Annotated in this window: 54 protein-coding genes, 1 tRNA gene and 1 riboswitch (1 of these 56 running past the window's edge); of the genes, 29 read left to right on the top strand and 26 right to left on the bottom strand. The window is 40.9% G+C overall.

Going from position 1 to position 57,671, the window contains the following annotated elements; genetic code table 11:
* The 12 genes from cobD to GQS54_RS11120 all read right to left on the bottom strand — a co-directional run.
* Positions 1–427, bottom strand: partial view of a threonine-phosphate decarboxylase CobD gene (gene cobD / locus GQS54_RS11175; RefSeq protein WP_240919908.1) — the 5' end (the start) only. 626 nt of this gene lie to the left of the window's left edge; 427 of the gene's 1,053 nt are visible here — the first part of the coding sequence; its start codon is at positions 425–427; the stop codon falls past the left edge of the window.
* Between the two features lie 25 nt (positions 428–452).
* Entirely contained in the window at positions 453–1,505 is a 1,053-nt protein-coding gene (locus GQS54_RS11170; RefSeq protein WP_346766570.1) for a CobD/CbiB family cobalamin biosynthesis protein, read from the bottom strand.
* On the bottom strand, positions 1,498–2,124 hold the full coding sequence (locus GQS54_RS11165; RefSeq protein WP_166424065.1) for a histidine phosphatase family protein: 627 nt from the start codon (positions 2,122–2,124) through the stop codon (positions 1,498–1,500). The genes GQS54_RS11170 and GQS54_RS11165 overlap by 8 nt, the downstream gene beginning before the upstream one ends.
* Positions 2,125–2,142: 18 nt before the next feature.
* Positions 2,143–3,114, bottom strand: coding sequence for a cobalamin-binding protein (locus GQS54_RS11160; RefSeq protein ID WP_205967725.1), 972 nt, complete (start codon positions 3,112–3,114; stop codon positions 2,143–2,145).
* Positions 3,114–3,719: a cob(I)yrinic acid a,c-diamide adenosyltransferase gene (cobO, locus tag GQS54_RS11155; RefSeq protein ID WP_166424064.1), complete on the bottom strand. Its 606-nt coding sequence runs from the start codon at positions 3,717–3,719 to the stop codon at positions 3,114–3,116. The genes GQS54_RS11160 and cobO overlap by 1 nt, the downstream gene beginning before the upstream one ends.
* Positions 3,712–5,292 (bottom strand): cobyric acid synthase, encoded by a 1,581-nt coding sequence (locus GQS54_RS11150; RefSeq protein ID WP_240919907.1) that lies wholly within the window; start codon positions 5,290–5,292, stop codon positions 3,712–3,714. The genes cobO and GQS54_RS11150 overlap by 8 nt, the downstream gene beginning before the upstream one ends.
* Before the next feature lie 26 nt (positions 5,293–5,318).
* Entirely contained in the window at positions 5,319–5,951 is a 633-nt protein-coding gene (locus tag GQS54_RS11145; protein WP_166424063.1) for a histidine phosphatase family protein, read from the bottom strand.
* 2 nt (positions 5,952–5,953) lie between these two features.
* The gene (gene cobU, locus GQS54_RS11140) at positions 5,954–6,490 is read right to left on the bottom strand and encodes a bifunctional adenosylcobinamide kinase/adenosylcobinamide-phosphate guanylyltransferase (RefSeq protein WP_166424062.1); all 537 of its coding nucleotides are present in this window, start codon (positions 6,488–6,490) and stop codon (positions 5,954–5,956) included.
* A 40-nt stretch (positions 6,491–6,530) separates the two neighbouring features.
* The gene (locus GQS54_RS11135; RefSeq protein WP_166424061.1) at positions 6,531–7,343 is read right to left on the bottom strand and encodes an adenosylcobinamide-GDP ribazoletransferase; all 813 of its coding nucleotides are present in this window, start codon (positions 7,341–7,343) and stop codon (positions 6,531–6,533) included.
* 48 nt (positions 7,344–7,391) lie between these two features.
* The gene (gene cobT, locus GQS54_RS11130; RefSeq protein ID WP_240919913.1) at positions 7,392–8,498 is read right to left on the bottom strand and encodes a nicotinate-nucleotide--dimethylbenzimidazole phosphoribosyltransferase; all 1,107 of its coding nucleotides are present in this window, start codon (positions 8,496–8,498) and stop codon (positions 7,392–7,394) included.
* 142 nt (positions 8,499–8,640) lie between these two features.
* On the bottom strand, positions 8,641–9,663 hold the full coding sequence (locus GQS54_RS11125) for an iron ABC transporter permease (RefSeq protein ID WP_166424134.1): 1,023 nt from the start codon (positions 9,661–9,663) through the stop codon (positions 8,641–8,643).
* Entirely contained in the window at positions 9,663–10,550 is an 888-nt protein-coding gene (locus GQS54_RS11120; protein ID WP_205967723.1) for an ABC transporter ATP-binding protein, read from the bottom strand. Before GQS54_RS11120 ends, GQS54_RS11125 begins: the two co-directional genes overlap by 1 nt.
* Before the next feature lie 91 nt (positions 10,551–10,641).
* Positions 10,642–10,817: riboswitch (cobalamin riboswitch) on the bottom strand.
* 399 nt (positions 10,818–11,216) lie between these two features.
* Here GQS54_RS11120 and GQS54_RS11115 point away from each other — a divergent pair.
* On the top strand, positions 11,217–11,720 hold the full coding sequence (locus GQS54_RS11115) for a hypothetical protein (protein WP_166424059.1): 504 nt from the start codon (positions 11,217–11,219) through the stop codon (positions 11,718–11,720).
* A 135-nt stretch (positions 11,721–11,855) separates the two neighbouring features.
* On the opposite strand, the gene GQS54_RS11110 is transcribed toward GQS54_RS11115, so the two are convergent.
* Positions 11,856–13,217, bottom strand: coding sequence for an FAD-binding oxidoreductase (locus GQS54_RS11110; RefSeq protein WP_166424058.1), 1,362 nt, complete (start codon positions 13,215–13,217; stop codon positions 11,856–11,858).
* Positions 13,218–13,535: 318 nt separating this feature from the next.
* Positions 13,536–13,612, bottom strand: a tRNA-Ile gene (locus GQS54_RS11105).
* A gap of 450 nt (positions 13,613–14,062) precedes the next feature.
* Here GQS54_RS11105 and GQS54_RS11100 point away from each other — a divergent pair.
* Entirely contained in the window at positions 14,063–14,392 is a 330-nt protein-coding gene (locus tag GQS54_RS11100) for a hypothetical protein (RefSeq protein WP_166424057.1), read from the top strand.
* 86 nt (positions 14,393–14,478) lie between these two features.
* Here GQS54_RS11100 and GQS54_RS11095 read toward each other — a convergent pair whose 3' ends face one another.
* A complete protein-coding gene (locus GQS54_RS11095) occupies positions 14,479–15,144 on the bottom strand; it encodes a hypothetical protein (RefSeq protein ID WP_166424056.1) in 666 nt (221 codons plus the stop codon).
* 268 nt (positions 15,145–15,412) lie between these two features.
* Between GQS54_RS11095 and GQS54_RS11090 the strand changes: the two genes are divergently transcribed.
* The 10 genes from GQS54_RS11090 to serA all read left to right on the top strand — a co-directional run bounded on the left by GQS54_RS11090 (position 15,413) and on the right by serA (position 26,551).
* Positions 15,413–15,727, top strand: a complete 315-nt coding sequence (locus tag GQS54_RS11090) for a DUF3718 domain-containing protein (protein WP_166424055.1) — start codon at positions 15,413–15,415, stop codon at positions 15,725–15,727.
* 256 nt (positions 15,728–15,983) lie between these two features.
* Positions 15,984–19,007 (top strand): TonB-dependent receptor, encoded by a 3,024-nt coding sequence (locus tag GQS54_RS11085; protein ID WP_166424054.1) that lies wholly within the window; start codon positions 15,984–15,986, stop codon positions 19,005–19,007.
* Between the two features lie 398 nt (positions 19,008–19,405).
* On the top strand, positions 19,406–20,125 hold the full coding sequence (locus tag GQS54_RS11080; protein WP_166424053.1) for a LytTR family DNA-binding domain-containing protein: 720 nt from the start codon (positions 19,406–19,408) through the stop codon (positions 20,123–20,125).
* A 27-nt stretch (positions 20,126–20,152) separates the two neighbouring features.
* Positions 20,153–21,292, top strand: coding sequence for a histidine kinase (locus GQS54_RS11075; protein ID WP_166424052.1), 1,140 nt, complete (start codon positions 20,153–20,155; stop codon positions 21,290–21,292).
* The gene (locus GQS54_RS23520) at positions 21,289–22,131 is read left to right on the top strand and encodes a LytTR family DNA-binding domain-containing protein (RefSeq protein ID WP_166424051.1); all 843 of its coding nucleotides are present in this window, start codon (positions 21,289–21,291) and stop codon (positions 22,129–22,131) included. Before GQS54_RS11075 ends, GQS54_RS23520 begins: the two co-directional genes overlap by 4 nt.
* 206 nt (positions 22,132–22,337) lie before the next feature.
* A complete protein-coding gene (gshB, locus tag GQS54_RS11065; protein ID WP_166424050.1) occupies positions 22,338–23,300 on the top strand; it encodes a glutathione synthase in 963 nt (320 codons plus the stop codon).
* 39 nt (positions 23,301–23,339) lie between these two features.
* The gene (locus tag GQS54_RS11060; protein WP_166424049.1) at positions 23,340–23,897 is read left to right on the top strand and encodes a YqgE/AlgH family protein; all 558 of its coding nucleotides are present in this window, start codon (positions 23,340–23,342) and stop codon (positions 23,895–23,897) included.
* A 54-nt stretch (positions 23,898–23,951) separates the two neighbouring features.
* The gene (gene ruvX, locus GQS54_RS11055) at positions 23,952–24,383 is read left to right on the top strand and encodes a Holliday junction resolvase RuvX (RefSeq protein WP_166424048.1); all 432 of its coding nucleotides are present in this window, start codon (positions 23,952–23,954) and stop codon (positions 24,381–24,383) included.
* A 254-nt stretch (positions 24,384–24,637) separates the two neighbouring features.
* Positions 24,638–25,189: a TlpA disulfide reductase family protein gene (locus GQS54_RS11050; RefSeq protein WP_240919906.1), complete on the top strand. Its 552-nt coding sequence runs from the start codon at positions 24,638–24,640 to the stop codon at positions 25,187–25,189.
* Positions 25,190–25,321: 132 nt separating this feature from the next.
* Complete coding sequence (serA, locus tag GQS54_RS11045) at positions 25,322–26,551, top strand: phosphoglycerate dehydrogenase (RefSeq protein WP_166424047.1); 1,230 nt, start codon at positions 25,322–25,324, stop codon at positions 26,549–26,551.
* Between the two features lie 110 nt (positions 26,552–26,661).
* Here serA and GQS54_RS11040 read toward each other — a convergent pair whose 3' ends face one another.
* Together GQS54_RS11040 and GQS54_RS11035 are read right to left on the bottom strand one after the other, a co-directional pair.
* A complete protein-coding gene (locus GQS54_RS11040; protein WP_166424046.1) occupies positions 26,662–27,408 on the bottom strand; it encodes a helix-turn-helix domain-containing protein in 747 nt (248 codons plus the stop codon).
* 379 nt (positions 27,409–27,787) lie between these two features.
* Positions 27,788–28,483, bottom strand: a complete 696-nt coding sequence (locus tag GQS54_RS11035; RefSeq protein WP_166424045.1) for a YceH family protein — start codon at positions 28,481–28,483, stop codon at positions 27,788–27,790.
* A 100-nt stretch (positions 28,484–28,583) separates the two neighbouring features.
* On the opposite strand from GQS54_RS11035, the gene GQS54_RS11030 reads away from it, so the two are divergent.
* The 4 genes from GQS54_RS11030 to GQS54_RS11015 all read left to right on the top strand — a co-directional run bounded on the left by GQS54_RS11030 (position 28,584) and on the right by GQS54_RS11015 (position 31,673).
* A complete protein-coding gene (locus tag GQS54_RS11030; RefSeq protein WP_166424044.1) occupies positions 28,584–29,504 on the top strand; it encodes a histone deacetylase in 921 nt (306 codons plus the stop codon).
* Positions 29,505–29,610: 106 nt separating this feature from the next.
* Positions 29,611–30,450 carry a YHYH protein gene (locus tag GQS54_RS11025; protein WP_166424043.1) on the top strand — a complete coding sequence of 280 codons (840 nt, stop codon included), beginning with the start codon at positions 29,611–29,613 and terminating at the stop codon, positions 30,448–30,450.
* A gap of 52 nt (positions 30,451–30,502) precedes the next feature.
* Positions 30,503–31,015: a toxin-antitoxin system YwqK family antitoxin gene (locus GQS54_RS11020; protein ID WP_166424042.1), complete on the top strand. Its 513-nt coding sequence runs from the start codon at positions 30,503–30,505 to the stop codon at positions 31,013–31,015.
* On the top strand, positions 30,990–31,673 hold the full coding sequence (locus GQS54_RS11015; RefSeq protein ID WP_166424041.1) for an SCO family protein: 684 nt from the start codon (positions 30,990–30,992) through the stop codon (positions 31,671–31,673). The genes GQS54_RS11020 and GQS54_RS11015 overlap by 26 nt, the downstream gene beginning before the upstream one ends.
* A 25-nt stretch (positions 31,674–31,698) precedes the next feature.
* On the opposite strand, the gene GQS54_RS11010 is transcribed toward GQS54_RS11015, so the two are convergent.
* From GQS54_RS11010 to GQS54_RS11000, 3 genes are all read right to left on the bottom strand, one after another.
* A complete protein-coding gene (locus GQS54_RS11010; RefSeq protein WP_166424040.1) occupies positions 31,699–31,878 on the bottom strand; it encodes a DUF6435 family protein in 180 nt (59 codons plus the stop codon).
* Between the two features lie 110 nt (positions 31,879–31,988).
* Complete coding sequence (locus tag GQS54_RS11005) at positions 31,989–32,618, bottom strand: peptidylprolyl isomerase (RefSeq protein WP_346766569.1); 630 nt, start codon at positions 32,616–32,618, stop codon at positions 31,989–31,991.
* A gap of 316 nt (positions 32,619–32,934) precedes the next feature.
* Positions 32,935–33,492, bottom strand: coding sequence for an NAD/FAD-utilizing enzyme (locus GQS54_RS11000; RefSeq protein ID WP_166424039.1), 558 nt, complete (start codon positions 33,490–33,492; stop codon positions 32,935–32,937).
* A gap of 171 nt (positions 33,493–33,663) precedes the next feature.
* Between GQS54_RS11000 and GQS54_RS10995 the strand changes: the two genes are divergently transcribed.
* Entirely contained in the window at positions 33,664–35,424 is a 1,761-nt protein-coding gene (locus GQS54_RS10995) for a monovalent cation:proton antiporter-2 (CPA2) family protein (RefSeq protein WP_166424038.1), read from the top strand.
* On the opposite strand, the gene GQS54_RS10990 is transcribed toward GQS54_RS10995, so the two are convergent.
* From GQS54_RS10990 to GQS54_RS10975, 4 genes are read right to left on the bottom strand one after another with little or no spacing between them, the layout of a single operon-like run.
* A complete protein-coding gene (locus GQS54_RS10990) occupies positions 35,425–37,032 on the bottom strand; it encodes a hypothetical protein (protein WP_166424037.1) in 1,608 nt (535 codons plus the stop codon).
* Positions 37,032–37,928 (bottom strand): XrtA-associated tyrosine autokinase, encoded by an 897-nt coding sequence (locus GQS54_RS10985; RefSeq protein ID WP_166424036.1) that lies wholly within the window; start codon positions 37,926–37,928, stop codon positions 37,032–37,034. Before GQS54_RS10985 ends, GQS54_RS10990 begins: the two co-directional genes overlap by 1 nt.
* The gene (locus GQS54_RS10980; RefSeq protein WP_166424035.1) at positions 37,925–39,505 is read right to left on the bottom strand and encodes an XrtA system polysaccharide chain length determinant; all 1,581 of its coding nucleotides are present in this window, start codon (positions 39,503–39,505) and stop codon (positions 37,925–37,927) included. The genes GQS54_RS10985 and GQS54_RS10980 overlap by 4 nt, the downstream gene beginning before the upstream one ends.
* Before the next feature lie 23 nt (positions 39,506–39,528).
* The gene (locus GQS54_RS10975) at positions 39,529–40,164 is read right to left on the bottom strand and encodes an XrtA/PEP-CTERM system exopolysaccharide export protein (protein ID WP_166424034.1); all 636 of its coding nucleotides are present in this window, start codon (positions 40,162–40,164) and stop codon (positions 39,529–39,531) included.
* A 172-nt stretch (positions 40,165–40,336) separates the two neighbouring features.
* Here GQS54_RS10975 and GQS54_RS10970 point away from each other — a divergent pair, with 172 nt between their 5' ends.
* From GQS54_RS10970 to xrtA, 3 genes are read left to right on the top strand one after another with little or no spacing between them, the layout of a single operon-like run.
* Positions 40,337–41,749, top strand: coding sequence for a TIGR03013 family XrtA/PEP-CTERM system glycosyltransferase (locus GQS54_RS10970; protein WP_166424033.1), 1,413 nt, complete (start codon positions 40,337–40,339; stop codon positions 41,747–41,749).
* A gap of 2 nt (positions 41,750–41,751) precedes the next feature.
* Positions 41,752–42,594 carry an XrtA system polysaccharide deacetylase gene (locus tag GQS54_RS10965; RefSeq protein ID WP_166424032.1) on the top strand — a complete coding sequence of 281 codons (843 nt, stop codon included), beginning with the start codon at positions 41,752–41,754 and terminating at the stop codon, positions 42,592–42,594.
* Between the two features lie 32 nt (positions 42,595–42,626).
* Positions 42,627–44,123: an exosortase A gene (gene xrtA / locus GQS54_RS10960; RefSeq protein ID WP_166424031.1), complete on the top strand. Its 1,497-nt coding sequence runs from the start codon at positions 42,627–42,629 to the stop codon at positions 44,121–44,123.
* A 90-nt stretch (positions 44,124–44,213) separates the two neighbouring features.
* Here xrtA and GQS54_RS10955 read toward each other — a convergent pair whose 3' ends face one another.
* Together GQS54_RS10955 and GQS54_RS10950 are read right to left on the bottom strand one after the other, a co-directional pair.
* Positions 44,214–45,419, bottom strand: a complete 1,206-nt coding sequence (locus tag GQS54_RS10955) for a right-handed parallel beta-helix repeat-containing protein (protein WP_166424030.1) — start codon at positions 45,417–45,419, stop codon at positions 44,214–44,216.
* Between the two features lie 2 nt (positions 45,420–45,421).
* Entirely contained in the window at positions 45,422–46,753 is a 1,332-nt protein-coding gene (locus tag GQS54_RS10950; protein WP_166424029.1) for an O-antigen ligase family protein, read from the bottom strand.
* Positions 46,754–46,825: 72 nt separating this feature from the next.
* Here GQS54_RS10950 and GQS54_RS10945 point away from each other — a divergent pair, with 72 nt between their 5' ends.
* From GQS54_RS10945 to GQS54_RS10905, 9 genes are all read left to right on the top strand, one after another.
* Entirely contained in the window at positions 46,826–48,058 is a 1,233-nt protein-coding gene (locus tag GQS54_RS10945; RefSeq protein WP_166424028.1) for a hypothetical protein, read from the top strand.
* Positions 48,059–48,291: 233 nt separating this feature from the next.
* A complete protein-coding gene (locus tag GQS54_RS10940; RefSeq protein ID WP_166424027.1) occupies positions 48,292–49,512 on the top strand; it encodes a TIGR03087 family PEP-CTERM/XrtA system glycosyltransferase in 1,221 nt (406 codons plus the stop codon).
* Complete coding sequence (locus GQS54_RS10935) at positions 49,509–50,090, top strand: acyltransferase (protein WP_166424026.1); 582 nt, start codon at positions 49,509–49,511, stop codon at positions 50,088–50,090. Before GQS54_RS10940 ends, GQS54_RS10935 begins: the two co-directional genes overlap by 4 nt.
* Before the next feature lie 250 nt (positions 50,091–50,340).
* The gene (locus GQS54_RS10930; RefSeq protein ID WP_240919905.1) at positions 50,341–51,654 is read left to right on the top strand and encodes a glycosyltransferase; all 1,314 of its coding nucleotides are present in this window, start codon (positions 50,341–50,343) and stop codon (positions 51,652–51,654) included.
* 99 nt (positions 51,655–51,753) lie between these two features.
* Positions 51,754–53,208, top strand: a complete 1,455-nt coding sequence (locus tag GQS54_RS10925) for an oligosaccharide flippase family protein (protein ID WP_166424024.1) — start codon at positions 51,754–51,756, stop codon at positions 53,206–53,208.
* 43 nt (positions 53,209–53,251) lie between these two features.
* Positions 53,252–54,358, top strand: coding sequence for a hypothetical protein (locus GQS54_RS10920; RefSeq protein WP_166424023.1), 1,107 nt, complete (start codon positions 53,252–53,254; stop codon positions 54,356–54,358).
* A gap of 10 nt (positions 54,359–54,368) precedes the next feature.
* Positions 54,369–55,229, top strand: a complete 861-nt coding sequence (locus GQS54_RS10915; RefSeq protein ID WP_166424022.1) for a glycosyltransferase family A protein — start codon at positions 54,369–54,371, stop codon at positions 55,227–55,229.
* 207 nt (positions 55,230–55,436) lie between these two features.
* Complete coding sequence (locus tag GQS54_RS10910; protein ID WP_166424021.1) at positions 55,437–56,315, top strand: hypothetical protein; 879 nt, start codon at positions 55,437–55,439, stop codon at positions 56,313–56,315.
* Positions 56,316–56,505: 190 nt separating this feature from the next.
* Positions 56,506–57,561, top strand: a complete 1,056-nt coding sequence (locus GQS54_RS10905) for a hypothetical protein (protein WP_166424020.1) — start codon at positions 56,506–56,508, stop codon at positions 57,559–57,561.
* Positions 57,562–57,671 lie beyond the last annotated feature (110 nt).

The raw sequence follows: 57,671 nt of genomic DNA, 5'->3' as shown, positions 1-57,671 counted from the left end.
TCGGGTTGATCACAAGGACAATATCGCCTTGTTTAATCAGCCTAATATCTGGCGTGTCTTGATAATCTAAAGTTTGGTAGTGGGCGTTTTGCCAAGCTTTACGATGTTCTTGATAACCCACCGCTGGCAACCATACTCGGGCATCTGCGAAACATTGCGATATGCAAAGCTGGGGTAATGCCTGAATAATGCTTTGACTGCCTGCGGTGGCTAGTAAATTTGGGGTTTGATAGTAATCTTGAGCCGCTTTTAGTAAGGCGTCAGAATGTTGTGGTAAACGTTGCCAACACATTGCTGGAATTAGACCAACGGGGTAAGACGTTGGTGCGATCCCTGTGGATAAGTCGAGCCATTTTTCGAGTGGAATATTGTAACGCAGCGCAATCTCAGTTAATTGGCCTCCATGAACTAAGGTGTGCTCAGACATATTTTTATCCATCAAAACTCGTTCTTTAGAAAATAGCGTTAGTCGTTAAACCGATGCTTAATACTACAAGCGAAAATAACCAAGCGCTTCTTTTTACAAGGGTGATACTGCGTGGAATATCTTCTAATGTCACGGCTCTGCCGTTACCCAACAATGGGCTGTGAATGGTATTGCCATGATAGTGGGCGGTGCCGCCTAAGGTAAAGCCTAAGGCACTTGCACCGGTGGCCATGCATCGACCGCCATTTTTACTTTTGTAGTCTTTAGCTTGTCGCCAAGCCAGGGAGATATGTTCAAACGCTAAGTGCTTGGGATCGTGCGTTTTAAGCGCGGCCAATACATAAAGTAGCGATGTACAATAGGTACTTGCCCAGCCTAGATGATCATCGGCGCGTGCTGCCCACCAGCCAAAATGTAAAAAACGTGGCGTTTTATAGCCCCACATAGCATCTAAGGTATTGGCTAATCGGTGCAGCACTACTAAAGGTGCGCCACCAATTACAAAATAAAATACACTCGCAATCACGCTGTCGTGGCCGTTTTCTAGCACAGATTCTACTGCGGCTCGACTCATATCTTTAGGTGCCAGGGCTTGCGTATCACGACTGACCATATAGCCAGTGAAGTGACGCGCTTGGTTTAGATCGCCATCTGCTAATGGCCGATAAATCTGCATGGCGTGTTGCTTTAGACTTTGCATACCAATGGCTAAATACAAGACACAACTGTTGAGTAACCATATCAGGGCAAACATCCAAGGGGAGTCATTGGTAACGGCATAGTCGTTGGCGAAATAATTAAGTGTCCACAGCGCCACAGGTAAGGGTAGTACTAGTAGCATCCAACAGGTCATACCGTTGAAACGTGACTTTCCTTTAGTGGATGCAACCTGCTCAGCCCCGCCGCTTTTGCGGTTGAATTTTTTGGCTAAATAATCAGCCAGATTGCCAAAACCAATCAGAGGATGGCATCGGGTGGGCTCACCTAATATGCGATCCAACAACAAGGCAAATATTAGCTGGGAGCCGATTAATGTCATACTAGTAAAAGACAGTAGAGCTGTGCTGAACTCAATCAATGAGGCCGCCCCAGTGAAATTTGTTTTGCTGAAAAATGAGCTTGTAACCTTGCGTGTTGCTGACCAGTATTGGCGCGGTAAAAAGGCTCATCAGGCAAGCTAAGGCGTCTCCGTGACTGACAATTAATATATTTTCGTTTGAAGGTGACTTACTTGCTCCACGATGACTTATTTTAGCTAGAGTGATGAGCGCGCTTTGCATACGTTGACGTACCGCATCAGTGGTTTCGCCAAAGCCACTTTCATTACCCGCTGGCAGGTTCGTTTGTTGGTAGCAGTGCTTTTGAAACTGAGCGAACTCAGATAGCTCATCTACAGGTTGGCCCTGCCAACATCCGAGTTGACGCTCAGCTAGATTGGCTACACATTCATGCGTTACCCCAAGCGTTTGGGCGCAGATTTTTGCGGTTTGCTGAGCGCGACTTAGATTTGAACTGGCGATATGCTGAATATTCCATAGTTGGGCTTTTATAGCCAAACGATGAGCTTGTTGCCTGCCAAGTTCAGTTAGAGAACTTTCAAGGCGGCCTTGCAATATCCCTTTGGCATTAAATTCACTTTGCCCATGACGACAAAGATAAAAGTGCTTAGTGATGGGGTGGTTTGCTGTGACGGTCATAAATATATCAGTACTCGACTAATTAGGCGCCAGGACATCGGCTTGGTAAAACTGACGAGCCACATCGATTTGCTCACACATTATAGCGACCTCATCCAGCATACGGCTGGTCATGCGATGAACTTTGTCGGCATTAGGATGGAAAATAAACTGATTTTTGGCCGCCGGTATGTGCTGCCATTGACCCCAGTTAATAGAATCAGGTGAATCAGCGGCATGTTGTGTAGGTTGAATAATCACTTGAGGTAAAGAAACCAAGACCTGTTCTAATCCGACAGATGGGTAGTCATCTGTGGCATTAACAAAGGGATTTTGTGCGCCGCAAAGGATCAATTGTTGTTGCGGCCACGCGGTGTGTGCCACTGTGCGTAGTGGGCGCGACCACAGCTCATAAAAGGTGATAACGGGCATTTTATTTGCGTAACGTGATTCAATGTATGCGAGTTTGTTTTGATACTGAGATGCGGCCTTTTCTGCGACTTCTTCGCGCCCAGTAAGCCGCCCCAACATACGTAGTTCATCAGCAACTTGGGCTAGTGTTCTGGGATTCGAATACACGATTTTTGTGTGATATTTCTGCAAGCGTGATAAATCATCTCCCGGGTTACCGGTTTTCCAGGCGATAACGAGGTCAGGTTGCAATTGGACAATTTTTTCAATCTGCAGGCGAGCATAATTACCAATTTGTAGGATTTCTTTTGCCGCCTCGGGGTAGTCAGCATGGGCTGTGGTGGCAATAAGTTGCTGGCCAGCACCGATTTCAAACAACGACTCTACAATGTGCGGAGCTAGCGCAATAATGCGCAGTTTCTGCCTATTTTCTTTACTAAGTTGTACTATTTCTTGAAAATTAGCGCTGGTTGTTTCTTTTGCCCCCTCAAAGGTACTTACCAATGAATGACTACTTGCCAATGAACGACTAATGGGCAAGCCAAGCATTATTGTACCGATCAGCAACCAGAGTAGTGCGCTAGACCTTGGAATAGTCATTACCAGTCAATACCTTTTTGCGCTTTAATACCGGCTTCAAATGCATGCTTAATAGGGCGGACTTCGCTAACCGTGTCCGCTAAGTCGATTACCGCTCTGTGGCAGGCTCGGCCAGTAATCACTACATGTTGGTTCTCAGGGCGGTTTGATAAAGCCTCTATCACTTCGTCTACGTCTATGTATTTGTAAGTCAGCATGTAGGTGATTTCGTCGAGTAACAATAGGTCAATCGATGGGTCCTGCAAGCATGCTTTGCTAAATTCCCACGCATTTTGTGCAGCGGCTTGGTCGGTTTCTTTGTCTTGGGTTTCCCAAGTAAAGCCGGTACCCATAACATGAAACTCAACACCGAGTTTTTCCAATAGATCTCGTTCGCCACATGGCCAGGTGCCTTTTACATATTGCACGACGGTAGCTTTTAGCCCGTGGCCCACGGCTCGGGCAACAGTACCAAACCCAGATGTAGATTTACCTTTGCCGTTGCCGGTGATGACGATCAGTACGCCTTTTTCAATTTGTGCATTGGCGATACGTTCATCAACTTTGGCTTTTTGTTGTTGCATACGCGCCTTATGGCGTGCGTTGTTATCTGTACTGTCAGACATGATTTTTTGCTCCGTAGGTGAGGGAAGTCGTTGTACTGGCCAACGTTGGCTCAGTCAGTTTATTATGAAGAAACGATTCAATTAGGTTCCAATTTAAATGGGTTTGGCACTCAAAGGCGAGTCGTTCAATTTCGTGTTCTTGTTGTACAGCATAATCTTTGACAAGTTCAGTGTTGGCACCCGCCCAAAGCAATAACTGTTGCAGGGCATCAGGTTCATCAAATAAGCCATGTAGGTAACTGCCAGCGACCTGATTATCATTACTGATGCAACCTTCTAATTCGCCATTTTCTAATAAAATAAGGGGCTGGGCATTCGCTTCACGTTCACTGGTGCCTATGTGAATTTCGTAACCTCGAATAGCCACGTTAGGCGTTTTTTCGTTGGGTAATAAAAGCTTACCTTGGCTTTGGATCAGCTGCTTTTGGCGCTGCAATAGAGTATTTATTGGTAGGTAACCCAAGCCTTGACTGACCCCGGGTGTGTCTTCAACTCCGTCAGGATCGGCGATGGTATGACCGAGCATCTGATAACCCCCACAAATACCTAATAATTTTCCGCCATAACGCAGATGGCGCAGTAGATCATTGTCCCAATGCATTTCTTTAAGTAGGGCTAGATCAGCTCGCACGTTTTTACTGCCGGGTAAAATAATCAGATCACAGGCTGGGATAGCACTACCTTGGGGCACGAATATCAGCTCTACTTGTGGGTGTAGCCTGAGCATATCGAAATCAGTATGGTTACTGATGCGCTTAAATATAGGCACAGATACGCGCAGTCGTATATCTTGGGGATGCAAGTTTTGCTCTGCTTGAATGGCATCTTCGGCAGCCAGTTGTAAATTATGTATATACGGCAGTACGCCTAAAACCGGTTTTTGGGTTCGTTCTTCTAACCAAATTAAGCCCGGCTCTAGAAGTTTAATATCACCGCGAAACTTATTGATAACAAACCCTACTACCCGATTCTGCTCCGATGGTGAGAGCAAATCTAACGTGCCAACCAGTTGGGCAAATACACCGCCTTTATCGATATCTGCGATTATAATTACCGGGCAATCAACCGCTTCGGCAAATCCCATGTTGGCGATATCGCCTTTACGCAGGTTTATTTCCGCTGGGCTTCCCGCGCCTTCTACCACGATAATCTCGTATTGATTTGTTAGACGTTGATGAGAGTCAAGTACGGCTTGCATGGCCACTTTTTTATAATCGTGGTATTTGGCAGCTTGCATATCGGATACCGCTTTACCATGAATAATCACTTGGGCGCCGGTATCTGAACTCGGTTTGAGAAGCACTGGATTCATATCAACATGCGGCTCGATGCCCGCCGCTTGTGCTTGTACTGCCTGTGCTCGGCCAATTTCACCGCCATCTTTGGTTACCGCGCTATTAAGGGCCATGTTTTGAGGCTTAAACGGGGCCACCCTATAGCCTTGGTTCTTTAAGTATCGACAAAACCCCGCCACTAGCATGCTTTTGCCTGCATCAGAGGTGGTGCCTTGGATCATAATAGTCGCGCCCTTGAGTACGCGACTTGCACCGTTTGTTTTATTAATGCGGCTCATGTCGTTTTCTTTAGTGCTATGACAGGTCATGTAAGGCGCTCATTAAAAGGTGGTTTAGCAATAAAATCAACCACCGGGCTGGCTTGTTCGTATTCGGCAATAGAGATGCGGGTTAAGCTAGCATAACCTACCTGAAGTTTGCTGTACCACGCGCCTTGTTGCCAGTTACTGGATAATACCTCGGCCAGTATCTGGCGAATAACGCCTCCATGGCATATCAGCAAATTGTTTTGCCCTATCATTTCTGTGTTTAATTGCCCCCAGCAGTTTATGACTCGTTGATGAAATGCATTGAGTGTCTCGGCGGCGGGTAGTGTGCAATGAAAGGGATCCTCCCAAAAGCTACTCAGTGCTAACCATTGTTTACGCAAATCATCGAAGGGCACACCATCGTATAGACCAAAATTACATTCTTGTAGGGCATCTTCCACAATTAAGGGGACATCAAGCTCATTCGCTAATTGTTGGGCGAACACCAAGCAACGTGAGAGTGGGGAGGTGACGATGATATCTGGACGATTGATTTGCTGTACTTGGGCGAGCATAGCACGGTGGCCTTGTTCGCTTAATGATACATCTGTTTTCCCATATATTGCAGCAGGACCATTGACTTGCCCGTGGCGCAATAAATTAAATATTGTGGGTTTAGCTAATCTCATGCCTAAGGCCGTTTCAATGGCATGGGTAAGCCTGCAGCCACAAAGGTGACATTGTCTGCTGTTCTAGCAACCGCTTGATTCAACCAGCCTGCTTGGTCAACAAACTGTCGGGTGAGCTCACCCATGGGAATAATGCCTAATCCCACTTCGTTGGCGATAATAAATATATTGGTATTGCTGGCTGATAGCGCCTGCGTCAATGTGTTAAACAGTAATTTAAAATCTTGCTTTGGGCGATGATATAAATGGTTATTTAGCCATAGCGTTAAACAATCGATCAACAGTATGGGGGGCGTGTTGGCAGCTGTATTTTGCTGCATGATGAATTCCGGTAAATCTAATGGTACTTCTGCTAAATTCCAATGCCTCGGGCGCTCCTGTTGGTGGCGGGCAATTCGGGCTGACATTTCTGCGTCTGTGGCGGTAGCGGTCGCTACGTACGTAACGTTTCGGCTCGTTTGCTGGCTCAAAGCTAACGCTTGTTGCAGCCCAAAATTTGACTTGCCTGAGCGTGCGCCACCTAAGATTAAATGCAGCATAGAGTCACTTTTATCTTATGGTCCATCAGCGGTTTACGTTTCATAGTGAAATTGCCTCTAAAGGAGATAAGACTGAATCGTCATGTACGCTTACTAACAACAGTAAATAAATGAGTAATTCTTGAACTTGTTGAGCGAAGCCTAAGCAATCCCCTGTGTATCCGCCTATATGTACCTTAAACCAACACTTCATAACATAGCGCAGTGAAAGACCAGCCAAAACTATCATCAGAGCGTCGGTAAAGGGAAGCCATAACAATGCCGCGCTACTAGAGATAAACAGCCACAGTAACGCTGTGGGTTGCATTGCGCTGGCTAACGACTGGCTTTTGCTGTAGCCCGCGCTGGTGCGGGCGTATCCCAAGTGCTGGGTATGAGAAAGGGCTAACCCACGCGACAGGGGATAAGCGATGAAAAGGCCTAATATTAGGTGCCCATTAACGGCTAATGTGTACAGCAAAACGGTTTTGGTTAATAGCATTGTGATAAGAGCACAGGTTCCGTAGGTTCCTATTTGACTGTCTTTCATAATGCTTAATTTACCCGTTTGCGTGTGTGCTCCCCAGAACCCATCGCACGTATCGGCTAGGCCATCTTCATGCAGCGCACCGGTGAGCAATAAACTCAGGATCACAAGCAAACAGATGCTGGGCGCGATACCAATGTAAGGTATGACAAGCAGATAAAAACCGCTGAGTATTGCGGCTAATAACCAGCCTATCAGGGCAAAATGCCGACCTGCTTGATGTAATTTCTGTGAGCTGTAGTTAACATCTTGATGTACGGGCAGACGCGTGAAAAAACTCACAGCTAACAAAAATAGATTAAGTTGATAAGTGAAAAAGCGATTCACGATATTTTTGCCTTGTTATTGGTTTTACTGTTATGGGCTTTACCATCGTTATACTGTGATGCCAGCACTCTCAAATGTTGCCATGTCATTATAAAAGCTCGCTGCCGCCTGCAGCAAAGGTAAGGCGAGTGCGGCTCCCGTGCCTTCACCTAAGCGTAAACCAAGAGAAAGCAGAGGACGTGCATCAAGTTGAGCTAAAACTTGCTGGTGGGCTAGTTCAGCAGAGCAGTGAGCAAATAACATATATTCTTGTGCACGGGGGGCAATACGAACAGCAAGCAGAGCCGCAACGCTAACAATAAACCCATCGATTAATATACTTTTACCGGCTGCTGCAGTGGCGAGAATGGCGCCAACAATCTGTGCTATTTCAAAGCCACCGACTTCAGTTAAAGCGGTTTGTGGGGTGAAGGCTTTGGTTCCATGGAACTGATTAACGCGTACTAAAGCATCGGATATGAGCTGCACTTTTTTAGCCAGTTGCTCATCACTTATTCCCGTACCTTTTCCTGCGGTACGTTCTGGACTTAGGCCGCAAATAAGGGATAACAACGCAGACGCGCTGCTGGTATTGCCTATACCCATTTCGCCAAAAGCCAATACGTTACTGCCTTGAGAAATCTGCTTATTTGCGACCTTAGCGCCAAGAGCAAGTGCCTGTTCGGCCTGGCCTTCACTCATCGCCGCCTGACAGGAAAAGTCTGCTGTACCTGAGCCTATTCGTTGTTCTATCAGCATATAGCGATCGTCAGATTGAATATTTGCGCCAATAGGAGTGCATATACCTGCATCAATAACTTTCATCGTCCAGCCTAACGTGCGGCAAAAGCAATTGATTGCCGCCCCACCACTGAGAAAATTCAATACCATTTGCTGGGTGACTTCGGGAGGGGCAATACTAATACCGTTATTTGCGATACCGTGATCACCGGCAAAAACCAACATGGCGGGTTTATTGATTTCAATATTCGTATTTTCTGGATTATTGCTTCGCTGAATCAGCGCCAGTTGGCGAGCAAGGCTTTCTAATTGCCCTAATGCGCCCAGTGGCTTGGTTTTATCATCGATGTGTTTATCAATAGCAGGTAAGAGCTCACTGTTTAAGGATTGTATTTGCCAGGATCCTTGCTCAAAGAGCGAAGCGGTGTTCGACATAAGTTTCGAACCTCGTGTTTTTTTGGGCGTAGCAGTAACGTGTGATGATCCAACCGCGTCATGCTCGGATGCGTGTTTTGTATCGGCTTGAATGGATGAGAGTGATTCAGTGTTCATATGTCTTCACTTATTGTTAGTCTTTTTATGTCTGTCGCTGGCGGATAGCGAGTAAGAAAAACACGCTGCCGATGGCTGAAGTAATAATGCCGATAGGAATTTCTTGTTCTGTTAACGCTGAACGGGCGATAATATCTACGAGTACCATAAAGCTGCCCCCGACCAATACACACCCTAAGATGAGTGCTCGACTGGTGACCCCAACCCAACGGCGCACTATGTGAGGAATAAGCAGGCCTACGAATCCGATGCCGCCGCAATAAGCGACAATGCAAGCGGTAAGTGCGGCGCATATCCCCAGTGCCAGTAAGCGAATGGCCGTGACATTGACGCCTAAGGTTTTCGCATTTTCATCGCCAAGTAATAATGCGTCGAGCCGACGTCCAAATAGTAATAGTAAGAGCACACTGCCCATAACAATAGGCAACATTATCCACGCATACCATATCTCTACTCTGGCGAGGCTTCCCATAAGCCAAAAAATCACTTTGTTGGCAGCAAACGGGTCACCCAAAAACAATAAAAAGTGACTAAATGCACTGAGCATAAATGATACGGCTACACCGGCTAACAGCATATGTTCACCTCGGCCACCAAATGAACTCGATGCTAATGCCTGCACTAATGTGACGGCGAATACGGCTCCTAAAAATGCCGCAACGGGTAAGGCAAGGGAAAATGAAACGTCCGGTAATAGTCGAAATAACGTGAGGGTTTCACCCACTTGGCTGTCAAACAGTAAGGTCGCAATACTTGCACCGAGCCCTGCACCGGATACCACCCCAAAAAGGTAAGGATCGGCTAAACCGTTACGCGTAATGTTTTGTAAGGTCGCGCCGGCTACGGCAAGGCCCGCCCCAACTAAAAAACCGACCAGTACGCGGGGTAAACGAATTTCCCAAAAAATAACTGAATCGACTTGTGATGCGCATTCGGCAACCACACATTGGTAAAGCTGTGAGGGGGATAAATCAGCCGCGCCAAAAAATATCCCGATGATGGGAGATAACAGCGCTAAAAAAAGAAGAAAAGACCAGCGGTTAATCATCAATAGTAACGCTTATCAGGTGGATTCATTGACTTGAACTGCACCATTTCAGGCATTTGACTGGTCTCAGCTTCATCTGGAGGATAGAAGTCTACGCGCAGATGATGGGATAAATCATCACGCCTGATTTGACAAGGGATCTTAAAAACATGTTCTAAGGTGGGCGCTTGCAATACGTTTTTAATGGGCCCTTGGGCTACCATTTTTCCCTTATCCAATAAACAAAGATGATCGCAATAACTGGCTGCTAGGTTAATATCATGCAGGCTCATTACTACAGTCATTTGTTGCTGGTGGGCTAACGTTCTTAGTAACTTGAGTACTTGATGTTGGTAGTAGATATCAAGGTGATTAACCGGTTCATCAAGTACAATAAGCGCAGCTTTTTGTACTAACGCACGCGCAATTAACCCTCGTTGTTGCTCGCCACCTGATAGCGAACTGAAGGTTTGATGAATTTTTTCACTTAAGCCCACCTTGGCAATTGAGGCGGCTAAATGTTGGTGGTCTTGGACGGTTTCTCGCGACAATAACGTTTTGTGCGGCAGCCATCCCATACGGACAATTTGCTGCAAACTTAGGGCAAATACACTTTCGTTGAGCTGATTGACGACCGCGATTTGTTGGGCTTGCTGTAAGGGAGTGTATTGATTCAAGGCTTTACCGCGCCAACTTACCTGCCCGTGACTGGCTATTTGACCTGATAGCATCTTGAGTAGACTGGTTTTACCGGCACCATTAGGACCAAGCACGCCTAGCACCTTGCCACGTTCTAACGAAAGATTAATATTGGACAGGATCGTATTGCCACCCGCCTCATAACAAAGCTGCTGAGCCTGCAAGTTAGCCAAGTTTAGCGTGGCGTCTGTGTTTTCATGACCGTTCAAAGAGACACTCAATCAAGGCGAGAATACACAGAGCATTCAGTATCAAAAACTGAAAGACAATCTGTTATTCACGTATTCCCGCGTGATAATAAATAAAAGGATGTATTAAGGCTGGTATCTGACTTACAAGCGGGTGTTCGAATAGTCTATATATACGAACAGCTTGTTTACAGTTGCGGGTACAGTTCTGGTATCGCACCAGATTCCCATTTAATTTAAACAGCCGAGATGATTGAGCAGTTTAAAACCTAAGTATGGCCGATAATATAGCAATTAAATCAGTCATCTACGAGAGGTAATTGTAAAAGTTAAAAGAAGCTAATATGGCTTATAACCTAACGAAAATAGCTCGCTACTTTGTGTTGTAGTGAAGCACTGCATAGCAAAATACTAGGTAAAATATGCAGAGGGGAAAATGCTTTTCAATAAGTAGGGTGTAAGGCTTTCATTGTTTAGGGTTTATTATTTACCTGTTTACCTAGTGGATATTTTGCTTGTTACCATATTCGACTAATGCTAAGTTTCTGACCTTTAAGGATAAGATAGATTGATTAACGAAAAAATAGAGTCAATCGTCAGCCTTATAACCGATAGGAAAGTGCAACGGAGTGTGCGGTTTGCCCCTCTTTGTTTGTTGAGTGATAGAACCTAATAAAAGGACGTATTTTGAGAAAACTGGCATTAATTTTACCTATTATCGCTTTTAGTAGCTTGGCCGCTGAAGATAATCAAACCCAGCAGTATTCCGTAGGTATTGGTATGGGGGCATTGTATTCAGGGCTGGGAGCAAATATTGCATTAGTTTCAAAAAACGATATGAAATACTTATCGGCTGGTTGCGTGGAATATAGCTCAAGGTTTGGTTCAACATGTGGCTTTGGTGCAGGTTGGGTCAAAACGGATTTGTTTAATTTTGAAAACAACAAGCATGGCTTTGGGATTTACGCGAGTATTGCTGGGCACGAGCATTCTTATCGTGTTAATCCAGATATCAATGGCAGACCCTATCAAGTTAAAGAACATGATATATACGGGGTAGGCGTAAGTTACACCTATTTTTTCAACGGTATAAATCGCTCAGGCACGACCTTGGGGATCTCGATACACGGTACTAACGCAGATTTTGAGAGTACCGTCGGCGGATTTTTACAACTTGGTTATCAGTTTTAGTTTTGCTTCGGTCAAATATGTCACTGTAGATATAAACGACTGCTGGGTATCGACATTTTCAAAGTACATAGCCGACCAAAAAGGGCAAAAAATCTGGGAGTTTAGCGCCAACAACAGACTAGATAATGATCTTGTTCAAGCCTCTATTAAGTGACGGCTTAAACTCCCATAGAAACGACACTTTGGATCGTATCGATGTTTTAGCGCGAGTAATTTAAGGCTATTTTTACCAAAGTAGCTTTTCAGTTCATCCTTTGCCAAGAACTCATAATTTTGATATGCCTGCCCATTATAAAAAGTAGACAAAGTAGCATGGCTGTCATCAACCCAACGCTCGATTTCCGAAACTATTTTTACACCTCCACTGATACCAGTGACACTGCATATAAAATTTGATTTTCGATGAACGAATGCGCTGTCTTCACAGGCTCTATCTTGAATTGCCCCGCCAAGAGGATCAAACATGATCCCGCAATAATCATCTGGACAATTAACATAGCAATCAATAACGTCATCAATAAATTGTGAAGATAGCGCGTGGGATACAAAGCCATTACGCCAATAAACACAAAGCTCACTTTGATAGGCATTAGCTTGCATTTCAAGGTAGGTTTTTTCACTAATGTCCATTTTTGCGCCAATGCCCCAATTTGAAATACGCTTAAAAAAAGCGTCACATTCTGACTTAGTCGCTGTGCTAAAAACCATTATTGAGATTTTTTCTCGGCCCTGGGAGGCTCTGGATAGATAAGCATATACAAAGTAGTCTCTGGCGCTGCTGAGCACTTCATCACTATAATGTTTTAACACCTTTTTCGCTTCGCAAATAGGCCATTCTATGAAGCCGCCAATCACTGTTGATGGTACGACATAGACTTTTAACGTTATCTCGGTAATCACGCCAAATTGGCAGCCCCCACCGCCACTTAATGCCCAAAAAAGGTCCGGGTCAGAGACTTTATCGACTATTCTCTTTATTCCCAGTGCATCGATCATTGTGACGTTGACTAAGCTGTCACAGGTTAGGCCAAACTTACGTGATAAAAATCCGATTCCTCCTCCTAAGGTGGCACCGATAACCCCTACATCAGGGCATGTACCCAGTGGAACAGCCAAACCATATTGGGTGGTGTAAGCATCTAGTTCCCTATTCCTAACACCTGCGCCTAAGCGAACAGATTGTCGATCTTCAGCAAGGGAAATAGATTTAAAGGTCGACATGTCTAGCACGATCCCGTCGTTCACTACACAGCTTCCCGTATTGGAATGCCCCCCTCCTTTGACTGATATCGCCAAGTTATGTTCGTTGGCAAAGTTGATAGCCAGACGAATATCTTCTTCACAACTCGCCTCAATAATGACCAGGGGGGTATTGTTGATACCATGATTAAACACTCTTTTACGAATGTGATACTGCTGGTCATGAGAGAACCATATGTGTCCGTTAAACTGATAGGCGATAGCTTTGAGTTGCGCTTTTAAGTTACTGATGTTCACGTTTGAAATCCAAATGAAGATAGAACTATTAAATAGAGGGCTTATGCTCGTTTACAGTCGACACGAGTGTTTCAGCGTTTATTGCACAAGGCGAGCCGTATTTCTTAAACGCACAGCAATATTGCTCCTTCTAAATCCAATAAGCCATGCATCTTCTTACTGAAGTGAAGTGGCAGATTATTAAAGGCATTGGTTGACAGAAAGTCACATGAAAAAATCGTTATTTCGATTTTCGATATTATTACGATGGGGCTTAAATTCGATTTAATATTTAGAGCAATGGACATTGTATAAATGATTGGAAAATAGATGTAAAAATGGTGGCCCAACCCTGACTTGAACAGGGGACCTGCCGATTATGAGTCGGATGCTCTAACCAACTGAGCTATTGGGCCATCTTAAAAACTATCTTAAACGCTATGTTTTACTCGCTGAAGAAATCAGCAAAGGTGTAAAACGACGCGCAGTATAAGCACTTTTATTTTACTTGTCATCTGTTTGCTTACACTTGAGTGACAGTTTGCTGGAAAAATGCACAGTGAGGTCTATTTTTAAACAAATTGCCAACAGTCTACCTCTGCTACTCGCCGTTTGGCAGTAACGATACTGTTGAAAACCGAAAGTGTTGTACCTGCTGCTTTTTGTTATCTAATACAAGTAAGCCCGTCGGCGAATTCCGTAATGCTGATGTTAATCTTATTTTGAGGCTTTTGTGCACTCGCCCCAGCCAGTAGTTTATAATTTACAATGAGATAACAAAGGTGTGCAAGGATAAATAAACTTTGTTATCTTGCTACTATATAACGGGCCTTAGTATATAAAAATATAGGCATTTGGAGAACAATATGACCGAAAAACCATTCTTAGTCAGTGGCCGTAACACTCTTATTCATAAAATTAGGAAGCTAGATCTTTTGGTCACTAATGGTGAAGATAACCCTGCTATTCTTGTGACGCACAAAAGTATAAAAGAATACACTGGGGCGATACCAGATAATAGGCGCGAAGCAAAACAACTAGATATGGAAATGGTGGATGTAACGGTAGGTGATGTTTTCGGAGAAGAAAAGACCTTACTTTTTGTACAAACGATCAATGGTAAAGAGTATAAAATTGATTACAGTAAGCATGGCACACCCTTGTTCATTAAAATTCATCAAGATAATACGTTTTAATTAATTTGCACCGTCCGGCACATTTCCAGTGTGCCTGCTTTTTATTCATTATTTATGCGTTTTCTAGTTAGTAATATTTATCAACACTACTGCCATGTATTAAACGGCATCGAATTATACCCGGTGATTGTTTTAGATTCCCCTCTGAATTGCACGTATTGCTCTTCAAATACATTAAAGCGACAGATATCGATGGGTGTTACTTCTGAGGCGTTAACTGAACCGATTATCTTTCCTTGCTCCATGGCTTCAGCTACCAGTTCAGAGCAAAACCAACTAGAAAAATCCTCAGAATTTAAGCTCATCTCTTTTAATAAAGGAATGGAGTCTGTTGCGTCAACAGTAGAGCCAAATAGTTGCCAAATATCATAGGGTTTGTGATTTTGCTTGAATAGAAAGTCAAAAAATGCGCTTTTGTTGCTTTCTAAATTAACTCTGGCTTTATTCCCTAAAGGTAACCACCACATATCACCATCATAAGTCGCAACCCGCTCACTAAGGCGGGTGAGCATAACGCCACATTTGCCGTTATAACTAGTTGCTTCTATGGCTTGATTAAAATATCTACCACTACCTTCATCTAACACTTGGGTTTTTATAACAACGGCGACATGGGTGACAACCGAACGTGTGGTTAATTTTGCCCACTTAGAAAATAGACTATTGCCGCCAAAGGCAATGATATCGCCAGGTTGCATTTTTTCACGGATTTGTGCGTAGCTTCTTTGTTGATGTTGTTGGCAGATTGTCATGTTTAATCCCTAAAAATATCTACATCCATGTATGTTTTTTATACTAGCGAATTTCTGACACGTAACAAGATAAATATTTATGCCGTTGAACAACACCATACCCAAGGCGGTTAAGCCTATGCAATCACTGCTTGATCGCTTTATCTCATTTTACCGCGCTTGAGCGATATTTAAACAACCATGTCTTATTCATAATCTACTTATTAGCTGAACCTGCCATTTCGGTGGTGTTTACTATTTCGGTTTTCTAATAATAAAGAGGCATGTCATGAAAAATTTATTTTTTGCAGGAGCTGTTGGATTAAGCGCAATGTGTGCAACGTCAGTAAGCGCAGAGTATATGGATCCGGTTGTAGAAAAAAAATTGGTGAAAGTGTGTGAAGCGCTCAAAAGTGATAGTCGAATTAGACTGCATATGGCGATAAAACGCAGTGGTGTGAAAGCGAAATACTTGGCCAAGGGGTTAGTGTGTAACGGGCACGACCCGGTTACATTCGCCGCGCTTAACAATGCCAATAAAACAGGCACGTTGATGGCGAGTAGGCTAAATGTTGATTATCAGGCGTTGTTAGCTAAGTTATGAGTGATAGTGCATGTGTACTGGTTGTGTTAACACAACGTTAGCGCAGCCAGACATTACCTTTTAGTGTTACACGTCTATTGGTCCGCTAAGTTGGCCTGATATACGGCGCCAATATGCTGTTTTCACACCATCAAGTGTTTGTTTCATCCCTAATTTACTTTCCTAGTTGAACTTTTTGTTAGTTTCGAATTATCGAGTTATTGCGTATGCAATTTACCGATTAATAACAATTAAAATTAATTTCAGGGAGTCATACATGAAACAAACATCATTTAGACGAAGTATTACTGCACTTGCGGTAGCTGCGTCACTTGGTTTTGCATTACCTGCTTTGGCAGATAACACGACAGCAAATATTTCAGGTTCAATCAACGCTAACGATTATTCACAATACACGGTTATTGCCAAAGACCCAGCGACTGGGCTTGAACGAGAAATATCAGTTAGCGATGAAGGCAGCTTCCGTTTCGCTAAATTGCCTACTGGCGTTTATGACATCACTGTCAAAAAGGGCGATACAGTAGTAGCTGAACAAAAAACACGTATCAGCTTGGGCTCAAACACTTCATTAGCGTTCGACTTTATTGATAATGATGGCACTGAACGTATTGAAGTAACAGGAGCAAGAATTTCCGCAATCGACTTAAGCTCGACCGATTCAGGGCTTGTGATTGACGAAGTCGAGTTGGACAGAATGCCGGTGTCTCGCAATATTACCGCAGTCGCCTTACTTGCCCCAGGTACAGTTATGGGTGATTCCAGCTTCAGTTCGCCTAACTCTGGTGGTACAGCGTCTTTCGGTGGCGCTTCTGTTGCTGAGAACTCTTGTTATATCAATGGTATGGAAGTCACAAACACCAGTCAAGGTTTGGGCTGTGGTACGGTTCCTTTTGAATTTTATAAAGAGTTCCAAGTTAAAACCGGGGGCTACTCAGCTCAATTTGGTAGAACAACGGGCGGCGTATTAAATGCGGTGACTAAGAGTGGTTCAAACGAATGGGAATTTGCTGCAACAGCTTTGTTTACTCCTAAATCTCTTCGTGAAGATGGTCAGGTTTCTTATTCTGCCGGCGGGGCGGGTGGCCAAGAAGTTTTTCGCAACCAAACTCAAGATGACTACAGCAAAAGTGAATTTACGTTGTCTGCATCTGGTGCATTAATTGAAGATACTTTGTTTTTCTATGCGCTAATTAATCCTCGTGATGTTGAAAATAACTTTGCTTCACAGTCTAGCGGCAATTCCCAATACGCACCTGATAACACTTTCATCAAACGTGATTCAAGTGGCTCGGACAATATGTTTTGGGGTGCTAAGGTCGATTGGTTTGTGAATGACGATCATAAAATTAGCTTATTTGGCTATTCGAACAAGAGCAATACTCAGTCTACATCGTATGCATTTGATTCACAGACGGGAGAGATTGGTGAGGCTTCACAAAGCACAATCAGAGAGCGTGGTGGCGATCTTAAAAGTATCAGCTACACGGGTAACTTTACTGATGAGCTAACTGTTTCTGCGATGTATGGTGAAATCGAAACCGATTACACCAACACGCCGAGCAATTTAGATTGCCCGACAGTACTAGATACCAGAAGCGTTCCTGCAAATCAGAAGATAAATAGCTGCGGGGCCGGCGGAAACACAGGTACGAATCAAGATAAAAACAAGCAAACGCGGATTGATATTGAGTATGCGTTCGAAGATCACTTAGTAAGAGTGGGCTATGATAAACAAGAACGTGAAACTTTTCATACTTCTTCACCCATCACTGGACACAGCTGGACATATTCTTCTATCGAACCGAACGCTGTAATCAGCAATAACGATGGTCCTTTATTCACCAATACTACCGGTGCTTTATTTGATGTTGTCGCTGATCGTATATTCACCGGTGGTGGCGGTTTCAGCACAGACTTAAGTGCTTGGTACATCGAAGATGAATGGCAAGTAACGGATGATTTGATGCTGTCATTAGGGCTTCGTCGCGATGAGTTTGAAAACTCAGGCGTAACTGGCAAGGTTTTCTCATCGTTTAAAACAGATATTGCTCCGCGCTTAGGTTTTAGCTGGGATCCTACCGGTGCCGGCGAGTCTAAAATATATGGAACGTACGGTACTTACTATTTGCCAGTAGCTAACAATACTAATTATCGTGCTGCGTCTGGCTTAAGTGATACAACCACTTATTATGCCTTCACTGGAGCCGATGCATCAGGTGCACCTACTGGCACTTCGCCGGTTTCAGGTACAATTGCTGATTCGCAAATTGTTAACTCTGTACCTAATCCCGCAACGAAAGAAACATTCCAAGCGGAAGAGGCTGATCCCTTTAGTAAAGATGAATATATCGTAGGCTATGAAACGGCCATTAACGATGAATTTTCATTCTCAGTTCGCGCCATCTATCGTGAAGTTGCCACTGCACTAGACGATTACTGTGGGCCGTTTGCATCGCAAGCAACCTGTACGTTACTTAACCCCGGTAAGTCTTCAACTTGGCAGTTGGATAACAACAACGACGGTGCTATCGATCCAGACAGCCGTAGAACCTATTCCGCTGAAGAAATTGGTTTACCTGATGCTGTGAACGAATATACGGCTTTACAACCTCAAATTAACTATCGTGCTGATAACATGCGTATGTCGTTAATATACACTTGGAGCCGAAGCGTAGGTAACTTTGAAGGTGCGGTTAAATCTGATATCGGCCAAGCCGATGCGGGTGTAACGCAGGATTTCGATTTCCCTGCGCTGATGGATGGTTCAGATGGTTACCAGCCTAATGATCGACGTCACGTATTTAAATTCTTTGGTTCATATGATGTGACTGAAGATTTAACGGTTGGCTTTAATTCAACCCTTTCTAGTGGACGTCCGTTAAGTGCCTTTGGTCAGGGATATCCGTCTCATGATCCAACCGTTTATGGCAGCTACGGTGATACTTTCTATTTATACACAAATCAATGTCCTGACGCTAATGAAGATGGGATATGTGGGCAGGATGAGAAAATCTATCAATTTAGTCCACGTGGTACTAGGGGGCGCACGCCTTGGACATTTAACCTTGATTTGTCAGCAAACTACAACTTCACCTTTAGTGATGTAGATATGCGCGCGACATTGAATGTGTACAACGTTTTAAATGGCCAAGCCGAGACGTCACGAAATGAACATTATGAAAATAATCGCGCGGAAGGTTCATTTAATTCATATTACGGTGCAGCTTATACATGGCAATCGCCTCGTTATGTTGAACTAGGGTTTGAAGCTCGCTTTTAATTAAGCTGGTTATTCAAAATTAATGAAACGGCAACTTCGGTTGCCGTTTTTGTTATTTGCTTAGCGATATTTATTTCGGTTGACGAAATGTTTCTAGGTATTTCTGTTGGTAACTGAGTACGTTTATCCCAAAAAATGCAGGATTCGTCACAAAGCTTACTAATTAGTCAAGTCGTTAGGCTATACTTTGTTCATCGGAGTAGTGACCCGATCGATACATATTATTAAACATGTATCGCTTCCTGGACAAAGGGTTTTGCCGTTGGCATTGTCCTTTTTCTTTACGTTTCTTTACATTTCATCTTATTCTGCCGTTACTTGTCTCACCACTGTTCAGTATCTTTATCTTAACTTGTATATTCCGATTTCATTTTTGTAGAGCGCATGGAGTGACTCTGATGTATCGATGTATAGTAATAGATGACGAAGCATTGGCGAGGGAGCGGATTGCGCAGTATATTTCTCGCTCGCCGCTTTGTGAGGTGGTAGCAGAAGCAAGCAGTTATCAGAGCGCGAAACAACTCATACTCGAACAGCAACCAGATATTTGCTTTTTGGATATTCAAATTATTGGCGGTAACGGAGTTGAACTCGCGAAGGAGCTGCAAAACTACGTGACGTGTCACTGGGTATTTACAACCGCTCACAGTGAATATGCTCTAACCGCCTTTGAATTAGAGGCAACCGACTATTTATTAAAGCCCTTTGAAGATAGTCGCCTCGCGCAAGTCATCGCAAAAATACATAAAAAGCAGCATTCTAATATGCCTATCAACCAAACTAGACGCCAATTGCCGGTTAAATCTGTTGGCAGCGTTAAATTTATTAATACGCAAGATATTATCTGGGTTAAAGGGTCAGCAAATTATGTTGAGCTGTATTGCGAAGCAAAAATGCACTTGCACCGAGAGACTCTCTCAGCACTTGAGCAAACATTAGACCCTAAACAATTTATTCGTGTACACCGTAGTGCGATCGTTAACATTGACTGCATTCACTCATTAAACAGTGAATTAGGGCGCTTCTCTTTGCTCCAACTAGACAATGGCCATGAGGTTAAAATTGGTCAATCTTATAAAGCGCAGTTGTTTTCTGCTTTGGGCGTTGATGTTGAATAGTACTGATTTATCAAGAGGGGGGGCTTCTTGAGTTTTCGAAGCGCTTTTTCCAATGTAGGAGAAACTAAACCCAATTTTTGGACATTGCACCTACTGGGCTGGTCGTTCTATGTACTGATTTTTACCATTGAGTACGCTGCGTTTAATCCTTATGCGATAAAGACATACTATCTGATTTTACTGCCCCTTTTATTCTCAGGATTAATTGGTGGGCTTCTCACTTGGCCGCTGCGGTTTATTTATAGGCATTTGTCTAAACGTGCACCACTGCATGTTTTTGTGGTAATTATTGCCATATGCATGCTTATCGCTGTCATCTGGACGCCAATTAAAAACTTACTTTTGTTGTACTTTTTTGACCATGTGACTCTGTATGATTTGTATCTAGGTAATCAACCGGAAAATTTTCAAGTCGCAGAACTTTTTTTAACCGTAACCTATTCTTTTTTTATGATCATGGTATGGAGCTGTTTGTACTTTGGGATCAACTACCACTTCAAGTTGTTAAATGAAAAGCAGCTTCATTTAGAGGCTATTCGACTGTCTCACGTGGCGCAAATTAAAATGTTGCGCTATCAAATTAATCCGCATTTTCTATTCAACACCCTAAACGCTATTTCGACTTTGGTATTACGTGGAGATAAAAGTACCGCAAATGGAATGCTAGCCCGTTTAGCGACGTTTTTGCGCTTCTCACTGGATAATGATCCTGAGCAAAAAATTCGTTTGTATGATGAATTAAAAGCCTTAATGCTGTATCTGGATATTGAAAAAACGCGCTTTGCTGAGCGGCTCAATGTAAAGTTTAACGTTGAATTAGCGGCTGAGAAGTTGTTGGTGCCCAGTTTATTGTTACAACCACTGGTGGAGAATTCTATCAAGTACGCGATTGCGCAAATGGAAGCGAATGGCGTTATAGAAATAAGTGCTAAGGTCTACAACAACTTGTTACATCTTACGGTTGCCGATAATGGACCAAATGCAGATAGTATCCCCATATCATCAGCGCAATTGCTTATAGAAAGCCAACGGGGCGGAGTCGGGTTGAAAAACGTAGTGGAACGTTTGCAGGTACTTTATGCCGAAAATCATCAATTTTCTATTTATCAAAATACCTACTCGGGGTGTGTGGTGAATATAGTTTTGCCGATGGAATTGCCCGAGTGAGTGTATTTTCCGCAGTTATTGTGGACGATGAGCCCCTCGCAAGAGAAGGGCTAGCACTGCGCCTGGCCGAGTTTAAGGCCATCAACGTACTGGGGTGTTGTAAGAATGCCAGCCAAGCGTACGATGCAATAAGTGTTAATCAACCCGATGTTATATTTCTGGATATTGAAATGCCTGGGAAGACCGGATTAGAGCTCGCCCAACAGCTTCGAGAGGAAGGTAACTCAGCGACGATAGTGTTTGTGACTGCCTTTCAAGAATTTGCGGTAAATGCCTTTGATTTTAAAGCTACTGATTATTTGCTTAAGCCATTTTCGGATGAGCGTTTAAAAGAGTGTATCGAGAAGTTAATCATTGAGAATGACACAACAGCCGTTGTGCGCCAACACGAGAAGTTAGGGGCGTTACTTAATAGCAAAACGGGTAATTCTATTGATAGTTTTATTCATAGCTTAGAAGTGTCGAACGAGCTTTCAAATAACAATGAGTTACGTGAACTGCAACACGTCATATCGCTTAAAAGTGGCTCTCAGTGGATCAGAGTTAAGCTTGATGACATTGTATGGATAGAAGCTGCCGGTGATTATATGTGTGTGCACACCACTAGCGATACTCACATTATCCGCAAAACCCTTAAACAATTTGAAGAAGAGCTCGACAATGAGCTTTTTCCTCGAGTTAGCCGCTCAGCCATTATCAATATTGCTAAATTGTCTACTCTAACACCTAATTCAAATGGTGAGTACGTTGCTCAATTGGGCGATGACATTCGAGTAAAAGTGGGGCGAAAATATAAGTTCAGCATTGACGAGTTGAGGCCGCATACGAAAGGGATTTAAAATCACTCCCTATATATTGCGTGTTCTAAGCTTCTAATATTATGTATCCACCAACTGTATAATTATCTGTTCGTTGCAAGCTAAATGACATAAAACCTGTCTCATTCAATATCTCGTACTTGAAATTACGACAATCACCTCAAAATTAACTTAATCTATGGCACATCCTGTTCGTGATTGCCTTCTAACGTTTTTAAGGACTGACCTTGACCATTAAACTTGGCGTAGTAATGGATCCTATCGGATCAATCAACATTAAAAAAGACACCAGCTTTGCCATGCTATTGGGCGCGCAAGCCCGCGGCTATGAAATATTCTATATGGAAATGGCTGATTTGTACTTGAACAATGGTAAGCCGATGGCACAGATGCGTCGCTTAACCGTTCAGGAAGATCCGAATAATTGGTTTGAGCTGCAGGGTGAAGAAAATCGCGGTTTAGGCGAACTCGATGTGATTTTAATGCGTAAAGATCCGCCTTTTGATGGTGAGTTTTTGTACGCTACGCAAATGTTTGAATTGGCTGAACAAACCGGTACGTTGGTGGTTAACAAGGCGCAAAGTTTACGTGATTTCAACGAGAAGTTATTTACCTCTTGGTTCCCTGATTTGATTCCTGATACCTTGGTGACCCGTAGTGCTAAGTTGATCCGCGAATTCCATGCGACCCATCAAGATATAATCTGTAAGCCATTAGATGGCATGGGCGGTACGTCTATCTTCCGTGTTAAACCTGACGGGAACAACTTAGGCGTGATTATCGAAACGCTTACCCAATTGGGTACCCAATACGCTATGTTTCAGCGTTACTTGCCGGAGATAAAAGACGGTGACAAACGAATTTTGATCATTGATGGTCAGGTTGTACCTTATGCGTTGGCGCGTTTGCCACAAAAAGGTGAAACCCGTGGTAACTTAGCCGCCGGTGGAACTGGCCGCGCACAGCCTTTATCAGAAAGTGATTTGAAACTAGCGACTACTATTGCTCCCTTATTAGTGGAAAGAGGTCTTATCTTTGTCGGTCTAGATGTGATTGGCGATCGTATCACTGAAATTAATGTGACTAGCCCGACTTGCGTACGCGAAATTGAAGCTGCGTATCCGATTGATATTATAGGGATGTTGTTTGACGCTATAGAGAAGCGTCTTAGCGCTAAGGATGAACATTAATATGCAGACCTATATGGTGGCTTTAGCTGTGGTGGTGCGATGAATACGTTTCAAAACTATTTGCTGATTGCCATGCCGAGCATGGATGATCCCTACTTTTCACGTTCAGTGACGTATATTTGTGAGCACAATGAAGATGGCGCTATGGGGCTGGTTATCAATCAACCTGTGGGCATGAGTTTGAAAGAGTTGATTAATCAGACTGACGAAGATGCCGTTGTTGACGAGAATAAAGCTGACAATATCGTATTAGCTGGCGGTCCGGTCAATCAAGACCGAGGCTTTATTTTGCATACCACTCAACCAGGTTGGTCTGCGAGCCTTGCTCTGACTTCTGACATTATGGTGACGACGTCAAAAGATATTTTATCTTCTTTGGGTAACAATCAGGGCCCAGATAAGTCGTTAGTTGCCTTAGGGTATGCTGGTTGGTCAGCTGGTCAACTAGAGGAAGAAATTCGTTCCAACTCTTGGTTGATGGTAGAAGCCGATACTGAATTGTTGTTTGATACGCCTATCCATAAGAAGTGGGAAGCGGCCGTGCATAAATTAGGTATCGACACATGGCAAATTGGCCCAGATGTAGGGCACGCGTAATTTTAAAAATGAGGCAATGTTCTTGCCTAATTCTCGACTATATTGAGTTTTACTATGACAAAGACCGCACAACGCACGGTGTTAGCATTTGATTTTGGCACTAAAAGTATTGGCGTTGCTGTTGGCCAAGAGGTTACAGGTACTGCGTCTCCTTTAGATGCCATAAAGGCGACTGATGGTATTCCCAACTGGGATGTGGTGGCAAAGGTGTTTGAGCAATGGCAACCTGATCTAATTGTGGTGGGCTTGCCATTGAATATGGATGGGACGTTTCAACAAGTTACATTCGCGGCAAAAAAGTTCGCCAACCGTTTACACGCCAAATATAAAGTTCCTGTGGAAACAACGGACGAAAGATTGACCACTGTTGATGCAAAAGCTCGACTATTTGAGATGGGTGGCTTTAAAAAATTAACCAAACAGAAAATCGATAGTGCTTCTGCATGCCTAATTTTTGAAAGTTGGGTAGAGCAATCTTATTCATAACACTCTTATTCATAACACTCTTATTCATAACACTTTTATTCATAACACTACGTTGAATATTGTGCTTCTTTAGCCTTAGCGGCATTTCATGATGACAAGAATAGTAGTGAGTTGATGGGGTGTGTTGGCCTTACTATCACACTCCATTTATTGGTACGTCCGTTAGCTAGTTCTATTACTTCAAATAAAAAAGTTGAAAGATAAAGCCCTTATACACTTTCTTGTTTACATCATTCCTTAAACGAGAACGCACTATGTCTATAGGCTATTTCTTATTTCGCACGCCGAATTACTTAGCCCGTAAAGGGATTTTTTTGTTTCTTTCGCTAGTGTTAATTTCGCAATTTTCCTTAGCCGTTGAATCTAAACCGGCTGCAAAACCTCAATCGAAAATGGCACCTCAGTGGAGCCTGTTTGATGCTCAAGGAAATGAAGTTAAATCGTCGGATTTTGCAGGTAAACCGTTGATTATTCATTTTTGGGCTACGTGGTGCCCGTACTGTAAAAAACTTCAGCCTGGCTTGGATAAGCTATATAAAAAGTATCAAGATCAAGGTCTACAAATGATAGCAATCAGTTTGCGTGAAGATGAGGGGGCGAAACCTCAGGATGAACTGAATGCTAGGGGGATGTCTTTTAAAACGTTGATTAATGGTGACAAAGTGGCGATCGAAAAATTCTTTGTTCAAGGGACTCCGACAACATTTTTCATTAATGCCCAAGGGCAAGTTGTGGTAGCTACTAGATTATCTGATCCTGACGATCCACGTTTAGAGCAAGTGGTTAAATCATTGATGGTTAATTGATGTCTGACTTATGCTCATTTTTTATCAGCGTTTTTAAGGGTTGTGCTTCCTTATAGGCGCAGTTTCTGCTATTTTGCCATTGCAAATAGACGTCCAGATGTCTTCTAATTCTTCATCAACTTGGATACCGCAATGAGCAAAGTTTCGCTTCAAAAAGACAAGATCAAAATTTTACTTCTCGAAGGACTACACCAGAGCAGCTTGGACACGCTGCAAGCAAATGGTTATGAAAATATTGAGTACTTAAAAACGTCGTTACCTGAAGACGAACTGATTGAGAAAATTAAGGACGTGCATTTTATCGGCCTTCGTTCTCGTACCCAGCTAACCGAGCGCGTTATTGAAGCGGCGAATAAATTAGTCGCGGTAGGGTGCTTCTGCATTGGTACGAATCAAGTTGATTTAAAGGCGACCCAAAAACGCGGTATTCCGGTGTTTAATGCACCTTTCTCAAATACCCGTTCTGTGGCTGAGTTAGTGTTAGGGCAATTAATCTTATTGTTACGTGGCGTGCCTGAGCGTAATGCTAAAGCTCATCGCGGCGAGTGGGACAAGAGCGCAACAGGTTCTTTTGAAGCCCGGGGCAAAACGTTAGGTATAGTCGGTTACGGCCATATCGGTACTCAGTTAAGCATTTTAGCTGAGCATTTGGGTATGCGCGTACAATTTTTTGATATCGAAGATAAATTGGTCTTAGGTAACTCTACTCAAGTTAAATCGTTAAAAGCGTTAATGAGCACATCTGACGTGGTTAGCTTACATGTGCCTGAGACGGTGCAAACCCAAAATATGATCGGTGCGACAGAATTATCGTGGATGAAAAAAGGCTCGATTTTAATGAACGCGGCTCGTGGTACGGTTATTGATATTCCGGCGTTAGTATCGGTATTAGAAAGTGGTCAGTTAAGTGGCGCAGCAATCGATGTATTTCCGGTTGAGCCTAAGTCAAACAATGAAGCGTTTGAGTCACCTTTGTGCAAATTCGATAATGTTATTTTAACCCCGCATGTGGGCGGTAGCACCCAAGAAGCGCAGCAAAATATAGGTATTGAAGTTGCGGGTAAACTGGTTAAGTACAGTGATAACGGGTCAACTTTGTCAGCAGTGAATTTCCCTGAGGTGTCATTGCCATCTCATGCCCAACGTTCACGTTTATTGCATATACACATGAATACGCCAGGGGTATTAACGCAAATTAACCAAGCGTTCGCTGAGAAGAACATCAACATTGCTGCCCAATATCTGCAAACAGACGACGTGATAGGTTATGTTGTTATTGATGTTGAAACCGACGATGCTGATGAAGCTCTTGAGCAACTAAATCTTATCGAAGGTACGATTAAGTCACGTATATTACTGTAACCAGTCATTTAACCTGGGATTAACTAGTCGCAGCGTTAAGGTAAATTGAAAAGCGTTATGTGATGAGCATAGCGCTTTTTTTATACTTACAAAAAATGCTTTGCATCACGCTACTGATAGCTTTGTCTGAATTCAGATGGTTTTGTTTCAAATAACTGATAAAATTTACGGCTAAAGTAACTGGCATCCTGAAAGCCAACCTCGGCAGCAATGACATTGATGGGTAGGGTGGTTTCCACCAATAAACGTCGAGCATTTTCTAGTCTTACCTGAATGATGTAATGCCTTGGGGTGAGCCCCAAATATTTTTTGAAACGGCGTTCAAGCGCGCTAATCGATAGATGAGACAGGGTCGCAAGCTCCTGCATGGAAAGGTTTTGCATATAGTGTTTCCGTATATGGCTCATCGGCGTTTTGAGGGCGTCCATACTGTTTAAGGCGAGTGACGTTTTTTCTAAATGTCGCGATGTACCATAAGAGCCTATGATTTTACCGTCGGCATCAAATAGCGGTCGCTTTGATGTGGTGAACCAACAGACTTCTCCTGATTCCAACACATTCATTTCTAATCGCTCAGTGACGGTTTCCCCATTAATCACTCGTTGATCATCGTTCAAAAATTGTTTTGCAATGTGCCGAGGGGCAAAGTCAGCATCAGTTTGTCCTAAGGCTTGCTCCAGGGTATGAATACCTACATGTTCTAAATAACACTGATTGGCATGTATTAAGCGACTGTGGGTATCTTTTATCCAAAAAAGAATGTCGGGCAATAAATCAAACATGGATAAAAGTTGACTAATATTACACCCGCGGATGAAGTTGGCGCTGTCTTCGTGACTAAAATGTGGCGGTGTCATGGTATGAGAGCTCGCTCTATGGCAGGTTTATTAAGAAAAATACAACCAGATAAGATTAAAATAATCGAGAATATAATCTACTTAACGTTAGCATTTTAGAACGCCTTAAACACTTTTATTCTTTTATGCGCCGATTTTATCCTAGTCACAACTGATTTTACCTTATACATTATTGAGCTTTAATACTGCCATCATGTTTCGTCTAGCCAAAGTTTAGCTTTACCAACGTGCGTCGAGTCAAGCTTCGACTCTAGGGATGGCCATAAGGGGCTGGTGTAGCCGTTTTTTATTGTGAAATGGAGTAACGGTTGGCAAGCCTGAGTCTATATAGACCACATGAACTCAGGCTTTATTATGGATTCTCTAACTCCTTAACTCCTTAACTCCTCAACTCATCTACTTGAGCCTGGAGTATTTGCAGTTGTTCGCTGAGGTTGGCTACTGTCAGTTCCAATTCTGTTAAGCGCGTTGTTTGTGATGGGGTAAGCGGATTATTTTGTTCAGCACCTTGTCCTCTTGTATTTGGTGAAAGGTCATCTAACTCACTTTCATTGCTGCTCAATTCATTGGTATCTTTATAAAATTGCTGAGCGTAACGAGATTCACGTTTACCAGGGACTCTTGCTAAACGTACAACTAGTTGGTCACCCTTTAAATCCATCAGTTGTTGTAAGGCACTATCGACTTCATCAACACTGCTAAAACCCGCCATGCGTTGAGCGCGAGTGCGCAATTCTCCTGGCGTTTGTGGCCCCCGCAGTAACATTACGCAAATGATCGCGAGTTGCTGTGGCGTTAGTTGTAAATCACTGAACTCAGTATTACAAAAACGGTGCTTGAAGCGAGTTGCACGACTACCACTTTGTTCAAAGATTAAATTTTTAGCGTATAGCTCATCCAGTGTAGTTTGTACTTGAAAATCAGTTAGTTCCATAACCGGTTCACGGTTACTTTTTTGATTACAGGCTGTGGTCACGCTATTAAGCGATAGGGGATATTGCTCGGGTGTGGTCACTTCTTTTTCAAGTAGTACGCCAATCACGCGGGCTTGATTCTGAGTTAAGGTAACTAACAAGGGTAACTCCTTAGAAAATAAATAAGACTTGCAGCTGTTTTTTACTGCCGAGAAAATAGCGTATATCATGCTGTAGTCTAGAAAACTGATTACCCAGTATATGAATGTGAGCAATCCTTTGTCGATACCTTTAGTTTTTCATCCTATATATAGTCAACTCGATTTACCCAACCGACATCGATTTCCCATCGAAAAATATCAGGCTATTTACGACCGACTAACGAGCTTAGGCGTGCCAACCTGTCAGTTTCACCAACCCCACGCTTTAGCGCCAGCGCAGTTAGCCAGGGTATACAGCCCAGAGTATGTCAACGCACTCACCGGAGGGGGGCTTGAAAGTAAGGCTATGCGGCGTATTGGGTTTCCTTGGTCTGAGCAATTGATCACGCGTTCTCTGACGGCGGTTGCAGGTACGGTTTTGACCTCTTCTCTTGCTCTTGAACACGGTAAAGCATTAAATCTGACCGGTGGTTATCATCATGCCTTTGCTAATTTTGGCTCTGGATTTTGTTTGTTTAATGATTTGTATTTAGCTGCGCTTAACATGTTGCAGATGCCCACAATCAATAAAGTATTGATATTCGACTGTGATGTGCACCAAGGCGATGGTACAGCGAAATTAGCGTCTAATAACCCAAAGGTATTTACGGTGTCTATTCATGGCGAGAAAAATTTCCCTCATCGCAAGCAAGTCTCCGATTTAGATTTTCCATTAACCAAAGGTACTGAAGATAGTGAATACCTACACACCGTAGAGCATGCTCTGGATTTAGCTTTTTCTACCTTTAAGCCCGATGCTGTAATCTACGATGCGGGGGTAGATATACACATAAACGACGATTTAGGCCATCTAAACATATCAACTCAAGGTGTTTATGCCCGCGACTGTATGGTGTTTGACGCGTGTAAAAAATACGGTGTGCCTGTTGCAGCGGTGATTGGGGGTGGGTATCAGCGAGATATCGACGCCCTAGTGGATGTACATTTGCAGCTATACAGAGCCGCGGGCGTTATTGCCTGAGTGCACTTAATACACAATTTCCTAGAAAACTCCTTTTTTTCTGCGCAATTTCTGCACACTAGGTTGTTAAATTTCGTTTAATACATCATTAAGAATAAACGAAATTATGCAGACTAATTTAAGCCAATACTTTATTACGTCACTCATTACGCTGGGATTAACACTGGCTTTGACTGGTTGCAACGGCAGCTCTGATAGCTCTATTGATACTGTGGATACGATTGAGAGCAGCGATTCGGCCACTGAGACAGATTCCGGCGACAGCTCAGACGAAGATGACACCGGTACGGGTATTCTACATTCCGCATATTACGAGTTTGATACGGACCATGTTGAAGTGGTGCTCAATGGCGGTACCGTTAGTATTGAAACCAACGGTCTACCTAACCACACGTCTCCCTATTGGTCTGCCGATCACGCACTGTTTGTTGAGCCGACAGTGACGTCTTACGAGCAAATGGCACCAGGTAATATTGACGAGTTTGTTGGCACCTATACGCTGACTGTCGATAACACACCAGAAAAAGCTGCTGATACATCAGCAACAGGTTTGGGTGCGATCGGTATTGCTGTCAGCGGCTCGGTAATATACAACGATGAAGAAGGTCCCGGTATTGCTCTTGATGGCGCAGTGGGAAGCTTGGACTTTAATGGCGCCCATACGGGACCGCAAAGCTATCACTATCATTTAGAGCCGATCTCATTCTCTGAAGATGATAGTAACCTGATTGGTGTTATTGCGGATGGCTTCTTTTTGTATGGCCGCAAGTGTAATTCAACAGGGACCTATCCTACGGATTTAGATGCATCAGGAGGGCATACTTCTATTACACAGCACACTCAAGACGCTGAGTATCACTACCACATCCAAAATGAAGTTTACTTGGGGGCTTACTACATTTTATTCCCGGGGGATTATCAAGGCAATGCCAGTGCTATCCGTTAGGGATTTACTGTGTATCCTGAGCTGTATTTTTAGTTCCTCAGGCCTTGCCCAGATGCAGTTAATAAATAAAGCTGTTGCTGCAAATGAAATCACCATTGCGATGAACACGGGTGTACGTATGTATCGAGGGCTGCCCTTTACTGGTGAAGCTGTGACTTATTATGCTTCAGGACAGATTGCTAAGTTAGAACAGTTTGAAGCGGGCCGTCGAGATGGTTTCCTTAGGCAGTGGTATGAAAACAAGGTGCTGGCATTTGATTCACACTATATGGCCGGGCGTCTTGAAGGTCAAACGACTAGCTGGTGGAAGAACGGCAATCTGCGCTCGGTCTCACCGTATGTTGAGGGGCGGGTTACGGGAGAATCCAAACAGTGGTACGTGACGGGGGAGCTGTTTAAAAAAATGCATTACATTGATGGTCAAGAAGTTGGTTTGCAGCAGGCTTGGCGTCAAAATGGCAAGTTATACAGCAATTATCATTATATTAATGGCCGTGTATTCGGCTTAAAACGATCAAATATGTGCGTAGGATTAGAAGATGAAAAAGTGGTTAAAGCAGATTAGTGTGATAGGTACTTTGGCTAGTATAGTATTAGCTAACACACAGGTATTCGCTGAACAGCAAGGCGTTTCAAGTTCTATTAGGGTGTCTGCATTGCCTTATTATGCAAGTGCTGATTTTACGCCTCATTGGCTTAGCCCAAATAGTGTCGAACTGGCCAATTTTCATCGAGTTTCTGATTTCAATTTTATTGATCAAGACGCCAAGCATGTCTCACAAAACGATATGCAGGGTAAAATTTATGTAGCGAGTTTTTTCTTTACATCGTGCCCCGGAATTTGTCCTCGCATGCGTTCACAACTTTCAAAAGTGCAGGCGCAATTTATTAATGACAATAAGGTCAGAATTATTTCGCATTCAATTCAACCTGAAAATGACACTGTGCAAGTCCTGCGGGAATATGCAGATAAAAATGGTGTGATATCAGGCAAGTGGCACCTAGTGACAGGTGAGCGTGACGCCATATATCGTCTTGCCCGCAATGATTACTTTGCCAATGAAGACTTAGGTGAGTACGTGAGCAAAAAGGACTTTTTGCATACTGAAAATTTAGTATTAGTCGATGTCAATCGTCATATTCGTGGCGTATATAATGGTTTAAACAATACCTCTGTTGGACACTTAATTGAGGATATAAAAACATTAAAGAGCGAACTTTAACCTAGCTCAATTTTCCTCGGCGATTTTAATCGGCTTGCTGTTTCTCAAGCGACTCGATTTCGCGCCACATCTCTTCTGCTTGGGCGGTTAACATAGCATAGCTGCGTATATCGCCTTTACGCTGAGCTAACATGGCTTCTTCAAGCTTTCGGTCATATAGTTTTTTCTTTTTTTTAACGGGTGACGATCTTAAAAAACCAAACATACTTTATCCTGTTGGTAATATTGAAGCTATTGCTCAAGTTCTAGGGGTAATACTCTTCTTATTGCTTTTAAGATCAAATAAGCCAGTATAGAGCTCATTTTATGGGCTGATTATTTATTCAATGTTATCGCGATTATTTTAATAGGGTGAGCTAAGATTTGATTCTTTATGTAAGTGTCTTCCACAACTTTAGTCTGACGATTTTGTTGTATTTTTCTGACGATATCCATCCCTGACGTTACTCTTCCAAATGCGGCAAACCCCTGACCATCAGGGTTACGTAGACCGCCAAAATCGAGAGCCGGCTGAGAGCCAACGCAAATGAAAAACTCCTGAGTAGCTGTATTTGGCGCACCTCGAGCCATGGAAAGTGTACCATCCTGATGTTTAAGTCCGGTCTGTTTTGTGGTTTCAAGGTTGATAGGGGGGATATCATCGAATGACGTACTAGCTCGCCCTTGAATAACGGAAATTTGCGGTGTTCCTTGATCGTTATCAGGGCCGACAACACGATAAAATTCTCCTCCATTAAATGCTGAGTCTTTAATATACGCGATATAATTCGCGACAGTGATTGGTGCTTTATCCGCGTATAGCTCAATAGTAATATCACCCATTGTTGTTTGGATAAGCGCCTGTTGAATACCGTTTTTGCTTGAGTCTGCTACGGCTGCATTAACGATAAATTGACTGAATAAGACGAGAACTAATACACAAACGCGATGACTGATTTTACACACGGGGAAATTCCTTTTAATAACACAATGATTGATGACGAAATTAATTTTAAGACGATAGATATTAACCTATCCCCGTGAACTTTATGCGCTATTTAAAAATAAGATTTTAGATTTGCATACTGTGGGTTGCGCTTAAGGAATGTTTTGACGAGCGTTGCTCGTGAACAAATTTATTGCCTAAAGCTAACGTTGTTGCATATTTGGTAGAGGTTTAAATTATGAATAAAATAAACCCGCAAATACAAAATACGAAAGATAATAAATGCGGGTTTTAACCATCGTTGTTAAATGAGATGACATCTTTTAAGGCATGGTTTTAAGGCATGGTCTTCATGACTTGACTGAATTTAGTCTGACCATTGACTATCCAACTCGGCGTCGCTTCACCGGAGCCGGCATAACGTAAACTTGGATGATTGCGACTAACTTCACGTAAAACTGAATGTTGCTCAGGCGTAATATCAACAAAAAAGATATGCATTCCTTGACTGAGTAGATGTTGAAATTGTTTAAATTGATAATTTGGTGTTTGTATGCCGATTAGCCCTCCTTCCCATGTGCAGAAACCGAGCATAACTACGGCACAAAAACCGAAGGGTATCCATCCAACTGCTGTGGTATGCCAGCTAAAAAAATAGGCAACTAATAAAATAAGTACTGCGCCTATTACACCTATAACAGCGCCCAGCTGTGTCGAATGAACAACGTCCTTTTTTAATACCGCTTCGATAGCATGTAGGTGATGCTTCTCTAGTTCGGTATCGTTTTCACTTAATACATGAAACTGTGGCACGGTTAAACCACAGTTGAGTAGCTCCTGCTCAACTTGTTTTAGGTCTTTAAGATCTTCTGTAATGTAGTAATGTCTAAACATACACTTCTCCCGATCGTTTATTAACCAGTTGTTAACTTTTTAAGTATAGCAGTGCCAGGTAAATACGAGCACAAAGTTAGCTGTTTACTACGTGTTGTTTTGACAACGCTAATATGTAATGGGCCTGGGCTCTGGTATGATCTAAGCATTGTAAGATTTTAGGGAAGGGTGATGAGTTTATTGGGCTCAGCGTTTGTGTTTTTGTTAGCGGCTGTAGTGGCTGTTCCTATATTTCGAAAATTAAAACTTGGCGCAATCCTTGGCTATTTAGTGGCTGGGGTTGTGATTGGTCCATCGGTTATGGATTGGGTTAATGACCCTGAAACAATATTGCATGTTGCTGAGCTTGGTGTTGTATTTTTATTGTTCATTATTGGCTTAGAGCTTGACCCTAAACAATTATGGAATATGCGTAAAAAAATCATGTTGACTGGGGGATCTCAACTGTTATTTAGCTCCCTATTTATCGGTATGATGAGCTTTTGGATATTGTCACTATCCCCTGTAACTGCCTTGATAATAGGGATATCTGTGGCACTCTCTTCCACTGCATTTGCAGTGCAATTAATGGAAGAACACAATGTATTGAAGACACCGCCAGGCAAGCAGGGCTTTTCAATATTGTTGATGCAAGATGTCGCTGTTATTCCTATTTTACTCTTGGTCGAGAGTTTATCGACTGGGGATGTTGCAACCGGACCAGCGTGGTGGGTCAGTGTGTTAGCCCTGTGCATAGTGCTGGTTGTAGGCCGTTTCTTAATTAATCCGTTTCTTAGTTTGATATCTCACTATGGCAACGCCGAAGTTATGACCGCTTCTGCGCTACTTATCGTTATTGCAACCGGTTTAGGTATGCAGGAGGCCGGATTGTCTATGGGCATGGGGGCGTTTGTTGCCGGTATTCTGCTTGCTAATTCGAGCTTTAAACATCAGTTAGAAATGGAAGTTGGACCCTTCAAAGGGTTATTTTTAGGTTTATTTTTTATCGCGATTGGAATGAATTTAAATTTGGATCTGTTAGTTTCCGAACCCCTGTTTATTCTTGGAGCAAGTCTGGTACTTGTTTTGGTTAAGGGTTTAGTTATCTACACTATACTTCGCGTGGCAAAACAGAATGTTACTGACTCTGTTCGCATTGGCTTAATGTTGTCTCAAGGTGGTGAATTTGCTTTTGTTGTTATGTCTCAGGCGGTTGGAGCGGGGGTAATAGAGACTCTTATTTCACAGCAAGTTACCCTTATCGTCGGAATTTCTATGGCATTGACGTCACCGCTGGTAATTCTGCATAGTATTTGGTTTAACAGTAGAAATTGCCCCGCCGTTTATGATTCAGAGCCTAACGAAAAAGAGCCTCAAGTATTGATTGCTGGGCTGGGTCGTTTTGGACAGGTGTCAGCCCGCATCTTAACAGCAAACAAAATCCCATTTATTGCTTTGGATAAAGATCCCGATCAAATTGAATTTCTAAAGAAGTTTGGTAGTAAAGTATTTTATGGTGATGCAAGTCGTTTAGATTTATTGCGCACGGCAGGTATAAGCAAAGTAAAGATAATACTCATTGCTATTGATAACGACCAAGAAGCATTGAAAATTGCATACTTGGTACGTGAGCATTTCCCAGATATTAAAATTATTGCTCGGGCACGCAACCGAACAAGTGTTATGAATTATGCGAGGATTGGGGTGAACACTTATGTACGTGAGGTATTTCCCGCTGGTCTCGATGCCGCTGAATTACTTTTGAAGGCCTATGGATTCGATCCTGAGAAGGCTGAAAGAACTGTCGACGTTTTTGCGAAACATGACAGTAAATTGGTGGAAATCAGTGCGATTAAAAACTTAAATTTACAGCAAATGATCGATATAAACGAACTGGGTAAATCAGAGTTGCAATCCCTTTTTGAGCGTGACGAAAAAGGGATTGAACGTTAATTAGAATTGGTATGCAAAACTTACCGTTAAGCGAGAATCTGTTAAATCACGGGCATCGCTTTCGGTATCACGCCTAACATAACGCGCAGATACATCCATACTGAGCTGACGACTCAAGTCTCGATTGAAGCTTGCAGTAAGATTTAACACGTCATTTACGCGGTCTGAATCACTGTAATCATTTGTTGAATAACTTGATGATAAACCTACTGTATTACGTCGCCCCAATTGATAAGAGAGTGATAGGGATGCTGAGTTGGTTCTTTGCTCACGATTAGATTCTAAATATTCTATTGTATTATAGCCCAAGCTAAATGCTGCTTTGAGTTTGTTTTTATCGTAACCGAAGTTAATGCGTCCTGATTTACGAAATAGCGTTTCGTCTGTGATATCAGTAGTGAAGCTATTTAAGCTTCTAAACTCTTCCCCTGCTAGTAGGATATAACCAGAAGAGGAGGGCTGGAAACAATCTGCGAATTCGGTAGAGCCAATTGGACAAACAAATAGGCTACTCTGGCCTTCAGTAACGCTTAAACGTGAATAGGAGGTTACATCTTCGTTGTATGTTGCAGAAGTGCTAAAGGATTTTAATTTATAATCTAAGTTAAAAGAGTACGCATCACCGTAAAACCGTTTTCCATAGGAAAACTGCATTGCTGTACGACTAGAGAACGCCCACTGGGTCTCTATTCCAATATAGCGAGTTGATGTGTCGCCTTGTTCTAATTCGTTGTAAGTAATCTCTATGCTATTTTCATCATGAGGTTGCCATACAAAACCAGCGCCGTAACTAGTGGTATCCAAATTTTGCCGTTGTGCACTGAAACCACTTTCATCTAATCCATATTCACTGTCTGAGCCCACTAGCACGAATGAAATATCTTTTGCGATATCAATGCCAATACGAGCGTTTGAAAGGGTGGACGTAAAGTCTTGAGCGGTATCCCGTTTAGTATCGTAATACTGTGTTCCTAAAAGGAAAGTGAAGCCTTTGAAATCTCTACCTTGGTACAATTGAGCATTGATAAACGTATTTTCGCCATCAATACCGTTTGTGCTGGCGAGCGTCTCATCTGAACTGGTCTTTGAAAATCCACTTTGTAACGATAGACCAATAGTTTTTGGATTGGGTATCATAAAATTTAATTGAATAGCATCATTAGCAACTTTGGTTAATTCGCCGCTAGACAATATTTTATCTGCAATTAGTCCCTCGGTAGAATCTACCGAGCGATAACTGCGATCACCGTTAACTGATAAGGTGAGTACTTTCTCAATAATTTGTAGTGAAGAGTTATAACTTAGTTCAGTGAAGCTTTTATCTGAATCGGGTAAATCACTGTTTTGCTCAACCGTGGTATTGTTTAATACAAGAGCTGCTGATGATCTGCGTCCACTATAAATCGTTACCAGTTTCGGTTTAATTGCAATAGCTTGCGTATTTTCTCCTGAGGTCTGCCCTATATCTGTCTTATAATAGTATCCAGAAGTTGTAATTGACGGAGCAATTTGCAAGTCACCAGCACGTGCAGTACTAGAACTTCCACAAGCGATTGCTACTGCGATTAATAACGTATTTCGTGCTGTTGGTGCCGTATTAAATGCCACTAATTAGCTCCCGCGTAGTAATAACCGTAACCTGTTCCTTTGCGATCTACTTTTTGCCCTTTGTTAACCACGAATCCTATGGCCATATCTGGATTCAAATGGCCTACTGCTTCTTGGATATCAGATATTTTAGTTGCTGCCTCTTCAGCAACAACAATGGCTTGCCCTGCCAAGTTGGCTAAAATCGCCGTTTCGTTAATACCAAGCAATGGTGGAGTATCAACAATTACAAGTCGGTCCGGATAACGATTAGCAAATTCTTGAACAGCATCGTACATTCTTTCACTGGCAAGTAGTTCGGTGGATAAATGGTGAGATTTGCCCGCAGGTATTATGCGTAAATTGGGCACATTGGTTTGGCACATTACCTCAGCTATGTCCGCTTTTTCGCCTAATAAATATTCCATTAAACCTTGCTGGTTTTGCAATTCCAAGGTGCGCATAACATTTGGCCTGAGTACATCTGCATCAACCAAAAGAACCGTTTTATCCTGCTCTAAAGCAATACTTAATGCCAAGTTAACGGCAGTAAACGTTTTGCCTTCGCCTGGGCGTGAACTCGTCACCATAATAATATTGCTATTGTTAAGTGATTTTGACAAAGGGCCGAAAGCGTTGTCGATAATTTTGCGCTTTATGGCGCGATATTCTTCGTTAATCAATCTGCGTTTATTGCTAGTTGAAACAAAGCCTTTCTCCTCCATTCTCGCTAAATCTATTTCGATACTCGACGGGACTTGCAGAGATTTTTGTGCGCTGGAAGACTCTGAGGCTATGTTCTTTTTTTGCTGAGCATCGAGCTGTTTGTCGGTAGCTTTTTGAGTACCAATATCTTGCTCAGCTTGTGATTGTTTGTTTTTCTCTTGTTTAGAGAGTGCACGTTCAATCGTATTCATGCCAATATCCTCGATAACAAATCAATTTGCAGGATTTCAGTGGCTGCCAATACCCCATACATTAGTAAAATTAGACCCGACGACAAAGCGAACACAAGGATACGCGTCCTATTTGTCTTACGGATCTCTTTTACATTAAGATGAGAAACCACCCCTAACACTGGGTAAGAGGTTAAAGCCGTTAGTTGACGCCCTCGAATGAGTATAGGATTAAGTTGACTGATTAAAAATGCGACTACTAAACCGGCTGTGAATCCCAGAAATACCACTGCGGTGTATCCAATCAATCTATTTGGCCCAGTTGGTGCCAAGGGGGCTAGAGGGGGATCGATAACTCTGAACTGCACATCTTCAGACGATACATCTGCTTTTTGCGCTAAATCCGCAGACTCTCTGCGAGATAACAGCTCTTCGTATTTACGTTTAGTAATTCCATAATCACGATTCAGGGCCATAAATTCAGCTTCAACTTGCGGTACTAAATCAATTTTTTGTTTTAAGTCTTCAATTTTGGTTTTGTAGTTATCTTTTCTAACATCCAGAGATGCGATTAAGCTTTGCAGACGAGATATCTCTATACGAATTTCCGTAGATAATGCACCTAATGAGCTACTTGGATCATCACTGGAGACATTCGACAAATAGTCATCAATTTCTTCCTGTCGTGATTTCTGTAAAGATTCAAGCAAATTATTGGCTTCAATCACATCAGGATGTAAGTCGGTATATTTAAGGGATAATTCATCGAGTCTTTCTTCGATACTTTTAATGCGAGCATCATAACGAGTTGTCAGAATTGAATCGGAGTTTGATGGTTTAACGGCAAAGCTATCGATTTGAGAATTCTGGCCACGTAATTCCCCAGATAGCGCTTTAATCTGTTGCTCAGTTTCTTTAATTGTTAATTCAGTTTGCTCTAATAAGATCTTCAATTCCGTATAGTTTTCATGAAAACTGCCTTTATTTGGCAATAAAGACGCATACTTTCTTTGAAAGTCTGCAACCCTTTGCTCAGAAGACGTGAGGCGATTTTCATAATCTATAATTTGCTCTTCGATAAAGCGACTTGCGGAGTCTGAGTCTTTTCTTGAGCTGCCTAGGGCGCCTTCAACGAATAAATCTAATGTCTCCTGAACAACCGTTCTAGCCATTTGCGGATCACTATTCGAATAAGAAATCGTATAAAGATTATCTCGTCCAGCTGAGCGCAATCTAATGTTATCCGTTAGCTGTGAGATCATATTCTCGTAGTCTTCCGGCGTGAGAGCAGTCACGTCTAAGTCTGACTCTCTAGCAATGATTTCGAGATTGGGTCGACTCAATAATGTCTTCACCATCATTGAGATTTCTTGTTGTGGGTTAGTCTGTATGGCTAAACCTTGCAACAAAGGCTGTAAAACAGAACGAGTATCCACGTAAACTCGTGCTTGAGACTGGTAAGTATCTGGCATTGATGCTACGTAGGCAAAACCAAGCGGGCAAATTAGCCAAGTGCAAATCATAACGTAGCGCTTTTTTACCCAAACACCTCTTAGGTAATCAAGCAAAAGCTCAATCGTTTTGTGTAAATCTTGCATTTAAATGTCCGTATATATATCGACTAAAACCAAGCTTCAGGAATAATAATAATGTCGCCAGGTAAAATATCGATATTTTGTGCTATGTCTCCGTCACGAATAAGGGAGTCAATTTTGATGGCAAATGTTTTTTGCTGACCATCAATTGTGCGCACCAGTTTAGCACTATCACCCGCTGCAAAACTTGTTAATCCACCCACAGAGATCATTAAATCTAATAATGTCATATGTTGGGTATAATTTATTGTGCTTGGATTAGTCGCCTCTCCAATAACCCTGACTCGCTCGCTTAAGGGGCCTGCAAAGCCTGTTACACTTACCGTCACGCGTGGGCTGTTAATGAACTTGCCTAAAGACTCCTCGAGCTCGCGAGCTAAAACTGACGGCGTTTTCCCCGTCACTTCGATGTCTTCTACGAGAGATGTCGTGACTTTTCCGTCGGGACGGACAATAAATGTCCCTGATATATCAGGGTTACGCCAAACAAATATAGACAAAGTATCGCCTGGGCCAATTAAGTACTGGTAGTTGTCAACTGAAGTGGTTAAAGACGGGTACGTTGATGCATTAGGGAGGCTGGTGTTATTGCTTGAGCATCCCGCTGTGGTTAATATTGATAGAAATAGTAAATTGAAGAATGCTATTTTGTTAGTCTTCATGTAAATTGTAGCTCCGTGTGTTGAACTCATCGAACGCCAATGTAACAAGGTTTAGACATATTTCAAAACATAAAATAATGAACAATAATAAAAAGTTAGTTCGTCTCAGCTGCATATACAAATTTGAGAAATAGTAAATGACTAAGTCGTTGCAAATAGGGGAAAAAGATTAATGAGTTTTGTTAATCGAAAGGAAGTCCGGCGCTCAAACATATTGATGATATTAGAAGCATCAGTCGTAGCGTATATTTTATATCTAACCTTGGGCATCGTCAGTGATATTACCTCATCTGCTACGCCTAGTGCGGGTGATATATCACTTTATATCGGGTTATTCACATTTTTAGTCATTGTATCTGCTTTGTCTGTCGGGCTATATGAGTCTAAATTACGTGAAACATTTCGAGGTATTATCAGGCGTATTTTTGTCAGTGTCGCGTTGGGATACTTCGTTATGGAGATACTGGGAAACACCGTATTAACCTATATCGATTTGCATCAATATTTTTTGCCTATCGCAGCTGGACTATGCATTGTAGCCTTGGTTATTTTTCGCTACTTCATTAATCGTTTAGGTCTTCTTGGTCTTGGGCAAACTAAAATAGTCGTTATTGGGGCTGGTGAACGTGCATCTATTATAGAGAAACGCATGCGCCGTGAAGTGGACCGTTTTGGCTTCGAATTGGTCGGTTTTATTCCCATCCCTGGTGATAACCGCGAAGAGGGAATACAAAATGAGAAATTGGTTCATGTGAAAGTTGATGAAAACTTCCGTAATTTTATCGCAGATAACGATATCGATGAAGTCGTTATTGCCTGCGATCAAAGGCGTGGAACCTTACCCGTAGAAATATTATTTGACTGTCGTCTGCGAGGCGTAGAAGTGACAGATTTGCTTGATTTTATGGAGCGAGAGACAGGTCAGATAGTGGTTAACCTTATGTATCCTAGCTGGGTAATTTATTCTAACGGTTTTAATTCGCAAAACTATCTTCGTGACGCGATAGATTATGGTATGAACAGCGTTCTGGCTTTTTTGGTATTGATGCTGGCGTGGCCATTTATGTTGCTTACCGCAATTATAATTTATTTTGAAGATAACAGTGGTCAAAAGGCTTCGGTATTTTATAAGCAGGAGCGTGTTGGTCTAAACGGTAAATTATTTAATATTATTAAATTTCGAAGCATGCGACCTGATGCAGAAAAAGATGGCGCTAAGTGGGCGACAACTAATGACAACCGCGTGACCAGAGTCGGTCAGTTTATCCGTAAGTATCGTATTGATGAACTGCCTCAGATTCTCAATGTCTTTCGTGGGGAAATGTCTTTTATTGGACCTCGACCAGAACGCCCGCAATTTGTTGAGCAACTTATTCGTGAAATCCCTTATTACAACCAAAGACATAACGTGAAGCCTGGTTTAGCTGGTTGGGCACAACTTAATTATCCTTATGGCGCAAGTGTTGAAGACTCTATGGAGAAATTGAAGTTTGATTTATATTACGTTAAACATCAGAGCTTGATGTTAGATATTCTTATTCTGATTCGTACGGTTGAAGTCGTGTTATTTGGTAAGGGGAGATAGGGATGTCTGGGAACGTGCTAAATGCGATGACGGTAGATGTGGAAGATTTTTTTCATGTCTCTGCTTTTGAATCAATTATTTCTCCAGAGCAGTGGAAAGATTATCAGCCTAGAGTCGATGCCAATACCCGTAAGTTGCTTGATTTATTTGCCAAACACGATGTTAAGTCAACATTTTTTGTATTAGGTTGGGTAGCGGAACGTTACCCAGAATTAATCAAAGACATCCATGCTCAGGGCCATGAGATTGCAAGTCATGGTTATGCCCATCGGCGAGCTACAGAACAAACTCGGGAACAATTTACTGCAGACGTTACACGTTCGAAAAATCATTTAGAAGACTTACTCGGTGAGTCTTTAACAGGTTATCGTGCGCCTAGCTTTTCTATAGGATACAACAATGAGTGGGCATTTGAGGTGCTTGCGGAGCTTGGATTTCAATATAGCTCAAGTACTTATCCCGTTAAGCATGATCTGTATGGAACGCCAGACTGGCCTCGTTTTGCGTACAAGCGTAAAGAAGGTATTATTGAAATTCCTATTCCTACATTAAAAGTAATGGGCAAGCAAACACCTATCGGTGGGGGAGGCTACTTCCGCTTATACCCCTATACCTTGACGAAAACGTTGATCAGCAAATATTTAAAAAGAGAAAAACAACCTTACTCATTCTACTTCCATCCATGGGAGATTGACGCCGACCAACCGCGGATGTCAAATGCCCCTCTGAAGTCTAGATTTCGACATTACGTCAACCTAAATAAAACCGAAGGCAAGCTTGAGCGTTTACTAAGTGATTTTTCATGGGGAACTATGAAAGATGTTTACAATATTTCGCCTAAATAACGGGAGTATTGGATAATAAATGAGTCTTTTCAATGAATGATGTTCAAGACAGTGATTTTAAAACACGGCATTCAACAAATGGCATCGTGTCTTTATTTGCCATCATAGTTTTATGGGTTGTTTTATTTTGGCAAGGTATCACCACTGCTATTGATATATGGATCATTACAGACACGTTTAACCATTGCCTTTTTGTTATTCCTGCCAGCGTATATTTTATATATTTGAAGCGAGACCAGCTCGCATTATCAGCCGTTGAGCCTAACTATTGGGTATTAATACTCTGTATAGCTAGTTGTGGGCTTTATGCCTTAGGTTTGTCAGGTGGTGTACAATTATTTATGCACGTTGCCACTTTTACATTCTTACCCTTTAGCGTGTGGTTTTTGTTGGGCAATGAACAAGCAAAAAAGATTTTATTCCCTTTGTTTTTTATTCTCTTTTGCATACCCATCGGCGAAGAGCTTATTCCTGTTTTACAAGAAGTAACAGCCGATCTCTCAGTTATGATGTTGCAGTGGGTAAATGTTCCTATTTATAGGAGCGGTTTGTATATTGAAATTCCTGAAGGACGTTTTCTTGTAGCTGAAGCATGTTCAGGGATCAGCTTCTTTATAGCGTCAATTGTTATCGGCTCCTTGTATGCATATATGAATATGCAATCTAGTATTCGTAGATCTATTTTTGTCTTAATTTCGATTATTTTCCCTATTATTGCTAATGCGATACGTGTTTTTGGTATTATCTTGACCGGCCATTTAACCAATATGGAACATGCAGTTGGTGCAGATCATCTAATATATGGTTGGGTTTTCTTTAGTTTGGTTATTGTCTGCCTGATTGGGTTGGGTGAGTTAATTCGCGAGAAATCATCGGAACTCGTTTCTGAACCACTGTATGTTCCGGTAAATAAAACGTCGGGACGTGACTATATCAAAGCTTGTGTTGCTATATCGGCTATAGCGTTAGCGGCACTTAGTTGGTATCAAATTATTCTCGGGCAATTATCCGCCGAATCTACACCACAGAAACTACATAAGCTCGTTATACCTAGCTATAGTGCGTCAACGTCTTGGCAGCCAGAGTTCGTTGATTATTTTGATAAACAGCAAACAAGTTTTGATTTCGAAGGGAACCAGATCGATCTTTATACAGTTTGGTACCCAAAAGGACACGGAGAGCTGGTTAGTTACGCTAATCGTATGTATCTCGAAGAATCTTGGACGTTAGAATCAACATATTCTGCACGTGGGCCTAATGATTTGACGTTTGAAGTGAGTCAAATTGTAAATTCCCGTAATGTTCGTTTACTTGGGTATTGGTATGTTATTGACGGAACTGTTTTTACCAACAAAAACGTCGCAAAGCTCTACGAAATTTATCAAATTATGTTGGGGCAGCATACTGGAAGTGGTTTGGTCATGCTCTCGATAGAGAGCGAGTACAGCTCATTAGAAAAAGACAAAGAACTGTTCCATCGGATGTTAATTGACACCTTTTCGTCAATTAATCAGATGTTTCCCAAGTAAAAAGAATATACCTCGTAGACCATTACGTTCGCATTACGTTCGTAGTGGTCTAAAGCTGGCGATTTGGCCTAGGGGAGGTAAACAGCCATTTTATTTTAGCGGTGCCAGCAAAGCAAGTTCATCGGCGGTGAGTATACTTGAAACGTCTTTTACCCTTTTATTATCAATTAACAGAGCGGTAGCACCATCGCGTTTTCGAATGGGCTTGTTCGTGATGTTATCTACTATCACTGCGTTGATGGTGTCGGTAAAACGGTATTCTATTGCGTTGGGGTAGTTATGGCTTAGAAAAATTCTGTTATCTAATATTTGCGTGTCTGGTGATTGCTCTAACAATATCCCGACGTCTGCGCTTGGATCCGCATTGTCTTGATGCACGATTAAATTATTGATAATTGCACCACCAGAAGCTGGCTTCCCTTTTAAACCAAAGCCAATACCCCGGTCACAGTCGATAATAGTGTTATTTTCTACGGTATTGTTGCTTGCACCGTTCCAAAAGTGCACCGCAAACTGCGCTGGGCGGTTATCAGGGCTAGCAATATCTCTGAATACATTATTTGAAATCATCCATCCACGAGACCCGTGAGCGTCAATTCCGCCTATATAATAGTTCGGTCCTATGCCTTGGGTATATCTGAATTCACAATTCTCGATGATACCGTAATCACTAGCGTGTTCAGATTTTTGACTTGAGGAGACTTTTACCAGCTGTTGAAAACTGTCTTGTAGTATACAATTTTTTAGCGTTGGGAAATCAGCATTATATTCGCCCGCTATTTGAATTAAGTGATTTCCGGCGTCCGAGAGAGTCACCCCATCGAGCGTGAAATTTTTGGCCGTTACCCTAATCACATTTTCTACCTGCGATCGAGAACGCATCCCTAAACCAACAATCCGAACACTCTTTGGGTTAGCTGAGTCACCAATAAGGCTAATATGAGGGGCTGAAATAATCAGCGTTTTCGTCAATTGATAGATACCGGGCGCCAGTTTTATATCCGCTTCGCCGTTTTTATTTGCAGCTTTTAAAGCTTTGTACAACATAGGAACATCTGAAACGTTAATTTCTCTGCGGTTTTCAGTGTTATCTGCATATGCCAAAAATGGCAACGCCACTAAGGTAAAAATCAAAAAAAGTTGACGGACGCTAACGAGCTTTTTGAATAAATGGTTTAACAACCTAGGTTTTCCATTGAGTGATGTTGATGAATCAGTGCTTACCAGCTGAGTTTGCGTTTGTCTGATTGTTAATTGGAATGCGTTACTCGTATTACTAAGCCAGTTATAGTTCATTCCTAACCCTCAACGTGTTTTTTGGTGTGCTCACTGTTTAAGTGAAGTTTACGTAAGTAATAAACATTGTATGCACAAGCAACAAATAAAATGCACCAAACAAAAATTTCTGCACGCATCCTGTTGAGAAAACTCATAGTAATAACGAAGGTTATAAGCATGGACTCAATACAAATCACTTTGAAATAATCGTCTAAAAGCTCTGGTGCGGTAAGTAGTTTTTTGCATTTTTTTGTCATTAGGAAGCTTGAGATAACGATCATTATTAAGGCCAATAACCCCAAATACCCTGCTTCTGAAAGCGCTTCAAACCATGATGAGTGAACGGCTCGATTGCGACTGCGGCCAGTATTGATATAACGCGGAATATATAAAGGAGCATTCATCTCAAATCCACCACGACCTAAACCGAGAGGATGATCTTTGGCCATATCCATTGCCGCGACCCAAAAAATCATACGTGTTGCACCGGTTTCGCGAGTTTCATCTACTTCAGATTCTTCAGAGATAGAATATATTCGTTCAATGGTACTTGTGTCGGCAACATAAATTAGGCTAGCTAACCCTGCTAATGTGATGAAAACGACAGTGAGTTTTTGATTTTTACGTTGTACTGGAGCAAAAAACAATCGCCACATAAAATAAGCGCCTCCTGCTGCGAGTCCGAGCATAGCGCCGCGGCTATTAATCAATGCGAGGGCATTAACGATAAAAGCGCCCGCAATAATAAATGGTAGCTTATGTTTGATTAGGTTATTGCGCCAAAAATAAAATAGACAAGCCACAGCCGCAGGCGCTAATGCTGCTGCAACACCATTCGCATCCGGCGAATCAACCATACCAATACCTTCAACTCGGTCACCGGAATTTCTGCCTACCTGAAATATGTAGTAGCCTAGGTAAGCTGCACCGGCAGCGTAGCCATATAACATATAGTCCAAGGCCTTTGGACTATTACACAACTTAAAAGCAATGCTCATAATTATGGCCGATTTAACTAACGGAATTAAAGCGTCAATATGATAACTTGGAAAAGAAGACCAAATATAGACGGCGCTATAAATAGCAACAAAAACGTACAACCAGCGAAATGAGGGAAGCTGAGCTAATTTGTTTTTCTGCCCTTCTGGCCAGTTAATGAGCAAAATAACAGCCATAAAAGCTACCGAAAAAAATGAATAGCCTAAATCCGGTACAAGCGAACCCCACCATCGATTTTGGGGGTTGAAGAAATAAATCATTTGATACAATACAAAAGCAAATATTGGAGCATGGCGAAACGACAGTGCGAAACTACTGATAAAACTGCCTAGAAAGAGTAAAACGCTTAACATTTAATACCTAACTTATGATACAAAAGACTAAAATAAACGACAAAAACCATTTTGACATCAAATGAATTCTAAATGAAAGTCTTGATAAAAAAGATTAACAAGGTTCCTGTATGGATGTATGTGATTGTACTCATATCGAGGTTTAGTTACGCAGAAAATTTTGATGCGCCACCTTTATTTGATAAGACTGCAAAATCGGTTGAGTATATTGGTGGTTTCAGGCTACCACTTTCAACAAAGGGGATATCACGAATATCGTTTTCCCAAGGGGTAATTGCATTGCGCCCGTCTACGAATTCTTTCTTTATGATTGGACATGCTCATCATCAAGCGGTTGCTGAATTTGAAATACCGCAAATCAGTACATCGAAAAAAATTAGTGAATGGCATGTTGCTAAATTTAAACAGGCTTTTAGCAGCATTTTCTCACGCGCTAAATCAGGTAATCCGCAGAAAGTTAATCGTGTTACCGGTATGGCTGAAATTGAAAATCAGCTAGTTGTTAATGGCATGGAGTATTATGACGCTGATGTAAATGTCCGAGATACAACCTTGGTCATTAGGGATCCTGACAATTTAGCTGAAAGCGACATAGATGGTTTCTACCAACTACACGGCGCAGCTCACGCTGCTGGTTGGATTAGTAAAATTCCTCAAGCATGGCAGGGGCCTCTTAATTCTAAATACCTCGTTGGCAATGCGAGCAACTTAGCAATCAATTCACGACTAAGTATAGGGCCAAGTGCGTTCACCGTAGATTTCGATAAAGCCTTAAATAATGAAGAGAAGTCAAAACTCATTGCTACAACGGACTTAATGGATTTTAGTATTAAACATCCAATAGTACCTGATCAATACAATCAGTCTCGTAGGAATGACCTATGGACAGAACTATCTTCTGCGTCTTATGGGTTTATTATACCAGGCACTTCAAGTTACTTTGTCCTTGGTAAGTCCGGCGGTCATAACTCGGGCATAGGCTACAAAATCACTCAGGATAATGGTAGGAAATGCGGAGGTCCTTGCTCACTTGAAGCACTTGATAGCTATAATTATTATTGGTTATTCGATGTGTCTGAATTTCTAGCCGTCAAATTAGGCAAGAAAGAACCCTACCAAATTAAACCCTATCAATATGGTTTTTTTGATACATCGAACTCAAACCCTTATATTAGTGGCTCTGATTATGACGCAGAGAACAATTTACTTTATGTAGTCTTCGCCAAAGAAGATAAAACGAGAAGTAAGTTTGATGCCGCTCCGATAATTAGGGTATATAAAATCAATATTAACAAAAATAATTAGTCTGACCGGCCAACTTTTTACGTCTTTGTGAGCCAAATCGATCCATGCATTCACCTGATCTTGGGGTAATATAAATTTTTTGGATTTGCGTTCGCTTATGAGACAATATTCAAAAGGATAATTCGGTTCCAATGACAAATAATTTCAGCAGCTAAAGATTAGTTTTTTGATAACTAAGCCGCTATTTAAGTCCGTATGTTGTAACTCATTAACATGAAATTAGACCCATAAATATGAATATTGTTGTATTGTCTCACCGAGTTCCATACCCACCAAATAAAGGGGAGAAGATTCGGACGTTTAACCAGGTGAAATTTCTTGCGTCTCAGGGCCATGAAATTCATTTATTTTCTCCTTATGATAACGAAGAAGAGTTAGGGTATTTTTCCTCGCTAGGTCAGCAAGGTATTTGTCAATCAATCTCATCTTTCTCCTTAAGCGCTAAACCAATTAGACTGCTACGGGGTTTGCTTACGGGAAAATCACTTAGTGTAGCTAATTTTTACAGCAAAAATTTGCAAACCGATTTCGATCAATTTATATCGACCCATAAGGTCGATGCCATTATTTGTACTGCATCTTCTATGGCAGAATATATTTTTAAAAGTAGTGTTTTAAAATTGGCAACTAAACATCCATTGTTAATTATGGATTTTATGGATGTAGATTCCGATAAGTGGGCGCAATATCAAAATAGTAGTCGCTTCCCTATGAGTTGGGTTTATCATCGCGAGCATAGGTTGGTTTCTCAATTTGAATTCAAAATAGCCAGCGAATTTGAAGTGTGCTATTTGATAGCGCAAGCAGAGGTTGAGCTATTCAAACGTCAGGTTGCTGATTTGGACAATATGCAAGTGCTCGGCAATGGCATGGATACTAAAGCATTCTTTCCCCCGAAAGTTCACGTAGCTAATGCAGCTCCTGTTCTATTGTTTACGGGGGTGATGGATTATAAACCTAATGTGGATGCTGTTGTATGGTTTGTAAACCATTGCTGGCAGAGTGTTATTGATAAGTATCCAAGTGCGAGATTTATTATCGCCGGTATGAGCCCCAACAACGAAGTATTAGCTCTTAAAGGTAAGCTAGGCATCGAAGTTACGGGTTTTGTGGACGATATTTTACCTTTCTATCATGCTGCTGATATTTTCATAGCCCCATTCCGTCTTGCTCGGGGAGTTCAAAATAAAGTGTTGCAAGCGTTCTCGTGTGCCCTGCCTGTAGTATCTACTCCGATGGGAGCTGAGGGCATTAATTGCACTCCAGGAAAAGATGTATTAATTGCCTCTGACGCGTCTGATTTCGTTGAAAAAATAATATTCTTATCCGAAAACCAAGATCTGGCTGCAGATATTGGTAAAAGAGCATTACGTTTGATAGAACAACAGTACTCGTGGGAGGGGCAGTTAAGTCCTATTGTCGACCTTTTAGCATCGCCGGTAATAAATAAATGAAACGTAATATTAAACGCATGCTCTATATTGTTAGCGCACTGCTTATTTCTCCCTTCACACTAATCTGTCTAATGATCAGTATAGTTTTAAATAAGGACGCGGTGTTTTCTAGCTTTAGTCAGTTACTGAGCTTATTACCAGGTAAGGTTGGGGTTTATTTACGTGCTGGTTTTTATCGGTTCACGTTGACATCGTGTAGTCCTGATGTGGTGATTTCGTTTCTGGTATTACTTTCTCAACGAGATACTGATATCGACAAAGGTGTTTATATAGGTCCGCAATGTAATATCGGGAAATGTCATATAGGAAAACATACTCTAATCGGAAGTGGTGTCCATGTAATGAGCGGTAAAGGGCAGCATAACTTCGACGATTTGAACATACCTATTAAAGAACAATCAGGAAGCTTTGAAAAAATTAACATTGGCGAAGACTGTTGGATTGGAAACGGTGCTATGATCATGGCGAATATCGGGGCTAATAGCGTAGTGGGAGCTGGCTCAGTCGTAATTTCTGAGATTCCACCTTTTTCTATTGTGGCGGGAAATCCTGCTCGAGTGATTAAAAGCAGATGTTAATGAATGTATTTCGAGAGAATCCACTATAAATCATATGGAATAACACTAGTGTTACAGGCAACTATGCTCAACGCATAAAACTACCGATAACTCGAGAAAGCGATATATTCGTCTTATTTAAAGAAAAACTAACCATCAGAGAAATACCATCCTCAGTCATTTCAAAGAGTACAATACTGCACTGAAGATGACTTATCATTAATATTAGGACTTATCGATAATGAATGTAAAATTAAGGATTAACTTGCTGATGAACCGTATTATTGAGTTCATTAAGTACGATTATAATCATCTCAAGTATCCTTTGGTCGTCGCTTGCCATGGTGCGATTATCATGTTGCAAAAACTAGATAAACACAGTTTAGCATTTAAAGTCGCGAGCAATATTTATCGGAGTGGGTGGGCAGGTAGCGATAAACTGGGACTAAAAGTCGCTCAATATTATTTTAAGCTAAATCCTCATCTTGGACAGGAAATTAGTCGTAAATTCATTAATGAATTACCTCCCTTGAATAACACCAAAAAATTCTTTAAACACCCAGAGATTATGCTTGATGGTATTATTACCGTACTGAAAAACCCTAATGGTGATGAAAAAGGTGCGCTAATAATTAACTACAGTTATTATTTCCCATTGTTTTTACGTTTTTTTGATGTCGAAAAAGTTGCCCAGTCATTCAATATTATTTTAGAGCCAAGTTGGGCAGGGTTTTGTGAAGAAAATATTCTTGCTTACACATTGGTGAATGCTCCGATATTTCTTCAGGTCTATGAGCAACGAGACAAAAAATTTATAGCAAGCCTAGATAGTAATCTTATTCCAATTGAAGTCGGACCGAGCTGGTTTATCAATCATAATAATTTTGTGCCGCCAATGACCGATAATCGGGACATTGATATATTGATGGTTGCCGCATGGGCTAAGTTTAAAAGACACAATGCATTTTTTAAAGCTGTAAAATCACTCATTGAGAGTGATCCCAGTATAAAAATCACATTGGTTGGTTATCCTGTTGATATGACTAAAAAACAAATACTCGATCTTGCAATGTTAAATGGTATTGAGAAAAATATTGATATTTATGAATCCATTACCCCTCAAGAAGTATCTGAGTTACAGAAACGGGCTAAAGTAAACGTATTGTGGTCCAAATTTGAAGGAAACAATCGAGCCATTATTGAAGGAATGTTTTGTGGCACACCAGTGATAATGCGCAAAGGGCATAATTACGGTGAACAATACGACTTTATTAATCCAATGACAGGTTTCTTTGCAGATGAAATAAATTTTAAAGAGAAATATGAAAAAATCATATCAAATAGAGAAAAGATGGATCCTAATTTATATGTGATGCAAAACCGGAATTGCAAAGTTGGTACAAAAATGATGGGAGATGTGATTAAAAAATATGAAATATCTCAAAATCGTCCCTGGAGAACTGATCTAGGTATCAAAGTAAATGACTTACATGGAATGGCATATTTAGAAAATAATTCGTCTGATTATGACTGTAGCTACTCAGAGCTGAAAAAATGCGTTCTTAATGTCCAAATAAATGATTGAGTTAAGTGGTTTTACGTCATATTGGTTAGCTATCAACATGATATCTTTTTACCGATTGGTTTTGAATAAAGACTCAAACAATAAGGCTGTTTATCCAAGATGTCATTAACAGGCAAAACAGTATCAAGTATTATATATACAGGGTCTACTAAGTTGGTGGAAAGAGGCCTAGGCATGATCAGTATGCTTATTCTTGCCCGTATCCTGACGCCCGAAGACTTTGGTTTAGTAGCAATATGTTCACTAGCTGTATTTTTATTCAATTCATTAAGTAATGTTGGCGCAAAGCAATATATTGTGCGATCCGAAAAAGTTGATGATGATGTAATAAATACTGCATGGACACTCAATATATTTATAAAGGGCACTATTTGGCTCATATTTTTTATTTTTACGCCATACATTGCTGATGTTATGGGTAAGGCCGAAATAGAAACTCCGTTGCGCGTTCTTTCAATCATTCTTATCGTGGGTTGTTTTGGAAATCCGGGGGTTTGGATTATGGCCCGTAATTTAAATTACAAACCCTTATTTAAAATTGATGTTTTTTCTAAAATATTATCGTTTATCGTAGTATTGCTGATTGCCTATTTTGAGAGAACATATTGGGCAATGATAGTTGGTTTAGTTTTACAGTATTTATTACCGAGTATAATCTCGCATTTTATTTGCAGTCACAAACCAAAGTTTAAGTTGACCAACGTCCGTCATCAGATGAAGTTTTCTCAATGGGTTGTAGCTAATGGCATCATCGGCTATGCAAGAGGTGAAGGGGATTCGATCTTGGTCGCAAAATATTTTAATTTGGAGATGATAGGGGTGTATTCACTATTCAAAAGTCTGGCTAGCATGCCTTTGACTCAACTTATTGCACCTGCTACTGACCCTATATTAGCAACTTTTTCATCCGCCTTACGAGATGATGATTTTCATCCTTATCAATTAAATACCGTTTTGTTCATACTGCTTTCATTGGTCGTACCATTAACGATTTTAATGACGTATTTTGATCAGGATATTGTACTTTTATTGCTAGGAGAGAAGTGGATTGCTCATGCATATATATTGCCAATTCTCGCATTAATAATGATTCCTGGGGTTATATTTAAGGTGCTTTCAGAATATGTATTGGCAGAAGGTGGATATAAACCCATTGTGTATTATCAAGTGTGTATGACGGTCATTACGTTAGGTATTTTATATATGGTTATTGGTAGTGACTTGGAAAGTTTTTCCAAGTATAGGGTCTTAATTTCGTTTGTTAGTTTGTTTATATTTTGTACTTACTTTCAAATGAAATATAAGCTTTTTAGACCTTCTGATCTGATTTTGTTTTCGTTACCTGTTTTGGCTTCAGTCATCTCTATTTTAGGGATCAATAATATAGATTTTACAACATTACACTGGTTTGCGAGATTGGTTATGGGTTGCTCAATTTTCGCTGTTATTTACTCATTTTTCCTGCTGTTATTCGTTTATCTAAATAGACAACGTTATGAGTGCACTTTATTTTTGTCTTATTTAGGTAACATAGTTAAGCTTGTAAGGCGCTAAATATTAGCTTCTATAAATAATAACAATTTTATTCAGGCGAAAAATGGATATCGAACGAGAAAATAACAAGGAGTTTAAAGGAAGCATAGCTATTGGTCCTTTAGTTGGTCTTCCATCAAGCGATTGGGTCGGAGAAGACATTGCTAATTACCTGCTAAAAAAAGGTGTCAGAGTTCAGAAGTTTGGGAGTTTTGACACGCATATTGAAGCTGACTTTATTATTGTCGTGAAATTGATGCCAGAAGTGGAATGGCTGATAAAACAATCAGAAAGGGGAAAAAAAGTACTTTATGCTCCTGTAGATATTTTTCACTCTTCTTATGTATATTGGCTGTATAAGGCACGGTTACGGTTATTCTCAGGGTATCTTCTTCATAATGACAGGTTAGGAAAACTAATTTCCAAGGCTTCAAATGGTCCACAGTTCTTTATTGAACATTACCTAAAGTATCAAGTTGAGCAAAACGGGGAATTAGACAAACGGCAAGAAATCTTATGGGTTGGTCACTTGGAATATATTCCTAGCTTAGTAAAATATATTAGTGATAATAATCCTGAGTTTAAAATTAGAGTACTTTCTGATTTAGAAAAATTGCCTTACTACGAAAACTACCTTGAAAAAAATATTTGCGAAATGGGTTATAAATATTCTATCGAAAAAGTATCTTATGACACCGTGCGCATATCAAACGTTTTGGTAGAGCAATGGTCAGAGGCGAAACAAGATAAATTAATGAGGCACTGTGTGGCCGCTTTTGATACCAAAATGGATTCTTTTGGTCATAATCTTAAGCCTCCTACTAAAGCTCAAATGTTTATTTACAATAAAATTCCTTTTGCATGTTCTGAATATTCATTTTCATTTAAATATTTTAAAGAACGTGGGCTTAGAGTTGCTAAATTAAATGAGATTAATTATTTAATGTCGGATGAATATCGAGACAGAGTTGTAGAATTCAGTGATACGCAGCTATGGAGAGTAAAGATTGAACGTGTTGCATCTAGTTATTTATTTGCTTGTGAAAAATCTATATTACCGACTAGTTGTTCGAGCACTTATTTATATCTAGTGGGTTCTGTCAATTTTATCGTTTATTTATATTTACGAGTAAGCGATAAGTTAAAACAGTATTTAATTTTAAAAATATAAAGGTCAACTAATGATTGCGTTTATTGTTGCATTTCGACACCCAAATTCTACAAAAAATTATAACCATGTTGTTCAACTACTTAAAGCGACAATAGAGTCTTTACTTAACCAGATTAACGATGATTTTAAAGTTTACATTGGTTGCAATGAAATACCTGAAATTGATGTTGTTGATTCTAAAGTACGATTTTGCCCCATTGATTGTCCGCTCCCCAACAATAGGAAAGAGGTTTTGCTGGATAAAGGGGTAAAGCGAGCATTTGCAATACAGACTGCAAATACAGAAATCGCCCCAGAATTCTTCTTTCTTTTAGATGCAGATGATCTTGTACGTAATGATTGTGTGGAGTACTTGGACAATCTACCACAGATACCTTCTCATGGAGGATACTGGCTTGAAAGAGGCTATCTATTAGATATGTTTAATCGAAAAGCTCAGGAGAAGTATGGCTTTAATCGTTACTGTGGAAGTAGTTTAATTTTGTCGGCTAAGGTGTTGTCAAAAGCGCTATTTTTAGACAGAGAATATAAGCAACCGATGGTTGCGCATGAAGAATTTATGAACGCTTGCGATCCTTATGTCCTAGAACAAGTGTTAGGCGATCATATAGCTGTTCGAGGTTACATGATTACATTAGGCTATCCGTTAAAGAAGATAGTACGGCCATTGGTTTGCTGGAAGATAAATACTGGTGAGAATGAATCTAGGACTAAGATACCTTTTGGTAGTAAAAATATGGACCGTAAATTTTTAGGGGCATTTTCTATTCCTATAGAGTATGAGAGGAATACTCATATTTCGGAGGCTATTATCGAAAGATACCGCTTTGTTAGCTCTTGGATTGCGAGTAAGTGGGCATCCTATAAATAAAAATATTAAATAATTTGATACCTATTGGCTTTATGAAAACTAAAATATAAAAAATCTTTATATTGGTAGCCTTGCAAATACTCTACAGAATTTCCTTTGGAAATTAATAAGCATGCTTAATCGATCTAGCCATTCGACTTGCTTAATGTATTTTCCTGACAGAGCAATATCGCAAGGTATTAGTACGCCTAATAATAAGGGGCATAAATGTTAACTAATATGAAAATAAAATTTGAATGGTATAGTAATAGATTCCTTTCGGAAATCTATATTAGAAAGGTTATATTTTTTTCAAGCTATAAAGTTGAAGCTAAATTACATCAACTTCCTAAAGACCTAATTATATCATTAACATCTTACAAACCAAGATTTGCAACTCTTTTTCCTACAATACTATCTCTAATTCAACAAAAAGTTGTCCCGAATTTAATAATACTATGGGTTGCCGATGAAGATTTTAACTATATACCTGAAGAGATCTTAAACCTTCGGGGTATAGTTAACGAGCAGGGTACTGTATTCGATATAATTAAAACTCAAGATACAGGCCCATATAAAAAAATAATTCCTTGTATAAAAAAATATCCAAATAATTTCATAGTCACTGCCGACGATGACATCTATTATCCTCCTTGGTGGCTGAAGTATTTAGTAAATGAATATAATGGTATCGATAGTGAAATTATCAGTTATTTAACACATGAAATTACGTTTAATAAGTTTTCTAATAGTATCAATCCGTATAACGACTGGGTTAGAAATAAGCAACAAAATGTAGACGGTCTGTTAGGGTTTGCCGTTGGAGCTGGCGGAGTATTTTACCCCCCATACAGCCTAGACGATTTAGTGAGTTGTCATGATATTTTTCTTAAAGAGTGCGCCATGGCGGATGATATTTGGTTATTTTGGATGGCGAGAAAGAAAGGAAGTACGACCCGAAAGACTAAAAAATATTTTAAACCAATATGTTGGCCTAGTTCACAAAAAGTTAGTCTATTAACCAGTAATGTACAAAATAATGCTAATGATCAGAAAATTAGGAATATGCTCAGTAAATTTGGATGGCCAATTAGTACAACTAAATAGAACTATTATATTTTTTAATATAGAGTACATAATTTTATTTAACTCAAAATTTAAAATAAATTAGTTCATTTTCGGCATCCTTTCAGTATTTCTGAAGTGAATGGAAATTGATAATCTTTACTAACCAATAATATCAGTTATTTAATATAGACTGATAGAATAAATGAGAAGCAGACGGTAAAAAATTTTAATGTTAAAAAAAGAACAAGTAATTATACACATAGGATTACACAAGACCGGAACTACGACAATACAGCAGTTTATGTCAGACAATAGAGCGAAACTGATTGACGTCGACTATGTTTGTCATATTGGTAACGGGGATTATAGGGAAGATGGAAACTCATATTTTTTATTAAAACAAGAAAATTGGTATGATGAAAACAGAAGTTATAAGTTAGATATTGCTCTACTAATCGCCAATATAAAAAATAGTAAAAAAAACAGGGTCATGCTTTCAACAGAAGGTTTATCTTGGTGCTCTGATAAAGAGCAGTTACAAACATTAAAAAATGAGTTGTTATTAGTCTCGGATAATATTTTGATACTCGTATATGTTAGAAGTCCAGTTTCTTTAGCCGTTAGTAACTTTTCAGAAGGTTTAAAATATCCCAATTCGGTTTCGATTTTGACAGATTATGATCATGCATGCTTATCCGTTGAAAGTTTGAAGAGTGAAATTTCTTATGAACATTATACATTCAAAAACATACTAAACTGGCAGGAGGTATTCTCACATAGCCTTCTCGTGAGAGAGTTTAATGTGAATAGTTTTTATAAAAATAATTTATTAGCGGACATTTTAAATATTTTAGATTTGAATGGTGACTCGCAGTTGCTAAAAAGCGCATTGCTGTACCAAAGACAGAATGAATCTTTTAATATGCTACAAGTATATTACTTAGTTGCGGTTCACCGTTTATCTAATAAACTTCCTGACACCCACAGAGTGAAAAGCCTTTTATTTGAATTGATAAAGCACAAATTGCATTGGTTAAAGTCTGATAAAAAATTTCATTTCGATAAGATTAATGCTGAGCTTTTCACCGCTAAAATCAAAGATGACGTTCTAATAGCTAATGATAAATTAGGGATTGATAATATTAATTTAAGTTATAAAGTTATTGAAAAATCGCCTCTATCAGTACAGGATTATTTCAAATTGAGTGGTATTTTTCTAATACACCTTTCTCTTTTGGGTATATATATTATCACTAAAATTTACAAAAAATTACGCCTTAGATGAAATATAAGGTCATGCCTTAATGTTAGTGGTCTCTCATACGTTGGACATTAAGAAATAATCGGTGTCAGGCCGGGCGCTAAACGCCCGCTCTCCCTATCTCGATCGGGATG

The sequence above is a fragment of the Paraglaciecola sp. 20A4 genome (assembly GCF_011378905.1).
Lineage (GTDB): Bacteria > Pseudomonadota > Gammaproteobacteria > Enterobacterales > Alteromonadaceae > Paraglaciecola.
Note: the sequence above shows the minus strand (reverse complement) of the source record. Positions and strands in the feature narration are given on the sequence as shown.

Excerpts from the sequence above, each read along its gene's own strand:
- GQS54_RS11165 (WP_166424065.1), bottom strand. The coding sequence starts at position 2,124 with ATGACCGTCACAGCAAACCACCCCATCACTAAGCACTTTTATCTTTGT.
- GQS54_RS11160 (WP_205967725.1), bottom strand. The coding sequence starts at position 3,114 with ATGACTATTCCAAGGTCTAGCGCACTACTCTGGTTGCTGATCGGTACA.
- cobO (WP_166424064.1), bottom strand. The coding sequence starts at position 3,719 with ATGTCTGACAGTACAGATAACAACGCACGCCATAAGGCGCGTATGCAA.
- GQS54_RS11150 (WP_240919907.1), bottom strand. The coding sequence starts at position 5,292 with ATGAGCCGCATTAATAAAACAAACGGTGCAAGTCGCGTACTCAAGGGC.
- GQS54_RS11145 (WP_166424063.1), bottom strand. The coding sequence starts at position 5,951 with ATGAGATTAGCTAAACCCACAATATTTAATTTATTGCGCCACGGGCAA.
- cobU (WP_166424062.1), bottom strand. The coding sequence starts at position 6,490 with ATGCTGCATTTAATCTTAGGTGGCGCACGCTCAGGCAAGTCAAATTTT.
- cobT (WP_240919913.1), bottom strand. The coding sequence starts at position 8,498 with ATGTCGAACACCGCTTCGCTCTTTGAGCAAGGATCCTGGCAAATACAA.
- GQS54_RS11125 (WP_166424134.1), bottom strand. The coding sequence starts at position 9,663 with ATGATTAACCGCTGGTCTTTTCTTCTTTTTTTAGCGCTGTTATCTCCC.
- GQS54_RS11100 (WP_166424057.1), top strand. The coding sequence starts at position 14,063 with ATGACCGAAAAACCATTCTTAGTCAGTGGCCGTAACACTCTTATTCAT.
- GQS54_RS11095 (WP_166424056.1), bottom strand. The coding sequence starts at position 15,144 with ATGACAATCTGCCAACAACATCAACAAAGAAGCTACGCACAAATCCGT.
- GQS54_RS11090 (WP_166424055.1), top strand. The coding sequence starts at position 15,413 with ATGAAAAATTTATTTTTTGCAGGAGCTGTTGGATTAAGCGCAATGTGT.
- GQS54_RS11085 (WP_166424054.1), top strand. The coding sequence starts at position 15,984 with ATGAAACAAACATCATTTAGACGAAGTATTACTGCACTTGCGGTAGCT.
- GQS54_RS11080 (WP_166424053.1), top strand. The coding sequence starts at position 19,406 with ATGTATCGATGTATAGTAATAGATGACGAAGCATTGGCGAGGGAGCGG.
- GQS54_RS11060 (WP_166424049.1), top strand. The coding sequence starts at position 23,340 with ATGAATACGTTTCAAAACTATTTGCTGATTGCCATGCCGAGCATGGAT.
- ruvX (WP_166424048.1), top strand. The coding sequence starts at position 23,952 with ATGACAAAGACCGCACAACGCACGGTGTTAGCATTTGATTTTGGCACT.
- GQS54_RS11050 (WP_240919906.1), top strand. The coding sequence starts at position 24,638 with ATGTCTATAGGCTATTTCTTATTTCGCACGCCGAATTACTTAGCCCGT.
- serA (WP_166424047.1), top strand. The coding sequence starts at position 25,322 with ATGAGCAAAGTTTCGCTTCAAAAAGACAAGATCAAAATTTTACTTCTC.
- GQS54_RS11040 (WP_166424046.1), bottom strand. The coding sequence starts at position 27,408 with ATGACACCGCCACATTTTAGTCACGAAGACAGCGCCAACTTCATCCGC.
- GQS54_RS11030 (WP_166424044.1), top strand. The coding sequence starts at position 28,584 with ATGAATGTGAGCAATCCTTTGTCGATACCTTTAGTTTTTCATCCTATA.
- GQS54_RS11025 (WP_166424043.1), top strand. The coding sequence starts at position 29,611 with ATGCAGACTAATTTAAGCCAATACTTTATTACGTCACTCATTACGCTG.
- GQS54_RS11020 (WP_166424042.1), top strand. The coding sequence starts at position 30,503 with ATGCAGTTAATAAATAAAGCTGTTGCTGCAAATGAAATCACCATTGCG.
- GQS54_RS11015 (WP_166424041.1), top strand. The coding sequence starts at position 30,990 with ATGAAAAAGTGGTTAAAGCAGATTAGTGTGATAGGTACTTTGGCTAGT.
- GQS54_RS11010 (WP_166424040.1), bottom strand. The coding sequence starts at position 31,878 with ATGTTTGGTTTTTTAAGATCGTCACCCGTTAAAAAAAAGAAAAAACTA.
- GQS54_RS11000 (WP_166424039.1), bottom strand. The coding sequence starts at position 33,492 with ATGTTTAGACATTACTACATTACAGAAGATCTTAAAGACCTAAAACAA.
- GQS54_RS10995 (WP_166424038.1), top strand. The coding sequence starts at position 33,664 with ATGAGTTTATTGGGCTCAGCGTTTGTGTTTTTGTTAGCGGCTGTAGTG.
- GQS54_RS10985 (WP_166424036.1), bottom strand. The coding sequence starts at position 37,928 with ATGAATACGATTGAACGTGCACTCTCTAAACAAGAGAAAAACAAACAA.
- GQS54_RS10980 (WP_166424035.1), bottom strand. The coding sequence starts at position 39,505 with ATGCAAGATTTACACAAAACGATTGAGCTTTTGCTTGATTACCTAAGA.
- GQS54_RS10975 (WP_166424034.1), bottom strand. The coding sequence starts at position 40,164 with ATGAAGACTAACAAAATAGCATTCTTCAATTTACTATTTCTATCAATA.
- GQS54_RS10970 (WP_166424033.1), top strand. The coding sequence starts at position 40,337 with ATGAGTTTTGTTAATCGAAAGGAAGTCCGGCGCTCAAACATATTGATG.
- GQS54_RS10965 (WP_166424032.1), top strand. The coding sequence starts at position 41,752 with ATGTCTGGGAACGTGCTAAATGCGATGACGGTAGATGTGGAAGATTTT.
- xrtA (WP_166424031.1), top strand. The coding sequence starts at position 42,627 with ATGAATGATGTTCAAGACAGTGATTTTAAAACACGGCATTCAACAAAT.
- GQS54_RS10955 (WP_166424030.1), bottom strand. The coding sequence starts at position 45,419 with ATGAACTATAACTGGCTTAGTAATACGAGTAACGCATTCCAATTAACA.
- GQS54_RS10950 (WP_166424029.1), bottom strand. The coding sequence starts at position 46,753 with ATGTTAAGCGTTTTACTCTTTCTAGGCAGTTTTATCAGTAGTTTCGCA.
- GQS54_RS10945 (WP_166424028.1), top strand. The coding sequence starts at position 46,826 with ATGAAAGTCTTGATAAAAAAGATTAACAAGGTTCCTGTATGGATGTAT.
- GQS54_RS10940 (WP_166424027.1), top strand. The coding sequence starts at position 48,292 with ATGAATATTGTTGTATTGTCTCACCGAGTTCCATACCCACCAAATAAA.
- GQS54_RS10935 (WP_166424026.1), top strand. The coding sequence starts at position 49,509 with ATGAAACGTAATATTAAACGCATGCTCTATATTGTTAGCGCACTGCTT.
- GQS54_RS10930 (WP_240919905.1), top strand. The coding sequence starts at position 50,341 with ATGAACCGTATTATTGAGTTCATTAAGTACGATTATAATCATCTCAAG.
- GQS54_RS10925 (WP_166424024.1), top strand. The coding sequence starts at position 51,754 with ATGTCATTAACAGGCAAAACAGTATCAAGTATTATATATACAGGGTCT.
- GQS54_RS10920 (WP_166424023.1), top strand. The coding sequence starts at position 53,252 with ATGGATATCGAACGAGAAAATAACAAGGAGTTTAAAGGAAGCATAGCT.
- GQS54_RS10915 (WP_166424022.1), top strand. The coding sequence starts at position 54,369 with ATGATTGCGTTTATTGTTGCATTTCGACACCCAAATTCTACAAAAAAT.
- GQS54_RS10910 (WP_166424021.1), top strand. The coding sequence starts at position 55,437 with ATGTTAACTAATATGAAAATAAAATTTGAATGGTATAGTAATAGATTC.
- GQS54_RS10905 (WP_166424020.1), top strand. The coding sequence starts at position 56,506 with ATGTTAAAAAAAGAACAAGTAATTATACACATAGGATTACACAAGACC.